The organism is Hornefia butyriciproducens (genome assembly GCF_009695915.1).
Taxonomy (GTDB): Bacteria; Bacillota; Clostridia; order Peptostreptococcales; family Anaerovoracaceae; genus Aminicella; species Aminicella butyriciproducens.
This window is the reverse complement of record NZ_VUMZ01000001.1, coordinates 1-57671: the sequence shown is the minus strand read 5'-3', so window position 1 is coordinate 57671 and position 57671 is coordinate 1. Positions and strand designations below refer to the sequence as shown.

Here is a 57671-nt window from a genome sequence, read left to right as displayed (position 1 = left end):
CGTCTGTGAAACTGTGGCGGAAAACTGTTCGGACGGGGTGATCGCCCCTATGTTCTATATGGCAATCGGCGGCGTGCCGGCGGGGTTTTTCTACAAAGCAGGGAACACGCTGGATTCCATGGTGGGATATAAGAACGACCGGTATATCGATTTCGGACGGGCATCAGCACGCTTTGATGATCTGCTGAATTTTGTCCCCGCACGAATCACCGGATTCATGATGTGCCCGGGAGCCGTTCTGGCGGGACTGGACGGGAAAGCGGCGTTTCGGATCTTTCGCCGGGATCGCCTTCGTCATGCGAGCCCCAACGCGGGGAATCCGGAATCAGCCTGCGCCGGGGCGCTGGGCGTGCGTCTGCTGGGGGACGCCAGTTACTTTGGAAAGAAATACAGAAAGGATACGGTGGGAGACGACCTGCGTCCCATTGAGGCGGAGGATATCACCCGGAGTTGCCGGCTTATGCTGACCACCTCGGCACTTTGCCTGGGGCTTATGTGCGGAATCCGGACACTGGTATTCCTGTTTCTGTTCTGAGAGGAGAGATTATGGCAAAATCAATGATGGTACTGGGAACCTGCTCAAACGCGGGAAAGAGTTTGATTACGGCGGGAATCTGCCGCATTCTGACCCGGGAGGGCTTTCGTACGGCTCCTTTCAAGGCGCAGAACATGGCGCTGAATTCCTGTATCACAAAGGACGGGCTGGAGATGGGACGGGCGCAGGTCATGCAGGCGGAGGCCTGCGGCCTGGAACCGGACTGCAGGATGAATCCGGTGCTGCTGAAGCCCACCAGCGATCGGGGTTCCCAGGTGATTCTCAACGGAAAGGTTTACGGCAATCTGTCCGCCCGGGATTTCTACGCACGCAAATCTTTGTTCCGGGAGGAAATACGCAAGGCCTACGAGTCACTGGCAGCCGACTATGATGTCATCGTTATGGAGGGGGCGGGAAGCCCCGCGGAGATCAATCTCAAGGAGGAGGATCTTGTTAACATGGGGATGGCGCGTATGGCGGATGCGCCGGTACTCCTGGTGGGCGATATTGACCGGGGAGGTGTGTTTGCGTCGTTGGCCGGAACCATGCTGCTGTTCGATGAAGAGGAGCGTGCAAGGGTCCGGGGCGTGATCATCAACAAATTCCGGGGCGATCTGGATATTCTGAAACCGGGTCTTTCTATGCTAGAGGATATCATTCACGTTCCGGTGCTGGGCGTAGTGCCGTATCTGGATGTGGATATCGATGATGAGGACAGTCTTTCGGAGAAATTCACCCGGAGGGATCCGGAGGCGGTGATCGATATTGCAGTGGTTCGGCTCCCGCGGATTTCAAACTTTACGGATTTCAACGCTCTCGAGTATATGGAGGGTGTCGGCGTCCGCTATGTGCGGAATCCGGGAGAACTGGGGGATCCGGATATGGTGATTATTCCGGGGACAAAGAACACTATGGCCGATCTTCTCTGGATGCGGCAGTGCGGAATGGAGGCGAAGATTCTGAGATATGCGTCCCGCGGGAAACCGGTCTTCGGTGTCTGCGGCGGGTATCAGATGCTGGGGCAGCGCCTCTCCGATCCGCTGGGAGTGGAACACGGAGGAACGCTGGACGGCATGAAACTTCTTCCGCACAGCACAGATTTCGCTTCGGAGAAGGTGACCCGGGAAACATCCGGGTGCCTGTCTCCGGTGACCGGGATATTCTCGAGACTTTCCGGAAAACCCTTCGAGGGCTATGAAATCCACATGGGTTCTCAGGAGAGCCGGGGAAATATCATCAACGAAGGGAATGTGTACGGGACATATATTCACGGAGTCTTCGACCGGCAGGAGGTCGCCGCGGAGGTCATCCGGGCGCTGTACCGGGAACGCGGAATGGAGCCCGGCGAGGTCAGATCCTTCGATCTGGCGGAATACAAGCAGAACCAGTATGACCTGCTGGCCGAGGGACTGAGGAACGCACTGGATATGGAAAAAATCATGGATATGATACGATAAGGAGGAACTCGTGAAAATAGAAAATATCAGACCGGGAGACATAGAGGCGGAAAGCTTCCGGATTATCGGGGAACTGCTGGGAGACCGGAAACTGGATCCCAGATATGAACACATCATCAAGAGATGCATCCATACGTCGGCGGATTTTGATTACGCAGACAGCCTGTATTTCTCGGAAGGCGCGGAAGAACGCATTGCCCGCGGGATCCGGGAAGGCGCGGTGATCGTTACGGATACAAAGATGGCACAGGCGGGAATCAATAAGACCAGAATCGGAAAATACGGAGGACAGGTTCTTTGTTATATAGGAGACAGCGATGTCGCAGAGGAGGCGAAAAGCCGGGGACTGACGCGGTCCTATGTGAGCATGGAGAAGGCTTCCCGTCTGGGACGTCCGGTGATCTTTGCAATCGGAAATGCTCCTACCGCTCTGATGGCGATCTGTGACCTGGCAGAGGCCGGACAGCTGGATCCGGTGGCGGTGATCGGCGTTCCGGTGGGTTTTGTCAACGTGGAGGCCAGTAAGGAGCGGCTGATCCGATCCGGCATCCCCTGCATCGTTGCCCGGGGAAGAAAGGGCGGAAGCAACATCGCGGCCTGCATCGTCAATGCGATTCAGTACAGTCTGTGATACCGCAGCACAGAGTACAGCCGGATATACCGCAGAGTCCGCGGAATTTCGGGACCTGAACGGGGAATGTCCCGGAAGGAGGAAGACCGGTCAGGAGCAGAAAAGAAGGTCCATTCGAAGAAGAATTTTGACAACTGTGAGCATTCGGGCTATAATAGATGGACACTGTACGGGTAATTTGTCATTTATTATGGGGGGGACATTATGAATAATGCAGTCCGGGTGATCCGGATTCTGAAGTGGGCCTGCTTTCCGCTCGGATACATTATGTATTACGTTACGAGAAGCAGCTTCGGACCGTATATCGCCATCGCGCTGAGCGTTGCAGCGATTGTCGGTTTCTGGTATCTGATGCGGCAGGAGGAACTGCGTCTGACAGCCAGGGACATCGCCTATGAAATTCGCGATGTGATAATGACACGCTATGGATTTGAACATCTGATTGAAATCAAGAGGATGAAGAGCAATGTAATCGTGAGGATTTATGTAATCCGCGCGGGAGAAAAACTGCAGGAACTGAAGACGGCTGTCATGCGGAGGCTGACGGAACAGGGGTACCGGGACCGCATCATCGCATTGCAGGTGGCGGATATGAACAGCAAGGAGGAACTGGGAGCCCATCAGAAGAGGATGAATCTGCAGCTTGTGGAGCTGCTGTCGCGACAGAACACGCGGCGTCAGCATCACGGAGAAGGCTGAAGGAACACGGGAGAGAGAATTAAACATGGAAATCGAACTGAAATATTTGATCGGAGAGAACACAGAGATCGATCGGATTTTTAATGACGACTTCATTCAGAGCATCCGGGATGACAAGGACGAGGAAATGATCCGGATGCACGCCGTTTATTACGACACTGAGGATGATGCGCTTGCAGAGCATTGCATCGCGCTTCGCATCCGAAGGGAAAACGACTACTATATTGGAACGCTGAAATGGGACGGCACCAGTGAGAACGGGATGCACCGCCGGCAGGAGGTGAACATTCCGCTGAACGAGGAAGACGTACCGGCTGTGCCGAAAGCGGATATCTTTCAGCCGTGCGGCGAGATTTACGACGAGATCTGCCGGATTCTGAAAGGACGGAAACTGGTACCGCGGGTGGAGATGACTTTTGTACGCAGGCAGATTCGACTGGACACGGGAAAATCCATCTGCGTGCTTTCCGCGGATCAGGGCGAGATTCGGGGCGGAGATCGGGAAATTCCGGTTCGGGAACTGGAAATCGAGCTGCTGACGGGGTCTGAGAAGGAAATTATGGCCATCGGAGACCGGTTATCGGCCGGATACGACCTGAAACCGGAGGATAGGAGCAAGCTGGAGAGGGGTTTCCGGCTGATCCGGTGAAGAAAGTCGATAAATCTTGACCGTTTCAACAAAAATAATGGGTTAAGATGTTTACTTCAGCCGCATTTGAGTGTATAATATTATAATTCATGTGCGGTTTTTTTGTGCCGCCAAATAAATACGACAAGCTTTTAAATTAGGAGGATATACGAGGATGAAAACGACACTTGTCTCGAAGGAAAACAATGAAGCGAAGCTGACGATGGATTTTACAGCAGAGGAATTTGAAGAGGAAGTCAACAAGGTCTACCGGAAAAACCGCAATCAGTTTCAGATAAACGGCTTCAGAAAGGGCAAGGCGCCAAGAAGCATCATCGAGAGGCATTACGGCGAGGGAATTTTTTTCGAGGATGCCATCAATAACATGTTTGGCGATCACTATCCCGGGGCAATAGAAGAATTAGAGCTGGAGGTCATTGACCGTCCCCAGGTGGATTTCAGTGAAATAGGAAAGGGAAAGCCGGTGACCATGACAATTGATGTCAAACTGTTCCCGGTGGTTGAAGTGAAGGACTATAAAGGCATCGAAGTGGAGCAGCTGAAGAGCGACGCTTCTCACGAGGATGTGGAGAAAGAACTCGAGAAACTTCAGAAGAGAAACGCCCGCATGGTTGTCGTTGACAGACCGGCGAAGGACGGCGATACGGTTCTGTTGGATTACGCGGGATTTGTCGGTGACGAGCAGTTTGCCGGCGGAACAGCGGAACGGCAGGAACTGAAGCTGGGATCCGGAACCTTCATCCCCGGATTCGAGGAGCAGCTGATCGGTGCGGTTACCGGTGAGGATAAGGATGTGAACGTCACTTTCCCGGAGGAATACGGCGAGAAATCACTGGCCGGAAAGGATGCGGTGTTCCACTGCAAGATCCACGAGATCAAAGAGGAACAGGTACCGGAGTTGGACGACGAGTTTGCCAAGGATGTAAGCGAATTCGATACTCTTGAGGAACTGAAGGCGAAGACAAAGGAAGATCTGGAGAAGGCCAGAGAAGAACAGTACCGGAACATGGCGAAGGACGCCGTCGTAAATCAGGTCTGGGAAAACAATCATATCGAGGTTCCCGCATCCATGGTGGAGGATGAGATCACACAGATGGCGCAGGAACTGGATCAGCAGCTGAGATATCAGGGACTTTCTCTGGAGCAGTACTGCCAGTTCACCGGTAAGGATATGGCGGGCTTCCGGGAAGACGTCCGGGAGGACGCGGAAAAGAGAGCGGGAACCAGAATCGTTCTGCGCTCCATCGGAGAGGCCGAAAATCTTGAGGTTTCGGACGACGACGTGAATGAGGAGATGAAGCTGGTCGCCGAACAGTACGGAATGGATCAGGACAAGGTTCAGGAAGCGCTGGCGGACAGCATGGACTATTTCCGGAAGGATCTGATGGTGAAAAAGGTAATCGACATGCTCTATGACGAAGCCAATGTCACCATGGTCGACGCACCGGAACCGGAAGTGACCGAGGAGAATAAAGACGTTTCGGAAACCGCGGATGACGCTGCGGCGGAGGAAGAGAAATAAGCGAGGGATAAGAACAAATGGCATTGGTACCTTATGTAATCGAGCAGACCGGTATGGGGGAGAGAAGTTATGATATTTTCTCCCGCCTTCTGAAGGACAGGATCATCTTCCTCGGTGAGGAGATCAATGATGCGGTGGCCAGTGTGGTCACGGCGCAGCTCCTGTTCCTTGAGGCTGAGGATCCGGAAAAGGACATCAGTATCTATATCAACAGTCCGGGCGGTTCCGTCACTGCCGGAATGGCAATCTATGATACGATGAACTATATCAAACCGGATGTCTCCACCATCTGCGTCGGGATGGCGGCCAGCATGGGAGCGTTTCTGCTGTCCTCAGGCGCGAAGGGAAAACGTTATGCGCTTCCGAACGCAGAGGTGCTGATTCACCAGCCGCTGGGAGGCGTGAACGGTCAGGCCTCGGATATCGAGATCCACGCACAGTGGATTGTGAACACCAAGGCGAAACTGAACCGCATTCTCAGTGAGAATACGGGGCAGTCGCTGGAACAGATTGTAAAGGATACGGATAGAGATCACATTATGGAAGCGCAGGAGGCCTGTGAATACGGGCTGATTGATAAAGTCATCGCTTCCAGATAACGAGGGAAAAATGGCTGATAAATTTAATGATTTGACAAATGAACTGAGATGCTCCTTCTGCGGAAAGCCTCAGAGTCAGGTGAGACGGCTGATCGCTGGACCCGGCGTATACATCTGCGACGAGTGCGTTGAAATGTGTACGGACATCATTCGTGAGGCCGCGCTGGAAGCGCAGGAGGGTGAGAACGCATCGGTAGACCGTGACTCCAGAAAGCTTAAGAAGCCGAAGGAGATCTGGCAGACTCTGTCAGATTATGTTATCGGACAGGACGAGGCCAAGAAAGCGCTCGCCGTGGCGGTCTACAATCATTATAAGAGGATTGAGGGTCTTTCCAGAGCGGAGAGCGACAGCGTGGAGCTGCAGAAGAGCAACATCGTGATGATCGGACCGACAGGCTCGGGAAAGACATTGCTGGCGCAGACACTAGCGAAAATCCTGAACGTGCCGTTCGCGATTGCGGATGCAACGGCGCTGACTGAAGCCGGATATGTCGGAGAGGACGTGGAGAACATTCTGCTCCGACTGCTGCAGGCGGCGGACTACGATGTGGAAAAGGCGCAGAGAGGGATTATCTACGTGGATGAGATTGACAAAATCTCCCGGAAAAGCGAGAATCCGTCGATTACACGGGACGTCAGCGGCGAAGGTGTACAGCAGGCGCTGCTGAAGATCCTGGAGGGAACGGTTGCCAATGTGCCGCCGCAGGGCGGACGGAAGCATCCGCACCAGGAATTCATTCAGATTGATACCACCAATATCCTGTTTATTTGCGGAGGAGCCTTCGACGGGCTGGACAAAATTATCCAGAGAAGAATCGGAAACAAGGTCATAGGCTTCAACTCGGATGTGGAGCTGACCAAGGTTGAGGAGAAGGATCTGCTGTCCAGAGTGGAACCGGAGGATCTTCTGAAATTCGGCCTGATTCCGGAGTTTATCGGAAGACTGCCGGTAATCGTCACGCTGGAGGAGCTTACGGAAGAGTCGCTGATCCGCATCATGAAAGAGCCGAAAAACGCGCTGATCCGTCAGTATCAGAAACTGTTCGAGATTGACGGCGTAGAACTGGAGATTGAGGACGGTGCGGTGCAGGAGATCGCCCGCAGGGCAATTGCCAGAAAGACGGGAGCAAGGGGACTTCGCAGTATTTTTGAAAAGGCCATGATGGACATCATGTACGAGATTCCGTCCAGAGACGATATCGAGAAGTGCATTATCACCAGAGAGACGATAGCGGAGCATAAAGCGCCGAATCTGGTATTGAAAAGTGAAAGCAGTAAGAAGGATCCTAAAGCAGATGCATCTTAACAACAGGGCGACGGAATGTCGCCTTTTGCATAATGGAGGGGTTAGATGAACGAAGAATATAAAAATACAGAACAGATGGAGACCCTGGAAGGAATGATACCGGCGGAAGAGGAAGAGTCCCGGGAGGAAGTTGTACGGGAAGTGCTGCCCTGCATTCCGCTGCGGGGAGTTTCCATCTTTCCGCACACCGTTGTGCATTTTGATATCGGCCGAGAGAAATCCATCCGTGCGCTGGAAAATGCCATGGCTTCCGACAAACTGATGTTCGTGGCGACGCAGAAGGATGAGAATATCCTGATTCCGAAGGTCGAGGATATGTATGAAATCGGCACTGTGGTGCGTGTCAAGCAGATGCTGAAAATTCAGGGAGATGCCGTTCGCGTACTTGTGGAAGGAATCTGCCGCGGCAGCATCGATCAGGTAATAACAGAAGAAACTTATATTTCCGCAACAATCAACCGTCTGGAGGAGGACATTCGCGAGGAAGAACTATCGCTGGAGGATAAGGCCGCGATGCGCATCATCCGAGAGGAATTTGTGGAATACGCAGCGCTGACCTCACAGATTACAGACGAGGTGGTCGACAAGACACTGGCAGTCACAGAACCCGGGCCCATGATTGACAAAATCGCCAATGAGCTCTTTGTCAGCTGCGCAAGAAAACAAAACATTCTGGGTGAACTGAATTTCTCCGAAAGACTGAAGGCACTGACAGAGTTAATCGGAGAGGAAAACGAGATCGCTGTGATTGAGAAGGAACTTTCGCAGAAGGTCAAAGAGAATATCGACAACGGACAGAGGGAATACTTCCTCCGGGAGAAGCTGAAAGCGATCCAGACAGAACTGGGCGTTGAGGAGGATGCCGGTGCGGAGTCTGCGGAATGGCTGGAGAAACTGGACGAATTGAAGCTGGATGAGAAGGTGGACGAGAAGGTTCGCAAGGAAATCAGCAAGTTCTCCAAGATGATGCCATCTTCGGCAGAGAGCTCGGTAATCCGCAATTATGTGGAAACCATTCTCGATCTGCCCTGGAACAAATCCTCCCGGGTGAATTCCAATCTGAAGAAGGCGGAGAAGATACTGGAGGAGGATCACTACGGCATGAAAAAGGTCAAGGAACGCATCCTGGAGTACCTGGCAGTGGTGCATCTGTCCAAAGCTATACGGGGTCCGATTCTGTGCCTTGTAGGGCCGCCGGGAGTCGGAAAGACGTCTATCGCCAGATCCATTGCGAGAGCGACGGGAAGAGAGTTCATCCGTATGTCGCTGGGTGGCGTCCGGGATGAGGCGGAGATCCGCGGTCACAGAAGAACCTACATCGGCGCGATTCCGGGCAGGGTAATCAACGGAATCAAGGACGCCGGAACGAACAATCCGCTGTTCCTATTTGACGAGGTGGACAAAATAGGTGCGGACTTCCGGGGGGATCCGGCTTCGGCACTGCTGGAGGTCCTGGATCCTGAGCAGAACAATACCTTCACCGACCATTTTCTGGAGATCCCCTTTGACCTGAGCAAGGTCATGTTCATCACCACAGCCAATTCGGTGGATACGATACCGGAGCCGTTGCTGGACAGAATGGAAGTGATCGAGGTTCCCGGGTATACGGAACAGGAAAAGGTGAAAATCGCTCAGAAATACCTTATCCCGAAGGAAATCAAGGCTAACGGTCTGAAAAAGGAAAATATCAGGATCTCGGAGAACGCTCTTCACGATCTTGTGAACTACTATACGAGAGAGTCCGGCGTCAGGAACCTAGAACGGAGCATAGGAAGCGTCTGCCGAAAGGTGGCCAGAAGAGTGGTGACTGAAAAGGGCAGAACCTACAATGTGACCCCGCGAAATCTGGAGCGCTATATGGGGAAACACATCTTCCATTATGACGTACTGGAGGGCGAAAATCCCATCGGCGTAACCACCGGAATGGCCTGGACCCGCGTTGGCGGCGACACGCTGAAAATCGAGACTTCGGTGGTCCCGGGGACAGGAAAGCTGAACCTGACGGGCCAGTTGGGCGACGTGATGCAGGAATCGGCGAAGATCGGCGTCAGTTATGTGCGCAGTATCGCAAGCCGGTACGGTATCGAAGAAGATTTTTACAAAAAGTATGATATGCACATCCATGTACCTGAGGGCGCCGTTCCCAAGGACGGCCCGTCGGCGGGAGTTACCATGTGCACCAGTGTGGTTTCTGCGCTGACAAAGACTCCCGTTGACCGCGAAATTGCCATGACCGGCGAGATTACGCTTAGGGGGAAGGTTTTGCCGGTAGGCGGTATCCGTGAGAAGGTTCTGGCTGCGCACCGGGCAGGAATCCGGAAGATTCTTCTGCCGAAGGAAAATGCCAGAGACATCGACGAAATTCCTCAGAGCGTAAGACGCGACCTGGATTTTGTGCTGATCGAAGATGTGAAAGAGGCGCTGGAGAACGCCCTTGTTAAATAGAACGGGAAATGCTAAAAATCAATAAATCAGAACTGGAGGCCGTTGCGGTACGTCCGGCTCAGTACCCGCCGGACGGCTCGGCAGAAATCGCTTTCGCCGGCCGCTCCAATGTGGGAAAATCATCACTTTTGAATCTGCTGACCGGCCGAAAAAACCTTGCGAGGGTTTCGGGCGCGCCGGGAAAGACGAGGACCATCAATTTTTATCGGATTAATGACCGGTTCCGTATCGTGGATCTTCCGGGATACGGATACGCGAAGGTGTCAAAGTCCGTGACAGAGGACTGGGGACAGATGATGGAAAGGTATCTCGGCACCCGGGAGGGGCTGCGGTGCGTGATACAGCTGGTGGATATCCGGCACGCACCCACCCGCCAGGATCTGCAGATGTACGAGTATCTCCGCCATTACGGTCTGGACGGGATCGTCGTGGCGACCAAGGCCGATAAGGTCAGCCGGAATGAACAGGCGAAGAACCTCGCCGGGATCCGGAAAGAGCTGAAGCTCGGGCCGGAGGATATTCTCCTTCCGGTATCCGCGCTGAAACGAACCGGCACAGAACAGCTTCTGGACGTGATCGAAAAGGTTCTGGAGGAATAGATGAATTACCTTGGATTGCGGATCCTGCTGAACAGGCTTCGGGTCATTCCCTATTTTCTCAGGGATAAGACAGTCAAAAAAAGAAAAAAACTGCTGGTGATCTTCGGAATCATCTATGTCCTGGCACCCATCGATCTGATTCCGGTATTTCCCCTTGACGATATCATCCTGTGGATTTTCATCATCTGGAATCTGAAAGATGAGCTGGATATTTACTGGAAGGGGGATAAAAACGGAGATCTGTCAAAAAAATTCCGTGACAAGAATATAGTGGATGGTGTAGAATTTAGTGTAGTGGACGATGACAGCAGGGAAGATGAAACGGGGCCGGAGACGGATCCCGGGAAGTAGGAGAGAGTATGGCGAAAGAAATCGTCGGAAATATTTTATATACAGAAAAAGACATTCAGAAGCGTGCGAAGGAACTGGGAAAGCAGATCTCCAGGGATTATGAAGGGCAGGAACTGATCATGCTCGGAACGCTGAAGGGTGCGGTCATGTGGATGAGCGAGCTGATGAAATATGTGACGTGCGACGTGAAAATCGATTTTGTGTCAGCGTCCAGCTACGGCTCCAGCACCACGAGTTCCGGAATCGTCAAGATTACAAAGGATATCGATATGAATATCTATGACAAGAATGTTCTGATCATCGAGGACATCGTGGACACCGGGACGACCCTGAAGTATCTGAAGGAGTACCTTTCCGACCGGAATCCCCGATCTGTCCGAATCTGCACCATGCTGGACAAGCCGTCCCGCCGCAAGAATGATCTTGTGGCCGACTATATCGGCTTCGAGGTTGAGGACCTGTTCATAATCGGTTACGGACTGGACTACGACCAGAAATACAGAAACCTGCCGTATATCAGTTATCTGGAATCGACAGGCATCTGATTTCCTGAAGTCCGGAACAGGCCCGGCTGCTAAGCCCGACCGCGGTTTCCCGGAACCCGGATGATCCGGCTTTTGGGTCGGTCGAAATTAAACTGAAAGTGTCTGCGCTGCGCGCCCGCATATCCGCGGGAACGGAATAATACGGACCGGCGCACTCCAAAATATAATTTTATCCAATGAAAAGAGAGAGAGGTAATGACAATGGGTTACAAAATCAAGGTGAATGCTTCAAACAAGCACATCCACCTGGATCAGGAAGATCTGGACACATTATTCGGCAAAGGCTACGAGTTGACGCTCAAGAAGGAACTGATTCAGCCGGGTCAGTTTGCTTCCGAGGAAAAGGTTGACATCGTCGGCCCCAAGACCACATTCAAGGGAATCCGCGTTCTCGGGCCATGCCGTAAGGATACACAGCTGGAACTTGCATTGACAGACTGCAGACAGATTGGAATCGACGCTCCCATCCGGGAATCAGGAGATGTTCAGGGAACGCCGGGATGTAAGATTATCGGACCGAAGGGAGAGGTTGATCTGGAATACGGCGTAATCGTTGCCAAGAGACATGCTCACTTCCATCCGAGTCAGGCAGAGCCTCTCGGAATCAAGGACGGACAGATTCTGAAACTGAAAATCGAGACTCCGGACAGAACCACCATCTACGATGATGTCGTTGCAAGAGTCAAAGACTACTATACCGCAGAGGTCCATGTGGATACAGATGAAGCAAACGCCGCGGCAATGGGCGGCGGCATTGAAGGAGAAATTCTTCTGGACGAGTGAGAAAAAACGACGGGGATAGGCATTCTTTGCCTATCCCGTTGTTTGTAGGAGGAACCATGGTTTATTTAATGCTTGCGGAAGGCTTTGAGGAGGTCGAGGCGGTCACCGTGGCTGATCTTCTCAGGAGAGCGGAAATTGAGGTAAGCACCGTATCAGTTTCCGGAAACAAAGAAGTATCCGGTTCTCACGGAATCAGTGTACGGGCAGATCTGGAACTATCGGAGGCAGAGCTTACAACGGCCGAAATGGTGGTGCTCCCCGGTGGAATGCCGGGAACCGTAAACCTTGCATCCTGCCGCCCGCTGACCGACGCCCTGCTTGAGCGGGCCGGAAACAGGAGGCCGGTGGCAGCCATCTGCGCCGCGCCGATGGTTCTGGGTCAGCTCGGTATTCTGAAGGGGAAAAGAGCCACGATATACCGGGGAATGGAAGCTGAGCTCTGCGGTGCGGAGCCGGTGAACGAGAAGGTAGTGACTGATGATTTTGTGATCACGTCGCAGGGACCGGGAACCGCGATGGATTTCGGTCTGGCGCTGATTGCGTTCCTGAAGGACAAAACAGCCGCGGAGGAGGTCCGCGAAGGTCTTCTGTACAGATAACACAGATGAGAGGGCGGATGACCTTGCGGCAGGCCGCCGAATATACTCTTTGTCTTACAGATATTTCAGGCGCATTCGACGGCAGAACACGCAGTATAATAGGAGAGCGAAAATGGGACTGAAAATGGATCTTCATATCCATTCAACCTGCTCGGACGGGACGATGACGCCGGTAGAGCTGGTGAGAAAATATTATCAGGAGGAGTACGGGCTGATCGCGCTGACCGATCACGACGGCATCGACGGCATAAAGACAGCGCAGATCGCCGGCGAAGCACTGGGAATCAGTGTCATCTCCGGAATTGAACTCGGAACGGAACTGCCGGACGGCCCGGAACTCCATATTCTGGGCTATTACATCGATATCGGGAATCCGGCGCTGAACGAGACACTTGCGGAACTGAGGAAGACCCGGGCGGAACGGAACAGAAAACTTCTGGATGTGCTCCGTTCGATGGGATACGATCTGACGGAGGAGGATCTGAAACAGCGCCCTGATCAGGTTTACGTGGGGAAGCCGAATTTCGCGCTTGCCCTGCAGAAGAAGGGCTATGTGAAGTCACCGGAAGATGCATTTGCACCGGGAAAATTTCTTGAATCGCCGGAAGCCAAGGCTGTCAGACGTGAACGGATCACAGCACAAAAGGCGATTGAGTTAATTAACGGAGCGGGAGGAATCGCTTCTCTGGCGCATCCGATGAAAATAAAAGGCATCGGCGAGAAAGGCTCGGAAGACTTCTGCCGCCGCCTGGAGGAAATTGTGAAGCAGCTGAAAAAGGCGGGGCTCAAGGGTCTCGAATGCTTCCATCCGTCTGCGACTCACGAGCAGGGGATTGCGCTGGTGAAGCTGGCGGAGAAATATAAGCTGCACGTCACTGAGGGATCGGATTATCACGGTCCGGAGTTTGAACCACATCAGTAATTGTATGAAATGCCAGAAACCAAAAGGAGATGATGAGACATGGCAGAGGTAAATTTCATCAGGCACAAAATCGCGGCGGCGATACGGACAGAAAAGGATTTCAGCGCTGCACTCCGGTCGGAGGTGGATATGATTTTCCTGCTTCATTCGAATATCATGACGTTGACGCCCAGCATCCGGGAGATCCACAGTGCGGGCAAAAAGGCCTTTGTGCACGTGGACTTCGCTGAGGGCATCGGAAAGGATCGCGCGGGGCTGGAATACCTGAAGAAACAGGGAGTGGATGGGATCTGCACGACCCGCACCAACCTGGTGAAGATCGCGAAGGACCTGGGAATGATCACCGTTCAGCGTTTTTTTATGATCGATTCTCATTCTGTGGGAACGTCGCTGGATTCCATCAAAATCTCCAGACCGGACATCGTTGAGATTATGCCGGCTATTGTAACAAAGAAAATCAGTGAATTCTCTTCACTGGTTCAGGTTCCCGTCATCGCGGGCGGACTTGTGGAAACAAAAGAAGAAGTCAAGGCGGCCCTGGAGGCGGGTGCGTCGGTGGTGTCCACCGGTGAGACCGGACTCTGGACGCTGAATATAGATTAGAATATAATCGCTGAAGCGGATTGAAACAAACCTGGAGGTGACTACTATGAAAATCATGTTCTGCGGAGCGACTACGGGAGTTACAGGTTCCTGTCATCTTCTGAAGACGGAGAACCATAATGTACTTCTCGATTGCGGGCAGTTTCAGGGAGGGAAGGCGCAGGAGGCCTTGAACGCTGATCCGTTCCCGTTTGAGCCGTCCGAGGTCGAATGCATGATACTGAGTCATGCGCATATCGATCACTGCGGGCGGATTCCCCTGCTGGTAAAAAGAGGTTTTCGGGGCAAGATCTATTGCACGGATGCGACAGCCGACCTGCTGGAAGTCATGCTGCTGGACAGCGCGCATATTCACGAAATGGACGCGCAGTGGCAGAGTAAGCGAAATCTGAGAGCCGGAAAACCGCCGATTGATCCTTTGTACACCACGGAAGACGCACAAGAGGCCCTGAAATATGTGGAACCGATTTTATACGATCAGCAGATCCGTCTCAACGACGATATGAAAATTGTGTTCAATGACGCCGGTCATATCCTGGGCTCCGCAATTACGGAGATATGGGTCACTGAAGGGGAACGGGAGAGTAAGATCGTGTTCTCCGGAGACCTGGGGATGAAGAATCGTCCGATTCTGAGAGATCCGGTCACGATTAAAAAAGCGGACTGTGTGATCATGGAGACGACATACGGGAACCGCAACCATGCGCAGAATTCCATGAGCGTCAAACAGCTGATCGATATCATTCTGAAAACGACCAGACGGGGCGGAACCGTGGTGATTCCGTCTTTTGCGGTCGGACGGACTCAGGAACTGATTTATGAACTCAACCGGTTTTATGAGAAGTCCAGCCCGGATTACCGCCAGGAACTGGATAAAGTCGATGTGATCGTGGACAGTCCGATGGCGACCACGGCCACGGAGGTTTTCCGCAACAACGCACAGGTTTTTGACGAGGAGACAAAGGCTTACATTATGAAGGGCGATAACCCGCTGGATTTCAAGAATCTCCGTTTTACCAGGAGTACGGAGGAATCCAGAGCGCTGAACACGGATCACACACCCAAGGTGATTATATCTGCCAGCGGAATGTGCGAGGCAGGCCGGATCCGTCATCATCTCAAGCATAATCTGTGGGACGCCAGAAACAGCGTGATCTTTGTGGGATATCAGGGCGAAGGAACGCTGGGTCGCTCCCTGATCGAAGGGAAAAAGGATATCACGCTCTTCGGTGAGGAGGTTCACGTCAACGCGGAGATCTATAATCTGGAAGGCTTTTCCGGCCATGCAGACCAGAACGGTCTGCTGGAGTGGATCAGCGGATTTCAGCAGCCGCCGCGGCAGATCTTCCTGGTTCACGGCGAAGAACAGTCCAAAAAGGATTTCGCTAAACTGATTCACGACAAGCTGGGATATGATCCCATCCCGGTTCTGGGGAACTCTGAGTTCGAACTGGATATGAATGATGTTCGCGTGCTGAATATGACGGAAGCGGTACAGACTGCCGCTGAGGATGAGGACGTGCAGAAGGTTCGCAGCAAAATTTCGGAAATCGAAACGGAGTTGGAAGGAATTCTCTACAACACCAGTCTGGCAATGAGTCAGTCTATGTCGGAGGAGAAACTGGTCCGGATCAACAATGTTGTTCAGGAACTGGAGAAGGCAACGATCAATCTGGGTACCGCAGTCAATCAGCGTGAGGAGCCGCCTCGGCCGTAACGGCAGCCGGAAACGCCGCGAACCTCGACCGTAACTACCTGAAATGCGACAGCTGCGGGAGAAATACCGGCACGGCTCTGAGAAAATGATTGACTTTGACAATACATCTATGGCATAGTAGTTTCCACAAAGAGTGCGGCGCCGCCATTGGAACTTCCGACGGGAGGTTTCGTGTACATAATATTAATAAAAGGAGGAAGTATTATGGCAAGAGAATGGCAGCAGCGTAGATTCGCGGAATATGTAATGCCGGATGCGGTGTATTATCAGAGCCTGTGGGCAGTTCGGGATCTGGCGAGGATGGAGAAGCGGGTCAGAGAACTGGATCGGGAAATTACAGGCGACGGCTGCAGCGCCAGTATTGTCCGAGAAGGCCGGCGGGATTATGCTGCGATCCGGCCGACGGAGAAGAAGGCAGTGGAGAAGATTACGCTGGAGAAGCGGGTGGAGGCCATCCGCAGGGCGCTGGATACAGTGCCGGAGAATTATCGTGATTTTGTGTATGCGAACATTGTGTACAAAAAACAGCCGGTCGGGTACCAGACGAAAATCTGGAAGATATGGAAACAGCGGTTTCTGTTCCATGTTGCCAGGAATCTGTCGATGATGTAATTTTATTACATATCTGACAAAAAAAGTATTGTAAGGGGACGAAAATCGTGCTATGATAATACTGTAGATAAATGGAACTGATAACGAAAGGAGGAAACTCCTGCGTGGAAAAGGACTGTCTCAGGATGGTCCTTTTTCTGTTGCGGGAAAATGCTATGGACTATCAGAAATTCAGGGATGAAATCGTGAAAAAGATTCGCGGGTATCTGCCGGAGGAGTATGCCGGATGGGAGATGAAAGTGGAATTCATCCGCACGAGGCGCGGCCGGCGTGAGGCTGTTCTGATTGGAAGCGGTGAAGACGGAACTGCCGTGCCGACTCTCTATATCGATATGCTGTATGAGTGGTATCAGTCCTGCGGGAGTTTGGAAAAAACGCTGCGCTTTGCCGCAGAATTCTATGTCAGCGGCATGAGGTACGGACGGGCCATGTCAGAATGTATGCGGCCGGAACCCCGAGAGGATGGAATCATTATGGCGCTGATCAATACGGAGCGGAACAGGGAACTTCTTTCGGATGTGCCGAACCGCTCCTGTCACGACATGTCGATCATCTATCGCTATATGATTCCGCTTCCGGATCGGTCATTTAATGCGGTTACAATCACAAATGCGCTGGCGGAGCGCGAGGGACTCAGTGAAGAACGTCTGTACGAGCTCGCGATGGAAAACACCCCCAGAATGCTGCCGCTCTACACTGAAAACATCGGCGAAAACATCAATGTGCTGAGCAATGACCGGGGAATCATCGGAGCGGCCGCCATGCTTTACCGCGAGTCGCTGGCGAACATTTCAGAGATGATGGAATCGGATCTGTATGTGATTCCGTCATCTGTCCATGAGATTATTACACTGCCGGTAGAGGATGCGTCTGCGGACAAGCTGAGGAAGATGATCTACGAGGCGAACCGTACCGTTCTTGAGGCGGGGGACATGCTGTCTGATACACTGTATTATTACAGCAGGGAGAACAAAACAATGAGGCCCGCACTGTGATAAAATCAGTGTCCGCGCATCAAGTCTCCGTCGGACTTAATGGAAGGCGCTGGGGGAAGGTCTTCTGCAGCGCCGCGGTGCACAATCCGGTGGAAGTGTGCACCGGATTGTGCACCGGGCGGACAACTATTAAACTCCGCGGGCTGCGGATTCAATGTGCGTAGGTGCAGGATTAATGCGGATTACACGTTGAACAGGAAGGTGATGATATCTCCGTCCTTTACGATGTATTCTTTGCCCTCTGAGCGCAGCAGGCCTTTCTCGCGGGCTTTCGTCATACTTCCGTCGCATTCTGCCATCAGCGTATCGTAGTTGATGGTTTCGGCGCGAATGAAACCTTTCTCAAAGTCAGTATGGATTTTTCCCGCAGCCTGCGGAGCCTTCGTTCCGTTGGTAATGGTCCAGGCCCGCGTCTCGTCGGAGCCGGTGGTCAGGAAAGAAATCAGATTCAGCAGGCGGTAGGAGGCCTTGATAAGCTTGTCCAGACCGGATTCGTCGATATTCAGTTCCTCCAGGAAAAGCGCCTTTTCGTCGTCGTCCAGCTCGGAGATCTCCTGTTCGATTTCCGCGCAGATTACGACTGCCTCCGCACCTTCCCCTGCGGCAAATTCGCGGACGGCGGTCACGTATTCGTTTTCGCTGCCGTCTGCGGCGTCTTCCTCGGAGACGTTTGCAACATAGATGATCGGTTTATAGGAGAGAAGATCCAGAGTCCGGACGAAGTCTGCCTCGTCTTCGTCCAGTTCCATCGCGCGGGCAGAGGTTCCGCTGCTGAGGAAATCGTAGACCTTCTTCAGGATTTCCAGTTCTCCAGCCAGTGCTTTGTCGTAACGGGAGCCTTTTTCCGTTTTCGCGATGCGCCGCTCCAGAAGTTCCATATCCGACAGGATCAGCTCAGTGTTGATGGTTTCAATGTCGCTCAGCGGATCAATTTTTCCGGACACGTGAACGATGTTTTCGTTCTCAAAGCAGCGGACGACGTGGACGATAGCGGCGACTTCGCGTATATGTCCCAGGAATTTGTTTCCGAGACCCTCGCCTTTCGATGCGCCCTTGACCAGCCCCGCGATATCGCAGAATTCTATGGTGGTATAAATCGTCTTTTTTGATTTATTCAGATCTGAAAGGACGCGGATTCGCTGATCCGGAACTGTGACGACACCGACATTGGGTTCGATGGTGCAGAACGGGTAGTTCGCCGCTTCCGCACCGGCCTTTGTTATCGCGTTAAACAGCGTGCTTTTGCCTACGTTCGGCAGGCCGACGATTCCTAATTTCATTCTTGTATGCTCCTTTGCTGAATTTCTTTGTAGTTTAGTACGAGATATAGGATGAGGCAGGCGATGAAAACGACCGCGCTCAGAACCTGAGCCTGGCGGAAAGGCCCGATCATCAGGCTATCCGTTCGCAGATGCTCCACACAGAACCGCTCGACTGAATAGAGCATTCCGTAGAGCAGCGCGATCTGACCGGGAAATTTCCGCCGCCGGTCAACCCACAGAAGGAACAGAAACAGCAGAAAACACCAGATCGATTCGTAGAGAAAGGTGGGGTGAACTGCCTGCCCGTTCACGATAATTGCCCAGGGAAGGTCAGTGGGACCGCCGTGCGCCTCAGAATTGAAAAAATTTCCCCACCGTCCTATGGATTGCGCCAATGCCACTGACGGAAAAATCAGATCGGCCAGTTCGAGAAACGGGATGTTTCTTCTATGACAGAAAACCAGAGCAACGATGAGACCGCAGATCAGTCCGCCGTGGATTGCCAGTCCGCCATTCCTGATATGAAGGATCTCGGCCCAATTTTCCCGGTAAAGATCCCAACGGAAAATCACGTAGTAGAGTCGTGCACCGACAATGGAAACGGGAATCATCCATAAAGCGAAGTCGATGATGCTGTCGCTCTGAATGCCGTGCTGCGGTGCTCTTTTATAGCACAAAAGAATGGCCAGGATAAATCCTGTGCCGATTAGTATACCATACCACATGATGTCGATGCCCGCAATCGTAAAAGCGACCGGCCCGGGTGATGTCATGATGTGCCTCCTGTATAATGGGAATTCGTTTTAATGCATGCCGGCGTACATTGTACATTGCATCTGACGGATGCATGACAGTCAACTGGTGCGGGTCGGCGACTGCCGCCTGAGGTGTACGCGGCACTGCAGCAAGTACTCTGCACGCACGATTAAGCCCGACGGGGCTCAATCGGTACGCACTTATTATACCGCGGCAGACCGTGGAATTCAAGAGGCACGGGAAGCTGGGACGTAAGGCAATGAAATTCGGTGAGTGCAGCAAAGAAACGAACGAAACGACTGAGTGTAGGACGCATCAGATGTATCATATTGCGGACGTTTTCGTTGACAGAAACGGCTTCTTTACTGTGTTGTCGAGCCTCGATGAAAAGTATTGCAGAAAATCCCGAAAAAACTGTTGACACAGTAGCGGAATTTTGGTAGTATATTTCTTGCAGTGATTCAAATTACTGCGATGTGGCGGTGTAGCTTAGTTGGCTAGAGCGTCCGGTTCATACCCGGAAGGTCGGTGGTTCGACTCCACTCGCCGCTACCATATCTGGGCGTTTAGCTCAGCTGGGAGAGCATCTGCCTTACAAGCAGGGGGTCATAGGTTCGAGCCCTATAACGCCCACCAGATATGGCCAAGTAGTTCAGTTGGTTAGAATGCCAGCCTGTCACGCTGGAGGTCACGAGTTCGAGCCTCGTCTTGGTCGCCAATTTAATATCATATATGCTTTGCATTTGCAGGGCATATATGATAGAATAATTTACAAAAGAAAACAGATACGCAGGTAATTTTGTGAAGTGCAAGGCGCACGGGTGAGGAGCGAGCGGAGCGTGCTTGTGCACGTGAGCGAGGACGAAGCCGAGCAACACCGCAATTCGCAAAAGAAAACAGATACGCAGGTAATTTTGTGAAATGCAAGGCGCACAGGTGAGGAACGAGCGGAGCGTGCTTGTGCACGTGAGCGAGGACGAAGCCGAGCAACACCGCAGTTCGCAAAATTAACAAGTATGGTGGGTATAGTCAAGTGGTTAAGACATAGGATTGTGATTCCTACATGCGTGGGTTCGATCCCCACTACCCACCCCATTGATGGGGTATCGCCAAGTGGTAAGGCAATGGATTCTGATTCCATCATGCGCAGGTTCGAATCCTGCTACCCTAGCCAATTCACAAGCCAGGATGCAAGTGATTGCATCTTGGCTGTCATCATGGCGACATAGCCAAGTGGTAAGGCAGAGGTCTGCAAAACCTTTATTCCCCAGTTCAAATCTGGGTGTCGCCTCCACAGAGAAAACCGTCGGAAATATGTTCCGGCGTTTTTTCTTATATACAAAGGAAACGGGATGGAAACTGAACCCGTTCAATCGCAGGATCTGACATGATCACAACGTAACCGGATCAGCGTAACCGGCCGTCGACTGATGGAATGGCGGAATACAGCGGAATATAGAAGAACCATAAACGGGCATGCCCGGTTGCACCGGGGAATAACCCTTTGACCTAATAGGAGTTGCCATGAAATCCAAAAAAATAGCAGATTCTGCTACATTTCACGAAAAAAATCCGAAAATGTGGCAGGCCTGATCATCATCTAACTCGAGTTAATCTACTTTAATCGCAATCAGAGTACGAATCAGTACACCTGCCAACTCGGCCGGCTTATGCCTCCGCTGCACAGTCGGACAGAATCATGTCCAGATCCTCGCGGCATCCGCCGCACTTGTTTCCTACATCCATGCTCTCGCAGAGTGTCTTCAGATCCGTAATCTGATGTTCCCGGATAAAGTCTTCAACTTCTCCGCGGGTTACGTGGTGACAAAGACATACTTCGTATTCTCTTGATTTTTTGTCCATAAAAATATTCCTCCTGCCAGCATTATAGCATATAACTGATGTCTGCAAAACAGGAGCTTTTGTATAAAGGGAAAGTTTCGGCAGATTTCGCAGGCGGAGTCGATCCGGCGCTGAAACGGTCGCTGTAAACGGGAATTTTCTTTGGAAGGTCAGCGGAAATATGATACAATAGTGACGCGGTCGTACGAATCGAGCTGCAGAGGAGGAAAAACAGATATGCTTATAAATAAGGACAGTGCTTCAAACGGTAATGAGGAGTGCAATACGGACAACAACGAGAAACGATTCCTGGGAATTCTGAAGGAACTTGAGATCACCGATTATAACTGGCATGAACATGAGGCGTTGTTTTCGGCGGATCAGGAGGGAGCGGAGGAACTGATGTTTCCGGGACTCAATCTGAAAAATCTCCTGATTAAGGACAAAAAGACAGAGGAATTCTTTATGGTGGTTCTGGAGGATCATCGCAGAATGGACCAGAAACATTTCAAACAGGTGGCGGGCTGGCACAAAAACCGGTTCGCCACCCCGGAGGAAATGTGGGAACTGCTGAGGCTGAAGCCGGGATCGGTGACGCCCTATGCGCTGTTTAATGATACGGAGAAGAAGGTTACGGTTGTACTGGGAAATGAGATTGTGACTGCAGACGATGCGGAATGGATTAACCTTCATCCGTGCCGGAATACAGCGACGGTTTCCGTGCACAAGTCGGATTTTTACAGAATTCTCGAGAAGCTGGGGAATCCTGTCATAGAGGAAAAATCGATAGAATAAGACGGGGTGGATCTTCGCAGAAACCAAAAGAAAACGCCACTCGCAGGGTGGATTCGGACGAGAAATGTTGCTCCGGCCGATGGTGTTACCCATCAGCCGGAGCAACTGTTTTATGCTTCTCCGGTTCTCCCGGGGCGGCGTTTTTCGTGTCAGGTGCATCGCCGGTCACGTGCTTTGCGGCAGCGCGGTCGATTATCGTATGCCGGCCGTCGTGCAGCGGCTGTTGCGTATCAGTCAGGTGCATCGGCGGTCAAGTGGAATCAAAACGGCGTTCGATGTGCGCCGGCCGTTATTCTCCGACCTTCATGCTGCCGGTTTTCATGGCGCGGATGTGCCAGGAGAAGGCTTCGTCCAGAAGATGCGGCGTCTGCAGCTTGCTGGTGGCGCAGGCTCTGTCGAAGTAGTCCTTCAGCATGTCTTTGTAGTCGGGGTGGGCGCAGTTCTCGATAATTCTGACTGCCCGCTGTTTCGGTGTCAGGCCGCGGAGATCTGCGTAACCCTGCTCTGTGACAATGACCTGAACGTCGTGCTCGGTGTGGTCGATGTGGGAGCAGAAGGGCACGATTGAGGAAATCGCGCCGCCCTTGGCTACGGATACGGTCGAGAAAATGCTTATCGCAGCGTTTCTGGCGAAGTCTCCGCTGCCGCCGATGCCGTTCATCATGGAGGAGCCGTTGACGTGCGTGGAATTGACATTTCCGTAGATATCGCATTCCAGGGCGGTGTTCATGGAAATGACGCCCAGACGACGGATGATTCCCGGATTGTTTGAAATATCTTCGGGGCGGAAAATCAGCTTTCCCTTATACAGGTCACATTCCTCATCGAATTTCGCTTTCATTTCCGGGGAAGGGGTGATGGCGGTGGTGGAGGCGCAGGTGACCTTTCCGGCCTTGATGAGCTCAAGCATGGAGTCCTGCACGACTTCGGTGTAGCAGGTCAGATCATGAAATTCGGACTCAAGAAGTCCGTACAGTACCGCGTTGGCGACGCTTCCAACGCCGGACTGGATGGGCAGGAGCGTGTCATCCAGTCGTCCCGCCCGGACTTCACCGTCCAGAAAGTCGATGATGTGATCGGCGATTTTCTGCGAATCCTCACTCACAGAACCGAGGGGACGAAGTCCGTCCTGGATGTCAGTAATGACGATTCCGCAGATTTTGTCCCAGCCGCATTCAATGTACGGAACACCGATGCGGTCGTTAGGCTTTGTGATATCAATAGGCTTGCGATGCGGCGGATTCGGGAGAACAATGCAGTCGTGCATTCCCTCCAGGCCCATAGGCTGAAGGGTGTTCAGCTCGATGATGACCTTGTCGGCCTGCCGGACGATGGCCGGCGTGTTTCCGACTGAGGTGGTGGGAACGATACTTCCGTCTTCGTTCAGCGCCAGCGCTTCTACAATGGCGATTTCTACCTTCGGCAGTGCGCCGTAATTGATGTACTGCGTTGAATGAGAAAGATGCATGTCGATATAGTCGCACTCGCCTTTGTTCACCGCAGCACGGAACGTTGAGTCCGTCATGTAGGGCATACGCATACCCATAATTCCGGCTTCCGTCATTTCAGTATCGATTTCCGGTCCAAGAGATGCGCCGGAATAGACGTTAACCTTGAATTTCTCGCCTTTTTTCCCGCGCTCGGCCAGAGCGTGGGGGACGGCCTTCGGATAGCCTGAGGCGGTGAACCCGCTGACGCCCAGGGTCATGCCGTCCTTAATCATAGCGGCGGCCTCCTCCGCGGACATGATAAGGTCATACGCCTTTTCGCTTCTGAGTCTTTCCTTTACCTTTTCATCAACTTCCATGACTACGATACCTCCTCAGCAAATCATGCGTTAATTTTTTGTCGAATGTCAGTACCATAATAACACGAATCAGAAAAAGACACAACGACCTGCTTGTTTTTTCGGGCGGTTAATGTATAATGGCAATGGAGGTTGAAACGGATATGAGGAAAACAAAGATAATCTGCACAATCGGTCCGGCGTCCCGCAGTGAGGACATGATGCGCCGGCTTCTGCTGGCCGGGATGAACGTGGCCAGAATGAACTTTTCTCATGGCAGCCATGAGGAGCACAAAGAGAATATCGACCGGTTCCGCCGCGTCCGTGATGGGCTCGGAATTCCGGCGGCGGTGTTGCTGGATACGAAGGGCCCTGAGATCCGCACCGGTACGTTCCGGAACGGCGAGGCCGTGCTGCAGGACGGTCAGGAATTTACGCTGACCACAAAGGATGTGGAAGGAACAGGGGAGATCTCTTCTGTAACATATAAAGACCTGGCGAAGGATCTGAACGCCGGGGATACGGTACTGATCAACGACGGAATGATTATGCTCAGGGTAAAAAGCACCACGGATACAGATCTGGTCTGCGAGGTGGTTCACGGCGGAAAGATCAGCGATCACAAAGGTATCAATGTGCCGAACGTGGATATCAGCATGGAGTATCTGTCTGATCAGGACAAGTCCGATCTGCTGTTCGGAATCGAGCAGGATGTGGATTACGTCGCGGCTTCTTTTGTACGCTCCGCTGATGATGCACGGGCGATTCGAGCGTTCCTCGATGACAACGGGGGAGAGAGGATCAAACTCATCGCCAAGATAGAGAGTACCCAGGGTGTCGCAAATTTTGAAGATATTCTGCAGCTGGTGGACGGTATCATGGTTGCCCGGGGCGATATGGGTGTCGAGGTGCCGTTCGAACTGCTTCCCGGCATTCAGAAAAGGTTCATTCGCCGCTGCGTACAGCAGGGGAAGATCGTCATCACTGCGACACAGATGCTGGAGTCGATGATTACCAGTCCGGTGCCTACCCGGGCGGAGATTAATGATGTGGCGAATGCGGTGTTTGACGGAGCGTCTGCCGTCATGCTCTCCGGAGAGAGCGCTGCCGGAAAGTATCCGGAAGAGGCCGTCGCAGCCATGGCGCGTATTGCGGAGCAGGCGGAGGAAGATGCCAGGACGGTGACCAGCAGAGAAAAATGGCTGGCGATGGATTCCCGGGATATCACTAACGCGGTGGGACACGCCGCCTGCACACTAGCAGAGGACATCAGCGCCAAAGCGATTCTGGCCATCACATCCTCCGGCTATACAGCAAATAAAATCAGCAAGTTCCGCCCGGAACTGCCGATTATCGGATGTACGCCGGACGAAAAGGTTTACCATCAGATGGCGCTGTTCTGGGGCGTTGAGCCGCTGATGGCCAATTACCGCGAGGAATTGGGTGATCTGTTCGGTCACTGTACCCGCAAGGCGATCCGCAGCGAATGCATCCGCGAGGGAGATACAGTAGTTTGTACCGCGGGGGTGCCGGTCGGAGTTTCAGGGCGCACAAACGCCATCCGTGTGGTTGAAGCGACGCTGGAGTGATGCAGCGCCGGATTGCCGGACTGAATAGAACGTGAAAAAAAGGACTGTTGCGTGCAACAGTCCTTAATTAATGTCATGTAATTAAATATTACTCCTCAGGTGCCTCAAGATCGTCTTCGCTTTGGTGCTCTGCCAGTACCCTTTCGTACTCGGCGAAAATGGCGTCTTTGATTCGAGTTCTCGTTTCAGAGGTGAGGGGATGTGCGATATCCCGGAAATCTCCCTCGCCCATCTTACGACTGGGCATGGCGATAAACGGACCGTTCTGACCCTCAATTATCTTGATATCGTGGACAACAAACTCATCATCGAATGTGACCGAAACAATCGCTTTCATTTTGCCTTCCGCAGTGACCTTGCGAATCCTTACATCAGTAATGTTCATCATGGCCTACCTTTCTGGCTTTTATAATTATTTATTATATTATACACAATATCAAGCGAATCTGCAACCCGCATTTGCGGAAAATCTATACCCTGAATCTGCGCAGATTTAACGGACGCGTTTGCAGAAAGCCGCAATCCGGTGTTACGGATGCGCTTACGGAAAAATATTTTCTGTAAATGCAGTGGTTCGGGCTATCTGAAAATATCGGGATTCGGGCGCACGTCAATGGTGCGCTTTTCTTCATCTACGTCTCCGAGATAGACTGCGGCTGTGTAATTCCGTATTTTCTTTTGTTCAGGCGTCTCGCTGACGATGGCGATGCCTGCACCGACGACCTCCGCATCAAATTCGGCGAGCAGATCCGCAATGCCTTTGGTGCTTCCGCCGCCCCGCATGAAATCGTCGATGACCAGGGTACGCGATCCGGGACGAACCGCCCGCCGGGACAGCGACATCTTCTGTACGCGGTCATAGGAGCCGGAAAAATAATTGATGCTGACCGTCGAGCCCTCGGAGACTTTCGCCTCCCTGCGGCAGATGATCAGAGGGCGATGCAGCTGATGCGCCACCATGGTAGCCAGAGGGATTCCCTTTGTTTCCACCGTCGCCACATAGTCCACGTCGAGCGCCCGGAACTTTACGGCGAACAGGGTTGCCAGGCGGCTGACCAGCTCGGTGTCGTACATGATGTCGGACGTGTACAGGAAGCCTCCGCCCAGAATTCTCGCCGGATCGCGGAGCCGATTGCAGAACTCGTCCAGCAGAGGCGCGACGGCCTCGTGCGTGGTGTCGGGAACAAAGTGAACGCCGCCTCTGGCGCCGGAAATCGTTTCGATGAACCCTGATCCCGTCGCCTCCATGGCGGACGCTGCAATATTGATGTCCTCGCTGATGCTGGACTTCGCCATATGAAAAAGGTCGCAGAAGTACTGCAGCGGATATAGCTTTCCGGGCGTGTCAGAAAGTGTCTTTACGATCACGCCGATGCGTTCTGTTCGTTTCATTCATTCCCTCCGGATGCTGTGGCCTCCGGGAACCCGGCGGCAGCGCGGATTCCACAGACTGTTTAAAATAATATTATTGCTTTTTGCGGAAATTGTAAAGCATTTTTGGAGACGGTATGGTATAATATCAAGAGTTCTGTTCGGACCGGTTCTGAAGCATGCACCCCCCGGAAATCTGCTTTTCGGGGTTATTACGGCGCGGTTCATTCAGGCATGGTCGCAGATGTAAGATATATCATCGGGGAAGGGAACCAGTTATGATTGATTTGAAGAAATACAGAAACATACATTGTATTGGAATCGGCGGCATCGGACTGTCAGCCATCGCGGAGATACTGGTATCGAGAGGGTATCACGTGACCGGCTCGGATATGAAGCCGTCGGAAATGACAGAGAAACTGAAGAAATCAGGTATTACCATTTACATAGGCCATAGAGCGGAGAATGTCGAGAATGCAGATCTCATCATCTATTCAGCAGCGATCGCCGAAGAAAATCCGGAAATCATCCGCGCCAGAGAAAAGAAGATCCCGCTGGCGTCCAGAGCGGAAATCCTGGGAACACTGATGGATGAATATGAGTCAAGCGTGGCGATCAGCGGAACCCACGGAAAAACGACAACGACTTCTATGGTTTCTCTCGTTCTGGAGGCCGCGGGACTGGAGCCCACGATTCTTGTCGGCGGGCAGCTGGATGAGATCGGCGGGAACGTGAAGGTTGGAAACAGCCCTTACTTTGTGACGGAGGCCTGCGAATACAGGGACAGTTTTCTGCAGCTCCGGCCGAAAATCGAAGTGATACTGAACATCGATTCAGACCACCTGGACTATTTCAAGGATATCGACCATATTGTCCGGTCCTTTGACAAATTCGCCAGAGCCGTTCCGGAGGACGGAAAGATTATCGCTTACGATTCCAATCCTTTTGTCAGTGAAGTGATTAAAGGACATGCAAATGTGGTGACCTACGGATATAATGAAAATTCCACTTATCATATTTCAGAGGTAAGGTTTAACAGCGAAGGGATGCCTTCATTTTCAGTGAGCCATAACGGTGTGAAACTGGAGCATGTGCAGCTGAATGTGCCGGGGGAGCATAATATCCTGAATGCGGCGGCAGCTTTTGCCTGCTGCCATGTGCTCGGCGTTGATGCAGATCTGATCGCAGGAACTCTGGAGTCCTATCACGGAACGCAGCGCCGGTTCGACATTATCGGTACGACGGACAGAGGCGTAAAGGTTGTCGATGACTATGCGCACCATCCGACGGAGATCAGGGCGACGCTTTCAGCAGCTCATAACATTCCGCACCGGAAACTCTGGTGCCTCTTTCAGCCTCATACTTACACCAGGACCCTGGCGCTGTTTGATCAGTTTGCGGACGCTTTTGAGCAGACCGACGTTCTGATTCTGGCGGACATCTATGCAGCCCGGGAAAAAGACATCTATAACATCTCTTCCAAAAAACTTGCTGAGGAGATACGTCGGGAGCATCCGGATAAAGAAGTCTACTACATGGACAGTTTTGATAAGATCGCAGACTATGTCCGGGAGCACGCAGAGGACGGAGATGTGGTGATCACCATGGGTGCCGGCGATATCTACAAGGCCGGGAAAATGATCATGGAGCAGGACAAAGAATAAATACGGAATATATAAACTTATGACAGAAGAAAAACTATGCGGAGAGTGAGATGAAATACAGCGAATATCAGGAAAAGGAAGCGGAGAGGAAACGCATCGCTGTCGCACACCTGGAAAACGGCGTTGACTTTGCGGATATCGGCAGCGTTTATATCGATGAGGCCGTACAGATCGGAGCGGGCACGTTTATCGGTCCCTGTGTTACCCTGGAAGGAAATACGGTAATTGGTGAGAATGCGAAAATCTATCAGAATACGCGCATCCGGGATTCTGTCATCGGCGATGGTGTGGAAATCCAGAGCAGTGTGGTACTGGAGAGCAGCATAGGGGAAGGGAGCAAAATCGGTCCCTTCGCATATGTGCGCCCAGGCTCCGAAATCGGCAGAAACTGCAAGATCGGGGATTTCGTAGAGGTTAAGAACTCTACCTTCGGAGACGGATCCAAGTCGGCGCATCTTACCTATATCGGGGATTCTGACATCGGCGAAGACGTGAACCTGGGATGCGGTGTCGTTTTCGTCAATTATGACGGCACCCATAAATTCCGGTCCTCGATCGGCGACGGCGTGTTCATCGGCTGTAATTCCAACATCATTTCACCGATCCGCATCGATGACGGTGCCTATGTGGCAGCCGGGAGCACAATCACGCAGGATATTCCGGAGGATGCGCTGGGTGTGGCGCGGGCGAAACAAAAGAATATTGAAGGCTGGGCGACCCGCCGCGGCCTTTATAATAAAAAGAAGAAGTAATCGCAGAAGATCGAAGTTCATGGAGGAGAGGAACAATGAAAAACAGCGCTTTTTCTGACTACAAGCTGTTCGCAGGCAATTCGCACCCCCGTCTTGCGGAGGAAATCGCATCCGTTATGGGAAAACCTCTGGGAAAGGCGACGGTGACGAAATTCAGCGACGGGGAAATTTCCGTCAATCTCTGGGAAAGTGTTCGGGGAGTGGATGTCTATATCATTCAGTCCACCTGCGCCCCTGTCAATGACAACCTGATGGAACTGCTGATCATGATTGATGCAGTCAAGAGAGCCTCGGCCGGACGGATCAACGCAGTGATTCCCTACTACGGTTACGCGCGTCAGGACAGAAAAGCCAAGGCGAGGGATCCGATTACCGCCAAGCTGGTGGCAAACCTGCTGGTGGCGGCGGGCGCCGACCGTGTTCTGACGATGGATCTGCATGCCAGCCAGATTCAGGGATATTTCGATATTCCGGTGGACCATCTGGTAGGAATGCCGATTCTGGCGAAGTATTTCAAGGAAAAGAATCTGGAGAATGTCTGCATCGTCTCTCCGGATCACGGCAGCGTGACCCGGGCGAGGAATATGGCGGAATACTTTAACTGCCCCATCGCTATTGTGGATAAACGACGTCCGGAACCGAACAAAAGCGAGATTATGAATATCATCGGGGAGGTCAGAGGAAAAAACTGCATTATCCTGGACGATATGATCGATACTGCCGGAACGATTACCAATGCGGCGAACGTCATCAAGGAAATGGGCGCGGAGAACGTCTACGCAGGCGCGACCCACGCTGTTCTTTCCGGGCCGGCCTTCGACCGGATCGAGGCTTCTGCGATTAAAGAACTGGCGCTGCTGAATACAATACCGATGGATAAGGAGAAGAAGCTGGACAAGATGACCGTTCTGTCCGTGGCGCCGCTTTTTGCGGAGGCTATGACCAGAGTATACACAAACGGATCTGTCAGCAAACTGTTTGACTGATATGAGTAATGAACCATTTATCATCGTCGGCCTGGGGAATCCCGGGCCGAAATATGAAAATACGAGACACAATCTCGGCTTCCTGACACTGGATCACCTCGCGGAGGAGAACGGAATCTCCGTCAGCAGAATCAAATTCAAATCGCTGACAGGTGCGGGGAACATCGCAGGACACAAGGTTGTGCTGGTCAAGCCGCAGACGTATATGAACCTCAGCGGAGAGGCAGTGAGGGAGGCTGTTTCCTTCTACAAAATTCCGCCGGAGCATCTTATCGTCATCTACGATGATCTCGATATTCCGACAGGGAGCATCCGCATACGCAGGTTCGGCAGTGCCGGCACCCATAACGGAATGCGTTCCGTCGTACAGCAGCTGGGAACAGACAGGTTCCCCAGGATACGCGTCGGTATCGGCAGCGGACGGAAAGAGGAACTGATATCCTTTGTGACCGGAGGCTTTCGCAGGGAGGAGGTTCCGCTTCTGCGTCAGGCTGTGGAAACGGCATCCAGAGCGGCAGAATGCATCGTTATCGACGGCGTGGATCTTGCCATGAACCGCTATAATACCAAAAAGAAGGAGAAGAAAAAAGGGGAGCATGCTCCCGGAGAGCAGGATGAATAAACGAGGAATCATCGGGATATCGGGCGTGTCTGAGAGTCGATCGGCGTTTATCATATCCGAGAATATAAAAAAAGAATCGGGGAAAAGTCTGATCATCGTCGCCACAGAACCGAGAGCGAAGCGGCTTGCGGATGATCTTTCTTTTTTTACCGACAGAAATATACACGTGATGCCGGATGAGGATCAGGTGTTTTTGCGTTACGAAGCGAAGAATCATGACCTTCTTTTGGAACGTCTGAACGCCATGAAGGCGCTGCGCGGGCAGGAGGACTGCATCGTGGTGGCTCCGGCCGCCGCGGCGATCCGGAAAACCATGCCGCATCGGCTTTTTGAGTCCGGAAAACTCAGCATCACTCTGGGCGAGGAGCATTTCCTTGTGGATCTGAAGGAGACACTGGTGTCCCTCGGATATGAGCGGATGAGCCTTGTGGAGGGACGCGGTGAGTTCAGCATGCGGGGCGGAATTCTGGATGTTTTCACGCCTGATGCGGAGAATCCGTTCCGAATTGAATTTTTTGACACCGAGGTGGATTCCATTCGCGAGTTCGATATTGACACGCAGCGTTCAGTCCGGAGCCTCAGGAGCGTCGAGATAGGCCCTGCAGAGCAGATGCTTGCGGATAAAGAACTGTTCGCCAGGGCTTCCGAGCGGGTGCGACGGACATATACGGCGCAGGCGAAAAGGCTGATGAAACGGGGGGAAGACAGCGAGGAAGCGGTCCGGAGACTGGAGAAGCGCCGGGATGAGCTCTGTGAATACATCGATAACCGGATGAATGTACAGCTGCTGGAAAATTATCTGCATTATTTTTACGAGGATCCGGAATACCTGTGGGATTATCTGGACAGCGGGACGATTTATGTCGATGATCCCGACCGCATCGGCGAGATGCTGGACTCCAGGACAAAGGAACAGAAGATGGATTTTCAGGTCATGCTGGAACGGGGTGAGATTGTTCCGGAGGACATGGAACTGATGACCGGCCGGGAGGACTTTCAGAAGATCTACCGGCACGGCCCCGTTTATCTTTTGTCCCCCTTCCCCAAACAGATCCGGGGCGTCGAAGCCTACGAGTCTCTCCACAGTTATCAGAGTGCGCAGATGATGAATTTCAGCGGGCATATGGAACTGCTGGAATCAGAGCTGAAGGCGTATGTCAAAAAGGGTTATGAAATCTGCATCACAGCGTCTACGGAGGAGCGCCGGAAAAATCTGATCGAATTCTGTGACCGCTGCGGCGTCGTCCGGCAGGTTCGTTTCCTGCGGGGGAATCTGACGACAGGTTTTGACTTTATCGACCGCAAGCTCTGCTATATCAGTGACAATGATATTTTCGGAGAGCGGCAGCAGAGCCGACGGCGGCGAAAGCAACGAAGCGACGGCCAGAAACTTGAAAGTTTTACGGATCTGAAGGCGGGAGATTTCGTGGTGCATGAGAATCACGGAATCGGAAAATTTCTGGGAATTCAGCAGCTGGACATCCAGGGAGAGAAGAAGGACTACCTGAAAATCAAGTACGCCGGAAACGACACTCTGTATGTACCGGTGGAGCAGTTCGATATCGTGCAGAAATACATCGGTTCAGATGGGGTCACGCCAAAGATCAACAAACTCTCCAGCGGCGAATGGAAACTGACCAAGGCGAGAGCCCGGGCAGCCATTGCGGAGATGACTCAGGAACTGGTGCAGTTGTACGCAGAACGGGAAATGGAAAAAGGCTACGCCTTCAGTCCGGACTCCATCTGGATGCGGGAATTCGAGGATGAGTTCCCATACCAGGAGACGGAGGATCAGCTGCGCTCTATCGAAGAGATCAAGCAGGATATGGAAAAGCCGAAGGCGATGGATCGACTGCTCTGCGGAGATGTGGGCTTCGGTAAAACCGAGGTGGCAGCCAGGGCACTGTTTAAATGTGTTGCGGATGGAAAACAGGCGGCGGTTCTGGTTCCGACTACAGTGCTGGCGAACCAGCATTTCTACACGCTGCGCGACCGTTTCGAGCATTTCGCGGTACGGGTGGAGATGCTGTCCCGGTTCCGCAGTGAGGCGCAGCAGAAGAAAATCCTGGAGGATCTCTCGGACGGAAAAATCGACATCATAATCGGCACACACAGGATTCTGTCCCGGGATGTAAAGTTCCGGGATCTGGGTCTTCTGGTCATTGACGAGGAGCATCGGTTCGGCGTCCGACACAAGGAGGCGATCAAGAAACTGAAGAAAAACGTAGATGTGCTGACTCTGACGGCTACGCCGATTCCGAGAACACTGAACATGTCACTGACGGGAATCAAGGATATGAGTCTGATCGAAGAGCCTCCTGAGGATCGTTATCCGGTGCAGACATATGTGATGGAACAGGACGACCTCGTGATCCGGGACGCCGTGAAACGGGAACTGGATCGGGGCGGACAATGCTTTGTTATCTACAATCGTGTTCGCGGCATCAGCCAGCTTGCCGGGCGCATCGAACACCTGGTGCCTGAGGCCCGTGTCGCGGTGGGGCACGGCAGGATGAACGAGCAGGCTCTGGAGAATGTGATGCTTGATTTTGTCAATCATCAGTCGGATGTACTGGTGGCGACGACGATCGTGGAGTCGGGCATCGATGTCCCCAATGCAAATACGCTGATCATCATGGACGCGGATCGTTACGGTCTGGCACAGCTCTATCAGCTGAGAGGACGTGTCGGCAGATCGAACCGGATGGCGTATGCCTACCTGATGTATCAGAAGGACAAGGTGCTGACTGAGGTCTCGGAGAAGAGACTTCGGGCGATCCGGGAGTTCACCGAGTTCGGTTCCGGCTTCAAGGTGGCCATGCGTGATCTGGAGATCCGGGGTGCAGGGAATCTTTTGGGAGGCGAGCAGTCAGGACACATGATGAACATCGGTTATGAACTGTACTGCAAGATGGTGGAGGATGCGGTGCGTCAGCTGAAGGGCGGCGAACCGGTCAGCGAGACAGAGGAGGACACCTCGGTGGAACTCGCTGTTTCCGCCGCAATTCCGGACTGGTACATTGAGAATGAATCCCTGAAGCTGGGAATGTATAAAAAAATCGCTTCTGTGCGTACGCCGGAGGATGAGCAGGAAATGATCGACGAATTAATCGACCGGTTCGGCGATGTTCCGAGAGAGACGCTGAATCTCATCAAGATTTCGCAGATACGGGGCATGGCGGAGGAACTTTCTGTCAGGAGAATATATGAACAAAATAAGCGGATCATTTTCTCCTTCGCTGAAAAAAACCATCTGACTCCATATGCGATTTTCAGTATCAACGATGCATTCAAAGGACGGGCATTTGTCCACGGCGGCGTCGAACCGTTTATCAGGATCCCGATGATCCCCGCCAGAAAGCTGGAGGATTGTCTGGAACTGCTGACTATAATCAAGGAAAACAAAGGAGGAAACGAAAATGCTGTTTAAGAATATCACGATTCTGGACGAGGATTTCAACGTGCGCGAAAATATGTACGTCGGAACCTTCGGAAGCCGGATCCGCCTGATTTCAGACAAAGAACCGGAATATGCGGAAAAATACGGAGAAGTCTATGACGGAAAGGACCGGCTGCTTATGCCCGGCTTTTATAACGCCCACGGACACAGCCCGATGGCACTGATGCGGGGATACGGCGAGAACCTGACACTTCAGGACTGGCTGGAGACCCGGATTTTCCCCTTTGAGGCCAAACTTGATTCTAATGCGGTCTACTGGGGTACGCTTCTCTGTATGATGGAATCTCTGCGTTTCGGTATTGTATCTACTCAGGATATGTACTATTTCACCTCCGATATGGTAAGGGCGGTCGCGGACAGCGGCGCGAAAAACAACATCAGCCGTTCGCTGACGAATTTCGACGGGACTCCCTTTGAACAGATGGAGTCGGTCCGGGAGATGAAGGACGCCGTCCGGAATTACCACGGCGCAGAGGAGGGCAGAATCCTGATTGACGCCAGTCTTCACGCGGAATATACATCTGACGAGCAGACGGCCAGGGGGCTTGCAGCGTATGCAAAGGAAGAGGGAATCCGCATGCACGTGCATGTCTCGGAAACAAAACGTGAGCATGAGGAATGCAAGGGCCGCCGCGGGGGTCGCACGCCGGTGCGGTATCTGGCGGACTGCGGCATCTTCGATGTGCCGGCCACAGCGGCGCACTGTGTGTGGATTGAAGGAGAAGATTATGACATCCTGAAGGAAAAGGGGGTAACGGTCGCCACGAATCCGGTCAGCAATCTGAAACTCGCCAGCGGGATATGTGACAGCGCTGCGCTGCTGAGGGCGGGAATCGGTCTGGCCGTCGGCACGGACAGCGTGGCTTCCAACAATTCCCTGAATTTCCTGGAGGAGATTAAAACACTGGCTCTCGTGGGAAAAATCAAGGCCGGAGATCCTACTGTAATCACGCCGCGTCAGGCTTTGTACGCCGCCACGAGAGGCGGAGCTCTGGCGCAGGGACGGACGGACTGCGGTCTTCTGGCGGAGGGACAGAAAGCTGACCTGATCGTGATGGATATTTCTCAGCCGAATATGCATCCGGTTCACGATATGGTCAACAATATCGTCTATTCCGCCGCAGGGAGCGATGTGGTCCTGACGATGGCGGACGGAAAAGTGCTTTACAAAGACGGAGAATATGCTACAATCGATAAAGAAAAAACTGTCTTTGAAACGGAGAAGGCTGCAAAGGGGATTTTAGCGCAGCTTTAGTATTGGAGATTACTGTATGTCAGATTCAAATGAAAAGAAATTCCTGAAGGGCGCGGCCATTCTGGCGGGGGCCGGTGTTATGATCAAGCTTCTCGGGGCGGTCTTCCGGATTCCTCTGACCAACTGGATCGGCGACGGGATGACGTATTACAGTGTCGCTTACGCGATTTACGGAACGCTGGTGGTCATCGGCACCGCCGGCGTTCCGGTGGCGATTTCCCGGCTGGTCTCGGAGAGCATCGTGCAGAGACGCTACCGCAACGCGCACAAAATCTTTCACGTGGCGACGCTGTTGCTTCTGGGCGTCGGAACGGTCTGCTTCCTCGTCTGTTTTTTCGGAGCGGATATTATCGCCCGGGCGGTGGGAAGTCCCAAATCCGCGCTGGCGGTGAGGGCTATGGCACCGGCACTGTTCTTTGTGCCGCTGTTTTCCTCCTTCCGGGGGTTTTTCAACGGCCGGCAGAATATGAACCCCACGGCGATTTCTGAAATCACGGAGCAGCTGGTGCGCTGCGGCGTGGGTCTCTCGCTGGCGTATGTGTTTGCCTTCCACTCCGGGGATATGGTGAAGGCGGCGGCAGGTGCATCCTTCGGCGCTTCGGCGGGCGCGATTGCCGGTCTGGCGGTCATCGCACTGATCTTCCTGCTGAACCACAAAGTATTCCGGCAGAAAATTGAATATGGAGATCCGATGGTGGAGGACGGAAAATATCTGGCGAAGAAAATCACGATGATTGCCGTTCCCATCATCATCGGATGTGAGATTATGCCGATTATGACCCTGATCGACACGTCAATCGTGATGAACGTGCTGCAGCAGACAGGATGGAGTCGGGCGGCCACAGAGCATATGTACAGCCTCTACGGCGGTTACTGCAACCCGATTATCGCTTTCCCACAGATCTTTACACAGGCGGTGGCGGTCAGTCTGGTTCCGGCGATTTCCAGAAATTTCGCAGTGAATAACGCGACGGAGGTCAATGAGACGATCAAGCTGGGCTATCGGACGACGATGATCATGGGCTTCCCGTGCGCCTTCGGACTCTTCTTCCTGGCGGAGCCGATTCTTAAACTGCTGTATTTCGAGCAGCCGGAGTCCTGTCGGGAGGCGGCGCCCATCATGATGCTTCTCGCCATCGGCGTGATCTTTCTGGCGCATATGCAGACTTCGACCAGTGTCCTGCAGGCGATCGGAAAGCAGATGATTCCGGTGAGGAACCTGGCGATCGGATGTGTGTTCAAGGTGTTCGTGACTTATTTCACCGTCGGCATTCACGTGATTAATGTGAAGGGCGCTGCTATCGGCACCCTGGTGGCATATTTTGTCGCGATGACGCTGAACGATATTTCTGTGCACAAGTATACCGGCGTCCGGCACAACATCAGTCTGACGTATCTCCGGCCGCTGATCGCGGCGCTGCTGATGGCCGCCTGGGCTCTCGGGGTGTACAAAGGAATGATGATTATTCTCGCCGGTCACAGCGGGAATATGGCAAATGCGCTGTCTGCGGCGGTGGCGATTCTGACAGCAATGGTCATTTATGTCATCCTGATTTTCGCGGTCAGGGCAATTACGCCGGAGGAACTGGAGCGCATGCCGGGAGGCAGACGTTTTGCACGTCTTGCAAATAAATTCGTCCGACGCTGAAGACCGTGCGCGGGAGCATCGGCAGCGCATTGACGGCGAAGAGAGCCGGACCGGAATTTGTCACACTCAAAAGGAGAAGTTCATGGATACATCAGACCTGAAAAAGAAATACGCGCCGCTTTATGAACCGGCGGAGGAAGAGGGCGGGGCGTGCCGCCGTCTATTTGAGATCGTCCGGATTCTGCGGCGGGAATGTCCATGGGACAGCGTTCAGACCCACGAGTCGCTGAGGACCTGTATGATCGAGGAGGCCTATGAGGCGGTGGACGCAGTGAACAAAAATGACACGGCGAATCTGAAGGAGGAACTGGGCGATGTCATGCTGCAGGTGGTTCTGAATTCTGTTATCGCAGAAGATGACGAACGGTTTTCCGCCGTGGATGTGATCAACGGGGAATGTGAGAAGATGATCCGCCGGCATCCCCATATTTTCAAAGAAGATAGCCTAAAAACTATTGACAAAGTCCTTGAAAAATGGGAAAATGTGAAGAGTGAAGAGCACGGTGATTCCATGTTGGCAGATCGGCTTACAGGAGTGCCGAAAGCGTTGCCGGCATTGCTTCGGGCCAGCAAGGTGCAGAATCGCATCGGGCAGCTGGGTTTCGATGTTCCATCGGAGGCGGACCTGCTTGATCAGATGAGCTGTGATCTTGGCAGGATTCGAGAGTGTGCGGATCGGTCTGTGAGCGATGAAGCAATTGCGGAAATGTATGGAAGACTGCTCTTTTCAATTGCAGGTGCGGCGAGATGCAGAAATGTCGACCCTGAGGACGCACTGAATCGCTTGACGGATGAATTTGTCAAAAGGTTTGAAGCTGTCGAGAAAAAGGTCTCCGCGGAAGGCAGAGATGTTGTCAGGATGTCGCTGGCAGAGATCGAAGAGCTTGGGGATGAGCTTGAAGGATAAGTTTGTCGCCTCAATCAAAGTTTAAGGAGGATTTTATAATGAACAAGGCTGAATTAGTCGCTGCGGTAGCAGAGAAAACGGAATTTACAAAGAAGGATGCGGAAGTTGCTATTAACGCTTTCCTGGCTACGGTCGAGGAATCCCTGGTGAAGGGTGAGAAAGTCCAGCTGATCGGCTTCGGAACATTTGAGACCAGAGAGAGAAAAGCTCGTCAGGGCAGAAATCCGCGCAAACCGGAAGAGGTTATCAAGATCGCAGCTTCTAAAGCACCTGTTTTCAAAGCCGGAAAGGCTCTGAAAGACGCGGTTAACAAATAATTCAGATACAATCACAGGGGCAGCGTGGCTGCCCCTTTTGTAATGACCGGAAAACACAACCGCAATTAATGCGTGCTCAGCTACCGAATATGCTTGAAATATCAATAATATAAAGAGCATATTCGGTAGCCTGCCGCAAGGTTTTCAAGCGTTTCATCTGAAAACCCTGCGGCAGTGGGATTCGGAAACGGCCGAATCCCTGAGCACAAGCATCAATTAGTGTTTGCCGGCGCACCCTTCCGTTGGATGGTGCGCCGCGGCGCTGCTGACAAACTGCCGTCAGCGCCCATTAAGTCCGACGGGGACTTAATGAGCAGACACTAATTATAATAGAAAACAACCAAGGTTTCAGTAACGGGAGGTTACATTGAGAGTCGATAAATTTCTGAAAAATTCAAGAGTAATCAAGAGAAGAACTGTGGCGAAGGAAGCCTGTGATCAGAACCGCGTCACTGTTAACGACCGGCCCGCAAAGGCCGGTACGGATGTAGAACCCGGAGACGTTATCCATATCGAATTCGGAAACAGTTCAATTACCCTTAAGGTCGTCGCCGTACCGGAGTCGGTCAGAAAAGAGGACGCCTCCGGGATGTATGAAGTTCTGGAGTAAGGTTTCGCACTGTGCGCCGCATGCAGCATGATGTGTATTCGGCGGTACGAAAAAGGTGCTCCGGGTAGGCGCCGAAGGGGTGCGCTGCCGAAGCACCGTTGGAAGTCCGGCGGTGCGGGCGCCTAAGCGTGCTGCCGGAGCACCGTTGGAAGACCGGCGACGTGAGCGCCGGTACTATTTGTCTAAAGCAGTAATATACGCGCGCATCTCGCGTTTATAATCCTCTACTCCCGGCTGGTTGAACGGGTTCACCCCGGAGAGCAGGGCGGAGACGGCGCACTGTGTCTCAAAGTAGTAGAGCAGCTGCCCTGTCACATTTTCATCAAGTCTGGGAAGGCGGATGGAAATTACCGGAATTCCTGCCTTCACATGAGCGTCCTGCACGCCTTTTTCTGCGCAGAGATTGATTTGCTGGATTGTTTTTCCGGCAAAAGGTTTCATCGCGAGGACCGGGATTTCTACATCCTCCGAAGTCTCGTCTACTGTGATGAAGGTCTCAAAGAAACACGGAGTTCCCTGCTGAAGGAACTGCCCCATAGAATGAAGATCGCGGCTGAACATCAGGGATGTCGGGAAGAGCCCTTTGCCGTCTTTCCCTTCACTTTCTCCGAACAGCTGCTTCAGCCATTCTCCGAAATAAGCGAAGTACGGATCAAAAAACTCATAGACCTCGATGGTTTTTCCGGCGTCGGCAAAGGCCTGACGCGTGATGGCGTAGTCCAGACCGTCGCTGCGGAAGGTTTCCCGGGAGCACAGAGCCCGGGCTCCGTTCATAATGGCCCGGATATCGATTCCGGCAACCGCGATGGGCAGAAGCCCCACCGGCGTCAGCACAGAATACCGCCCGCCGATGTCAAGGGCTAGATCGAAAATCCTCGATCCCTCGGCGACTGCCATATCAAACAGATAATTGGAGCGATGTTCCGTGACTACATAGGTACGGGCGGCAGTCTCTTCCGGACCGTATTTTTCCAGCATAATCTCTTTGAAAATTCCATATGCCGACAATGTTTCCGTGGTCGTGCCGGACTTGGAAACCACGCAGAGACACAGGTCTGCGTCGCCGATTTCCCGCAGAAGATCGTGAATGTATCGCGCGTTGAAGTTATAGCCGGCGAACAAAACCCGGGTATCTGCTTCAGGAGACTGCAGAAGATCTACGACGGCCTTAGCTCCCATGAAGGAGCCGCCGACGCCCAGCACCAGAAAATAGTCGCATTTTCCCCGAATTTCCGCCGCCACATCAATCAGTTCATTCACGGCAGCATCACTGAATTCCAGAGGATCTCTGACCCAGCCGGTGAAATCCAGCTCGCCGGACCAGAGCCGGTTCAGAGCGTCCTGCGCCTCGCCGCGCCGCCCCTCAATTTCTGACGGGTCGATGCCCGTGTTCTTTAAATCAACTTTTATGTCCGTTCTCGTTTCCATATTCGCACCTCGTTTCTTCATTCCAATCTGCCGCTGCTGCGGAGAACTGACGTCAATCTGCCGCTGCTGCCGGCTGCTCCGCCGGCGTCGATCTGCCGTTGCCCAGCCATTGTCTCGGAGCGCCGGTGCCCAGTTGCCTTGATTCCGGAAACTCCGGCTTGCAGCTCGCTTCTTCATAACGATGATTTGAATTTATTATATTCTTCTGTGTTATAAAAGTCCAGTTTGTGTTAAGATTAATTGTAATCGGTGTCATACTGCCGGCCCGCTTTCGGGTCTGACGGATGCGCTGAACATGCATAATCATGATAAAGGAGAAATTGAAATGCGCAAAAGTGGAATTTTGCTGCCTATATTCGCGTTGCCTTCCCGACACGGTATTGGGGGATTTACAGCGGAAGCGCGGACTTTTGTGGATCGTCTGGCAGCGGCAGGTCAGAGCTGCTGGCAGATTCTTCCGCTCGGCCCGGTGGGACGGGGTAATTCGCCCTATCAGCCGGTTTCCTGCTTTGCGGGTGAGACAGCATATATCGATCCGGAGGCGCTTCGCAGCAAAGGATTGCTGAGTGCCGCAGACATCGCGGAGCTGCTCCCGGCGTCTTTGAATTTACGCGAAGGTGAACGTATCAATTATGATGTTGTACTTCCGGCGCACAAAGCCCTTCTTCGGCGCGCCTTCGGCGCCTTTCGGCAGAGGCTTTTTACCGGCGGGGAAAAGGAGGCTTACGAACGTTTCTGCGAGGACAACAAAGAGTGGATCGATGATTTTTCTTTGTATATGTCGATTCGTGATGCGCACTGCGGTGCGGACTGGCCGGAGTGGGAAAGCCCTCTGCGCTGCCGTGATGAAGCTGCGCTGACGCAGATGAAGCAGGCGCTTGCTGCAGATCTCGAATTCTGGAAGTGGACGCAGTATGAATTTTTCTGTGAATGGGAGGAGCTGGCTGAATACGCGCATGGCAGGGGAATCGAAATTATCGGAGATGTTCCTATTTACGCGGCGTATGAGAGTGCGGACTGCTGGGTGCACCCGGAACTGTTCCAGCTGGATGAGGAGCGCCGCCCGGTGAATGTGTCAGGCGCGCCGCCGGATGCTTTCACGCCGGAAGGGCAGTGCTGGGGGAATCCGCTGTATGACTGGGAGCATCATCGGAGCAACGGATACCGGTGGTGGCTTGCCCGCCTTCGTCAGAACTTCCATTTGTTCGATGTGATTCGGCTGGATCATATGCGCGGGTTTGAGTCATATTATTCAATTCCGGCGGATACTCAGAATCCTCTGGACGGACACTGGGAGAAGGGCCCGGACATGGACTTTTTTCATCAGGTGGAACGGGAATTTCCGGCATCGGGGTTCATTGCCGAGGATCTGGGTTTCCTGACGGAGGACGTGTTCCGGATGATACGGCAGACAGGATATCCGGGAATGAAGATTCTGCAGTTTGCCTTTGACTCGGATGAATCGAATCTGTACCTTCCCGACCGCTATGATACAGATCATTCTGTGGTTTACACCGGAACCCATGACAACGATACGACGCTGGGCTGGTACCGGAGCATCGCGGATTATAAACAGCGGTTTGTCACCTGGTATCTGAAAAAAACTCTCGGAACGCTGACCAGATTCCGCGGGAGCGAAGTATCGGCAGATGCTCCGGAAAGCCCGGGCGGCGACATACCGGCGACAGGCGAGACTGCCGAGATACCGCTGCCGGACGTTGAAATCCTGGAGTCCGCAGATGCGCTGTCCGGGATGATAGAACTGGCGCTTTCCACCCGCTGTGAGACATGTATTCTGCCGATGCAGGACTGGCTGGGTCTGGGGAGCGAGGCCCGAATCAATCTGCCCGGAACGCCGGAAGGAAACTGGGGCTGGCAGATGCAGGCAGGGGCTTTCGATGAATCACTGGCTAAACGAATCGCGATTCTGACCGGGAAATACGGCCGGAAACCGTCGTCGTGCCCCGGAACACCGTCGGAAACCCTATGCGGAGAGCGCACCGATGACGAAGAATCGTCGCCGTGCTCCGAGAGACCGTCGGCAGACGGAAAGGAAGCAGACCTTCGCTGCCGCCGGCCGAGAGCGCTGGTTCTCGGCTGCCTGAGTATCGACATCTGTCCGCGGTTTGTGAGCCGGGGCGCAAAAGATTTCTCCGATGTGATCCATCCCGGAGGCATTACCCGGATTCTGGGCAATGACATCTGCCCCGGCGGTTCTGTCGCAAACACGGGGATTGCCATGAAACTGTTCGGCGTGGACCCTGTTCTGTGCGGTAAAATCGGGCAGGATGATTTCGGAACGATGCTGAAAAATATGCTGGTTCGAGGTGCCGGGCAGGATTCTCTGGCGGGCATCGTTGAGGACCCTGCGGCTGCGACTGCGTACAGCCTTATTCTGGCGCCGGAGGGACTGGACCGGGCAATTCTGCAGAATCCCGGTGCTAACGATGCCTATATGGAATCGGAACTGGAGCTGGAGAGGTTCCCGGATTGCCGTCTGATGCATTTCGGGCATCCGCCGACGATGCGGCATTTTTATGAAAATGCAGGCTGGGGTCTTGTCAGTGTTTTCCGAAGAGCTCGTCGGGCCGGTCTGGCAACTTCACTGGACCTCTGTGCGGTGGATCCTGATTCTGACGCAGGCAGGGAGGACTGGGAGATGATTCTGACCAATGTGCTCCCGCTGGTGGATTTCTTTGTGCCCAGCATTGACGAGCTTCGGTACATGCTCCGTATGCCGAACGCATCGCCGGAGGAACTCGCCGGGGCCAGCCGCGGACTGGGAGCGCGTAATGTTTTGATTAAATGCGGAGCGGAAGGCATGTATTTTGAAAACTGTGATGATATGAGCGATATCTGCAGCCGGCTCGGGTTTGCGGACGGCGCGATGGCAGACTGGGAGGGCGCCCGCGGAATGCGTTGCGCTGAACCCGTGGAGCGGGAAGTGTCGGGACTTGGCGCAGGTGATACTTCTATTGCTGCGTATCTGGCTGCGATGCTCCGCGGATTTCCCTTTCGGAAATGTGTCGATCTGGCGGCGGCAGAGGGGGCGCTCTGTGTCACAAAACCAGGAGCGACGGAGGGCTTGCGTCCCTTCGAGGATCTGTAAGCGACCGAACGGCTGTCTGCGGAGGAAGCGCTGATTTTGTGACGAATCCTTCACATTAATTACGAAAAGCAACAAAAAACCCTCTAACGGACGTCACAATAAACCTGTATAGTAATAACTGTCAAAAGGAATTGCATACAACCTTAAAACATTCTTTTCAACATTCTTTCTCAAAACTCAACACTTGCAGAGAGCCATCGCGTGAAGCGGTGGCTTTCTGCATTAGTGATATTCCAAGTTCATTCGATGGATGGGCACGCATTAGGCATGCGATTCGGGTATATCATAAGGAGATCAGTGAGAATCAAGGCAACGATGTCGTAACAAATGTCGCATCAAATGTCGCATCAAATGTCGCATCAAATGTCGTAACAAATGTCACATCAAATGAGGATAAAGTAATTGCTCTGCTTAGACAGGATGGGAAAATGACGGCAAAGGTTCTGGCAGCATCTCTGGGACTGACGCAGCGGCAGGTGCAGAGAATATTAGCAAAGCTGAAAGAAAGAAACAAGATAATCCGTCACGGTGCCAGCAAGAACGGATACTGGGAAGTAACAGATTGATGGAGCCGTTGGAATGAGTATTAGCGGACAAAAACCTGGACACATATAGGGCTAAAGCGAACCACCGGCTCAGCCGGTGGTTATGATTGACGAGAATCGGCGCCGTGCGGCCGATTCGGGAAGCTGTGTTAGTGCTTTATTACTTCAGAAGTCGGCTTCCGGCCTCCTGAATGGCGGTCAGCCGTGATTCGGCAATGGAGGCGTCCGCGCCCTTTGTCATAACGTACAGCTTGACCTTCGGTTCGGTGCCGGAAGGGCGGATAACGGCGGAACATTCGTCCTCCAGCTCGTAATACAGTACGTTGCTTTTCGGAAGGCCTGTGGGCTCGGGGACTTCGGCTTCGTCGTATGCCGCGCCGGTGCATGCGTTTCTGGCGGTGCAGGCACTGGTATCTGCGTCGGGGCATGCGGTATCGGCGCCGGTATCCGCGCCGAGGCGGCGGATTTCACCGGCCTGGTAGTCGCGTATCCGCAGTACGGGTAGGCCGATGGATGCCGGTGGGTGGTGACGCAGGTCCTTCATTATCTGAGTCATTTTTTCCTGTGCGCCGATGCCGCTGAACTGCACGGAGACCACTGCTTCGCGGTAGAAGCCGTAGCGGCGGTACAGCTGCTGGAGCGCCTCATAGAGGTTCATGCCCATGGTTTTGTAGCGGCAGGCCATTTCTGCGATGAGCATGCTGGCCACCATCGCGTCCTTGTCCCGGGCGTAGGTGCCGGCGAGGTAGCCGTTGCTTTCCTCGAAGCCGAACAGGAAGGTGTAGTCGCCGGTGCGTTCGAATTCCTTGATTTTTTCGCCGATGAACTTGAAGCCGGTCAGCGTTTCGAACAGAGTGACGCTATTTTCCTCACATATTTTCTTCGCCATGTTGGTGGAGACAATGCTCTTCACAGCGGCGGCGTTCTCTGCCAGTGTTCCGGATTCACGGCGGGCGGTGATCAGGTAGTCCAGGAGGAGGACACCGATCTGGTTGCCGGAGAGAGTCTCATAGGAGTCGCCGTTTCGCACAACGATGCCGCACCGGTCTCCGTCAGGGTCGGTACCGATGATCAGATCCACATTTTCCTTTTTCGCCATACGGATAGCGAGGTCGAAGCCCTCTACATTCTCTGGATTGGGGGATTTGACCGTGGGAAAGTTTCCGTCGATGACCATCTGCTCAGGAACGGTCAGGACATGTTTCATGCCGAGCCGCTTCAGAATCTCCGGTACGATTTTGTGGCCCGTGCCGTGGAAGGGCGTGTAGATGATCCTGAATGTGTCCTGTACCTGCTCTACATAGCGGCGTCCCACGGACTGCTCCAGAACTTTCGCCATATATTTCTCGTCCATTTCCGCGCCGAGCAGAGTAATCATTCCCGTTGCGTCCGCGTCTTTGCGGGGCATTGTGCGTACGTCCCGGAAAATATCATTTTTGTCCATGGATGCGGAAACCTCTGCGGCGTGCTCCGGGGGCAGCTGCGCGCCGTCAGACCAGTAGACTTTGTAGCCGTTGTACTCCTTTGTATTGTGGCTGGCTGTGATGTTGATTCCTGCGATGGAACCGGTTTCGCGGAGCGCAAAGGAGAGCTCGGGCGTCGGCCGGAGACTCTCGAAGAGGTTGACGTGAATGCCGTTGGCAGCCAGAACGCAGGCGGCCTCCGAGGCAAATTCCGGACTGTTGTTGCGGGAGTCGAAGGCGATGGTGACGCCGCTTCCAACCTCTTCACCGCAGCGGTTGATCAGGTCTGCGAGCCCCTGTGTCGCATAGCGGACCGTATACGTGTTCATGCCGTTCAGTCCGGCCCGCATGACGCCCCGCAGTCCGGCCGTTCCGAAATTCAGCATACCGGAGAACCGATCCGCCAGTTCCTCCGCGTTGCCGCGCAGCGCCTCCAGCTCGTTCTTTGTGGCCGCATCGACACAGTCGCTGGCAAGCCACTGTTCATATTTCTCCATGTAATTCATAACTCAGACTCCTTCCTCGTCCTCCGCGAGAATCATGACTTCTCCCGGGAAGACAGTTATCTTTTCTTCCTTCTTGCGTTCGCCGGTCAGAAGATCTACCCGGATACTGTCCAGAAACAGCGTCGCTTCCCGCTCGCCGCAGTTGGCGCAGGTGATAAGACTTGAGGGCCTGCTGTCCAGATGGTCACGGTCGGAGAATGCGTCGCCGTACCAGCTGTCGACGGAATCGAACCGTTCAAAGGCATATAACCCCTCGATAGAGGCGATTGTCCGGTAGCGGCCGCGCTTGTAAACAGGATGGGATTTCCGGATTGCAATGATTTTCCGGTACCATGCCTGAAGGTCTTTGTTCTCCCGTCCCCAGGGATAGCAGGTTCGGTTAAAGGGGTCTTTATATCCCTCCGTTTCGGCTTCATCTCCGTAATAGATGCAGGGGACACCGGGGAGCGTCATCTGAATGACCACGGTGATTTTCAGCATCCGGAGACCCCGTCGCCGCTCTTCCTCGGTCAGGTGGGTGTTTGCCTGCTGCTCGCGGGAGGGATCGGGTCCCAGATCCCGGCCTGCCAGGGCCGTGAGGATGCGGACACTGTCGTGCGTGCCCAGCAGATTCATCAGACTGTTCACCACATCGGAGGGGTAATTCTCCATAATCTGATCCACCGTGGCAGCCATCTGCCATGCATTGCCGTTGCGTACAAAATCAATGATGCCTGCGCGGAACGGATAGTTCATGACGCTGTCCAGCTTGTCACCCTCGAAGTAGTTACGGCGGTCCCCGTAAGAGATTTTATTGGAGGCGTCCTCCCAGACCTCTCCGATTATGATGGAATCCTGCTTCTCCGACTTTGCCGCGCGGACAAGCGCCTTCAGAAAACCGGTATCCAGTTCGTCCGCCACATCCAGACGCCATCCGCTGGCGCCGGCCCGCAGCCACCTGCGGATGATGCCGTCCCTGCCGCAGATGAATTTCTGATAGTCCGGGTTTGTTTTGTTCAGGCGGGGCAGCGTATCGATTCCCCACCAGGATTCATAGGTGTCGTTCTCGTGGAAGTAATACCAGTCCCGGTAACGGGAATTGACATTGTGCCATGCACCGCCTCCGCCGAAGTGACCGTATTTGTCAAAGTACACAGAATCGCTTCCCGTGTGGGAGAACACGCCGTCGCAGATTACCCTGATTCCCCGGGACATGGCGTCCCGGCAGAGTGCCCGGAAGTCCTCTTCCGATCCGAACATCGGATCGATCTGGGAGTAGTCGCCGGTATCATATTTATGGTTGGAGTAGGCCTCAAAAATCGGACTGAGGTAGAGGCATGTCACTCCGAGCTCCTGCAGATAAGGGAGCTTCTTGCGGATTCCTGCCAGGTTTCCGCCGAAAAAGTCCCGGTTATAAATTTTGCCGTCCTCCGGCTGCCACTGCGGAACGCCGCCCCAGTCATCCCGGCGGATTTTGGTGGTGAGAGGAATGCCGTGATCGGGTGTCCCGTTTTCGCCGGCGGCGCCGCGTTCCTCTGCAAGGGCGCGTTCCAGCCGCGGGTTTTCCCCCTGTGCGAATCGATCCACAAAGATATGGTAATACACGCCTCCGAAAATCCATTCCGGGGTTTCATAGCTTCTGCGGTATACGGTCAGCTGCCAGCTCTTTGGAAAGTCCTGGAGCTCAGCCCGGTTATCATCGGCGCGACCGATCTTCATCAGCCGGTTCGGCGTTTCCACCTGAAAGTGGTACCAGTAGAGTCCGGTGTCCTCCACCGGAAGACTGACGCTGTATTCAATGTAGTTGTCGGTTTCTATCGGTGTCTCAGTTCCCGCCATTTCATAGTAGGCGGGGTAGTGATGGCGGTCATAGAGCATGACGAGCCGGACGCGCCGGGGACACAAATCCCGGTCCACGAGGATGCGGACTGTCATGTTCATTCCGGAACGAAGCGCTCCGTAGGGAGATTTATATCGCTCGTCTCTGGAATTAAATACTATACTGGTCTCTTTCAATTATCCATACACTCCTGTCATACCTTGATGTCAGATTATCAGGCGGCGGACGGTGTTTGCGGCATCGTGCGCTGGTGCGGGCTGCCGCTGTTTACTGGCTGCGGTGCTCGCCGCCCGCCGCCGTTGTTTGCTGTTCGCTGCGCTATGCGCCCACGAATACTGCCCCGGATTTTGTCAGATTACGGCTCCATACTTGACGACAAAGGGGTGAGTGATGTAGCCGGAAAGCATTCGCTTATCGTTGATGATCACGTTCTTGTCCAGTATTGCGTAATTGAGATGGACATGTTCTCCGATGGTGGCGTTTCGCATGACCACAGAGTTCTCAATCACAGAGCCTTTCTTGATGTGTACACCCCGGAAAATCACGGAATTGCGAACCTCGCCCTCGATGATTGTGCCCGCTGCGATCAGGGAATTTCTGACATTGGATCGGGGACCGTACCAGGCCGGAGCGCTGTCGCCGACGCGGGTGATGATGGGGCGGTTCTCCTGATGGAAGAGCTCGTCCCTCAGGTTAGGATCCAGGAGATCCAGACTGCTCTGCAGATACGCTACAACATTGTCGAGGTACAGCAGCGTTTCGCCGGTTACATAGCCCATGATTTTCCGATCCTTCAGATGAGGGATCAGAACGTCCCTGCGCCAGCTGGTCATTTCCCGCTCGGAGTTTTCCAGAAGATCCAGCAAATCCGTCCGCCGGACGATGTAGATATTGGCGCCCACGACGGCTCCCTGCAGAATCGGTTTCCGGTTGATTTCAATGTTCTGGATACGGCCGGTGGGATCCATCAGATATTCTGTCGTCGGGATGCCGACCTGCTTGTTCCTGGGGTTCCGGGTGCAGAGCACGGTGATATAAGCATCGGTCTTGATATGATAATCCATCATGGCCGCAAGGTCGATGTTCCCGACGCAGGTGCTGGAACAGGCGATGACGTATTCCTCGTCGCAGTTGCGCAGGAAGGACACGTTTGCCTGCATGGCCTCCAGAATGTGCTCGTAACGGTCTCCTCTGCCGTGATAGGAGAAGGGCGGCAGGAAATGAAGCCCGCCGTTCTTGCGTTCCAGGTCCCATTCTATGCCGGAACTGACGTGATCCATCAGGCTCTCATAACGAGAGTTTGTGATGATTCCCACATCATGGATCCCGGCGTTGGTGATGTTGGACAAAAGATAATCCACGACCCGGTACCGGGCTCCAAAAGGAAGCGCGGCCATCGTGCGTGTTTCCGTAAGTTCGTTGATTTCCACTTCATAATTATCCGCAAATATAAGTCCTACGGCATTCATGACTTTCCTCCTTTCTTCCTCTATATCCGGTCTCCGGTCAGAACCTCGCCGGCTTTAACGGTCTGGCGGCTGCCGATGCGGCAGTCGTTGGCAACCACCGTCAGATCGCAGGAATCCTTGCTGCCGCCGACGGTGGCGTTTTCCCCGATGATGGTGCCGTGGTCGATGATGGCATATTCCACATGGGCGCCGCGCCGGATCACAACATCGCTCATGATGATGGAATCCTTGATGGACGCACCCTCTTCAACAATTATGTTATTGAAGATTATAGAGTCCTCGACCCGGCCGTCCAACTCGTTGCCGTCGCCGCAGTTACAGTTCAGAACTTCGCCGTGTTCTCCCACATACTGAGGATGATCGAAACTGTGACGATAGTAGATCCGCCAGCCCGCATCATTCAGAGGGAGTTCGGGATCTTCGCCGAGGGTGTCCATGTTGGCGGCCCAGAAGGAAGAAAGTGTACCGACATCTCTCCAGTAGCCTTTGTACAGGTAGGCAAAGAGTCTCTGATCGTCCCGGAGCATGTTGGGAATAATGTTTTTCCCGAAATCGTTAGAGGATTCCGGATCCTGTTCGTCTGCCTCCAGATAGCGAATCAGCTTGTCGGTGTTGAAAATGTAGACTCCCATGGAAGCCTGCGTGCTTTTGGGGTGCTCCGGCTTTTCTTCGAATTCGATGACACGTCCCTGACGGTCTGTGTTCATGATGCCGAACCGGCTTGCCTCCTCAGGCGCGACATCGATGACTGCGATGGTGCAGTCCGCCTTGTTGTCAATGTGCTCCTGCAGCATCATTTCGTAATTCATTTTGTAGATATGGTCGCCGGACAGGATCAGCACATAGTCCGGATCATAATTCTTGATGAAGCGCAGATTCTGATAGATGGCGTTGGCTGTTCCCCGGAACCAGTCTGCTCCGCCGGCCGCCTGATAGGGGGGCAGAACATGCAGACCGCCGAAGCGGAGATCCAGATCCCAGGGTGCTCCGGTGCCCAGATAATCATTGAGTTCCAGCGGCTGATACTGAGTGCATACGCCTACCGTGTCGATGTCCGAGTTAACGCAGTTCGACAGAGAAAAATCGATGATCCGGTATCGTGCGCCGAAGGGAACTGCCGGCTTGGCCAGCGTCGCGGTCAGAGGCGACAGGCGGCTTCCCTGGCCCCCGGCCAGGAGCATTGCCACACATTTTTTCTTTCTTGACATAAATCATCCCTCCTTTTCGAGAATGATCGCGGAGAACTTCGGCAGAGGTATTGTGATATGCTGTGCGTATCCGTTGCATCCGCCGTCGACGACATGATAGACGGTTTTCCGTCTGCTCCCCGTCCCGCCGCTGCGTTTCATGTCGGTGTCGATCGCACGCCGGTAGGCAGAAGCGGCGGGAACCCCGATGTCGAACTCCGGAAAGTCCTTTCCGGAAAGATTCAGGGCGATGAGCACCGCCTTCTGTTTTCTGCTGAACCGCATATAAGTGAAGACATTGTCGTCGGCGTTGTCGGCATCGATCCAGCGGAAACCGTCGAAAGTATCGTCGGTTTCCCAGAGTGCGTCGGTATCGGTATAATAGTGGTTCAGTTCCCGGACGAAGCTCTGCAGTTTGCGGTGCTTCTCATAGTCCAGCAGCAGCCAGTCCAGTTCCCGCTCCTCATTCCATTCGATAAACTGACCGAATTCAGCGCCCATGAAGGTGAGCTTCTTGCCGGGGTGGGTGAACATGTAGGTATAGAAGACCCTGAGCTGGGCGAATTTGTCCTCGTATTCGCCGGGCATTTTGTCCAGCAGAGATTTCTTCCCGTGCACCACCTCGTCATGTGAAATCGGAAGAATAAAGTTTTCGCTGTATGCATAGGTGATGGAGAATGTCAGCTTGTTGTGCGATCCTCCGCGCCACAGGGGATCAGTCTGGAAATACTGAAGTGCATCGTTCATCCATCCCATGTTCCATTTGAAGTTGAACCCGAGGCCGTCCACCGAGGGCGGTTTGGTCACGCTAGGCCAGGCGGTGGATTCCTCTGCGATGGTGAGGACGCCCGGATAGTTCCCCAGCACGTCCCGGTTCATATTCTGAAGGAAGGCAATCGCCTCCAGATTTTTGTTCCCTCCGTAGCGGTTGGGGCGCCATTCTCCGTCTCCGCGGTCATAATCCAGATACAGCATCGCCGCCACAGCGTCTACCCGCAGCCCGTCAATGTGATATACGTCGCAGTAGAAAAAGGCGTTGGAAATGAGGAAACTGATGACCTCCGGACGGCCGAAGTCGAAGGCGAGGGTCCCCCAGCCCTTGTGCTCGCGTTTCAGCGGATCGCTGTCCTCGTACAAAGGATACCCGTCGAAGGCAGCCAACCCGTGTTCGTCTCTCGGGAAGTGGGCGGGCACCCAGTCCAGGATTACGCCGATCCCCGCCTCATGAGCTTTGTTCACAAAGTACCGGAAATCCTCCGGCGTGCCGTAACGCGAGGTCACGGCATAGTACCCGGTGATCTGATATCCCCATGAACCCTCGTAGGGGTACTCCATGATGGGGAGCAGTTCCATATGCGTATATCCCATCCTTTTGACATAAGGAATCAGCCGCGCAGCCAGTTCCCGGTAGGAATAGAAGGAACCGTCCTCCTTGCGCCTCCAGGAGCCCAGATGACATTCGTAGATGTTCATGGGCGACCGGTAGGGGTTGCAGCTGTCTCTGCGTTTGCGCCAGGCCAGATCGTTCCAGCGGAAGGGCTTGCAGGGATCCCAGATCACTGAGGCACGCATGTGACCGTCTTCAGGTCCTCCGGCTTCTGCGCTGAATGCGTAGGGGTCGGCTTTATAGACCTGCTTGCCGTGATCGTCGGTGATCACATATTTATACAGATCGCCCTCCCCGGCGTTGGTCTGAACTACTTCCCAGATGCTGTCATCTTCTTCGAGCCTCTGCATAGGACTAGCGGACGGATCCCAGTTGTTGAATCCGCCGACCAGAGCGACCGCCGCTGCACGTGGGGCCCACACCCGGAAAACGACTCCGGATAATCTGTCTCTGCGCGTTCCGGCAGAGGTCCCGGTCCCGGCCGGGGAAGGCTGTTCTCCTCCCGGAACGGTTTCTGCGCCCCGGACATTCACATCCTCGGGAGTGAGGCCTACTCCGCTGCCGCCGAGAATATGCGCTCCCAGAAATTCATAGGCCCGGTAATCCCGTCCTTTGTGGAACAAAAACCGGTGCTCTGCAATGCTCTGTGCTCCGGCTCTCGGAGCGGATGCCGGTTTACTCTTTTTCTTTGCACTCATAACAAACTCCTTCCCCTAAGTCTATAACTTAATTTTACTCGATTTCCGATACGAGTTCAATAAGCGGACATTGTTTTTTGACGGTTTTCCGCAGGGATTTGCAGTCTGAAAGAACCTGATGTATAATGAGTTTCTACGGAACAGGTCTTCGTAAGACCAGGACCGCGGGTTCGCCGTGCGCCTGCGGCGCACAAATAATTGAAAGGAATCATTATGGCAGATAAAGTGAAGAAGAAAACTGCGACGGAGGAGAAACCGGTTACGAAGACTTCTGCGGGTAAAACCCGACCCAAACCGCGCAGACGCGTGGCCCGCAGGGCAGAAACGCCGCCCACCCGGAGGCTGAGCGTACTCTTTGTGACACCGGAATGCGCCCCCTTTGCCACCTCCGGAGGTCTGGGAGAAGTCGCGGGATCGTTGCCGGCCGCACTGAACAGGAGCCGGAAGACAAGGATGGACTGCCGGGTCATTCTGCCGCTGTACGGAAAAATCAGCGACGAATACCGCGGAAAAATGAAATTCCTCGGAGAGGGCAGAGTCCCGGTGGCCTGGAGAAATCAGTACATCGGCCTGTTCGAACTGAAGAGGAACGGAACGGTTTACTATTTCATCGATAATGAATACTACTTCAAGCGTGATGGGCTCTACGGCTATTACGATGACTGCGAGCGTTTCGCATATTTCAGCCGTGCTGTGTTCACCGCCATGGAAATCGCGGATTTCCATCCGAATATCATACACGCTAACGACTGGCAGTCCGCTCTGGTGCCCATATACCAGAATTCTCTGGTGCGGAAGGCCTTTACCAGGACGGTGTTCACGATTCACAACATTGAATACCAGGGACATTACGGAAAAGACGTTCTGGAATCCTGTCTCGGCCTGCCGGAGGACCAGGAATATATTGTAGATTTCCGCGGCGACGTGAATCTGATGAAGGGCGCCATCGAGAGCTGCAATGTGCTGAGCACGGTCAGCCCGACATATGCGCAGGAGCTGAAGGACCCTGTCTTTTCCTTCGGCCTTGACGAGATCATCCGCCGCAATGAGCATAAGCTGACCGGAATCCTGAACGGCATCGATGTCAGGACTTACGATCCGGCTCGGGATCCGCTGATCGCCGCGAATTACAGCGAGAAGGATCTGTCCGGAAAGGCGGCCTGCAAACGTGCTCTCCAGGAGGAACTGAGGCTTCCGACCAGAGACGTTCCGATGATTACACTGATTTCCCGGCTTGTGCCGGCGAAGGGCATGGATCTGATCATGCATACACTGGACGGAGTTCTCCGGAACAATGACGTGCAGTTCGTCATGCTCGGCACCGGAAACGGCGAATATGAGAACTATTTCCGGAGCCTGCAGTACAATTATCCGGATAAGGTCTGCTCCATGATCGAGTTCGATACCGCCAAATCCCACCGCGTCTACGCGGCCGGCGATATTCTTTTGATGCCGTCCAGATGCGAGCCCTGCGGACTTTCCCAGATGATCGGATGCCGATACGGCGATATTCCGGTGGTCCGGGAGACCGGCGGGCTGAAGGATTCCATCAAGGACTGTACGCTGGGAGACGGCAATGGATTCACCTTCGCAGATTATGGCGCAGAGAGCTTTTATCACGCGGTGATGAATGCAGTAAGCCGCTGCGGGGACAAAGACAAATGGGAGCCGCTGGTGCGGCACGATCTGTCGATGGACTTCAGCTGGAGGAAGGCGGCAGGACAATACATCCAGATGTACGAGTCCATGATGGAGCAGTGACAGAGCACAGCCAAAGCAGCGCCATAACGAGAATGGAGCGGCGACATAACAACGACAAAATCAATCAATAATGAAGGGAAGGGTATAAATGGCAGAGAAAAAGACAACTGAGAGAAAAACGGCAGCGAAGGCCTCTAGGACCGGAACTGCTGCGAAGAAAGCGAAATCCCCCAAAACGGATAAGACGACGAGAACCGGAGCCGCTGCGAAGACAGCAAAGACGAAGGCGGCGAAGGCGAAAGCAGCGAAGGCCGTAAAAAAGGTGGAAGAAGCCGTGCTTGAGGTGAGAGAAGAAGCAAAACTGAAGGACAGACTCAACACCGTCCTGGAGTATGACCTGCACACCACCCCGGAGGAAGCCAGCGCCCAGCAGATGTACAAGGCTCTGGCCCGTGTGGTCAATGAGCAGCTGCGTCAGCGCTACATCGATTTCAAGAAGACAAAGGAAAAAGCAGAGCAGAGGGATGACGTTAAAAAAGTCTATTATATCTGTATGGAATATCTGATGGGCCAGTCTCTGCGAAATAATCTCTTTAATCTCGGCGAGATGGAAGAGGTGCGGGAAATTCTGGAGGGCTCCGGCCTGACACTGGAGGAGGTGTTCGACTGTGAACCGGATGCCGGCCTCGGAAACGGCGGTCTGGGACGCCTCGCAGCCTGCTTCCTCAGCACGATGACAACCGACGGTTACGACGCTACAGGATTCTCTCTGCGTTACGAATACGGCCTTTTCAAACAGAAGATCGTCGACGGCTGGCAGGTGGAGCTTCCGGACAACTGGCTGCCCGGCGGTCATGTCTGGCTGAATGAGAACGCAGACGATCCGTTCGATGTAACATTCTACGGAACCTATCAGGAATACTGGACCGAGGAAGGACTGAAATTCAACCTGGAGAACCCTCAGGTGGTGCAGGCTGTACCGTATGACATGTACATCTCCGGCTATGAAACGAAAACCACGAACAAACTGCGCCTGTGGAAGGCCGTGGACTCCGACGGTTTTGATATGGCGACATTCAACAGCGGTGACTTCACCAGGGCGGCGCAGAAAAACAACAGCGCCGAAGTAATTACCAAGGTTCTGTATCCGGCGGACAATATTGAAGAGGGAAAAGAGCTGCGGCTGAAGCAGCAGTATTTCATGGTGTCAGCGTCCTGCCAGAACATCGTTCGGGATCATTACAAAATTTACGGAACACTGGACAATTTCCACAAGAAGAACGTGATCCACATCAATGACACGCATCCGGCTCTGAGTATTCCGGAGCTGATGAGGATCTTCATGGATGACTACGGCTGCTCCTGGGATTATGCATGGGAACGGGTAGTCAATACCGTGTCCTACACCAACCACACTGTTCTGGCGGAAGCGCTGGAGAAGTGGAACGATTCGCTGGTTCGGGGACTGATGCCGCGGATCTATGTTATCATCCAGGAGATCAATCGCCGCTTCCGGGACGAGATGAACCAGAAGTTCCCGGGGGACTGGGGAAAAATCGATTATATTTCGCCGCTTGGGGATAATCAGGTTCGTATGGCCAATCTGGCGGTGCTGGGCTCCCACCGGGTCAACGGTGTATCTGCTCTGCACTCCAAGATCCTCCAGGATGATCTGTTCCACGACTTTTATCTGGCGGATCCGGATAAGTTTACCAATGTCACGAACGGAATCGCATACCGGAGATGGCTTTGCCAGTCTAACCCGGGTCTGGCGGAACTGCTGGATGAGACCATCGGTCCCGATTACAGAACCGATTACCATCGTCTGGCAGACTTTGAGCGCTTCGTCCGGGACGAGACAGTTCTGGATCGCCTCGAGGAAATTAAGCATGCCAACAAAGTGCGCTTCGCCGACAAAGTTAAATCCGTACAGGGCGTTGACCTCGATCCGGATTCCATTTTTGTCGTCCAGGCCAAACGACTGCATGAATACAAGCGGCAGCTGCTGAACGCTCTGCGCATCATCAGCCGCTATCAGGCGCTGAAGGCGGATCCGAATCTGGATATGCGGCCGGAAACCTATCTGTTCGCGGCCAAATCCGCACCGAATTACTATCTGGCGAAGTCGGTGATTCAGTTAATCAGCAAAATCAGTGAGGAAATCGAGCAGGATCCCCGGATCCGCGAGAAACTGAAGGTTGTATTCCTGGAGAATTACAGTGTCTCCATGGCGGAGCATCTGATGCCCGCGGCTGATATTTCCGAGCAGATTTCGACTGCAGGGAAGGAGGCCAGCGGCACCGGCAACATGAAACTGATGATTAACGGCGCGGTCACCATCGGTACGATGGACGGGGCAAACGTAGAGATCTATGATGCTGTTGGACCGGAGAATATTTTCATCTTCGGAAAGCGAGTCGAAGAGATCCGGAAGATATTGTCAGAGGGATACAACTCCGGCGCCGTTTACAGTAATGATCCGGTTCTGAAAGCTGCTGTGGATCGTCTGAGCGAGGGGTTCGCCGGCATGAGCTTCCAGAATCTGAAGGACTACCTGCTGAAGCCCGGGTACAGCATCGCCGACCCGTATATGTGCCTGCTGGATTTCGCAGACTACTGCCGTGTCCACGATGAAATGTTCGCCGTATACGAGGACCGCAGAAGATGGAACTCCATGTCCGTCGTGAATATCGCGAAGGCGTACCGGTTCGCCGCTGACAGTTCGATTCAGAACTATGCGGATCAGATCTGGAATACCCGTCCGGTTCTGTCAATATAATCAAGGCAATATTGACAGGCGTAGCCGGATATATAGAAATCCATACGGCTGTTGCTCTGCGGCAGGTCACCGGATATGCTCTTTGTCTTATTGATATTTCAAGCATATTCGATGACTGAGCACACATTAATTGTCAGCAGCGGCGCAGAACCGACAGCTACAAAAATTTGTGATATTACACCAAAACATGTGCACCTTTTTGCGGCCTGAAAACAAGTTAAAAAAAGGTAAAATAAAATCAAAAAAAGCGGTTGACGAAGAGGTAAACAGGTGGTAATATATTAAATGTTCGCGGCACACGCGAGCACGGAAAGCCTTGAAAAATGAAGGATTTCCGGAAGGACCTAGAAAACCACATAGACAGGAAACGAAAGTCAAACAAGACAAAA

47 protein-coding genes and 6 tRNA genes (1 of these 53 running past the window's edge) are annotated in these 57671 nt (G+C 53.3%); 41 read left to right on the top strand and 12 right to left on the bottom strand.

Annotation, left to right across the window (positions count from 1 at the left end; translation table 11 throughout):
* From cbiB to FYJ64_RS00175, 19 genes are all read left to right on the top strand, one after another.
* A protein-coding gene (gene cbiB, locus FYJ64_RS00265; protein WP_154573252.1) for an adenosylcobinamide-phosphate synthase CbiB crosses the window boundary here: on the top strand, positions 1-535 show its 3' portion. 434 nt of this gene lie to the left of the window's left edge; only the last 535 of its 969 coding nucleotides appear in the window; its start codon lies beyond the left edge, outside the window; the stop codon is at positions 533-535.
* An 11-nt stretch (positions 536-546) separates the two neighbouring features.
* A complete protein-coding gene (locus tag FYJ64_RS00260; protein ID WP_154573251.1) occupies positions 547-1992 on the top strand; it encodes a cobyric acid synthase in 1446 nt (481 codons plus the stop codon).
* 10 nt (positions 1993-2002) lie between these two features.
* Positions 2003-2623 (top strand): precorrin-8X methylmutase, encoded by a 621-nt coding sequence (locus tag FYJ64_RS00255; protein ID WP_276961769.1) that lies wholly within the window; start codon positions 2003-2005, stop codon positions 2621-2623.
* A gap of 204 nt (positions 2624-2827) precedes the next feature.
* Complete coding sequence (locus FYJ64_RS00250; RefSeq protein ID WP_154573250.1) at positions 2828-3322, top strand: hypothetical protein; 495 nt, start codon at positions 2828-2830, stop codon at positions 3320-3322.
* 25 nt (positions 3323-3347) lie between these two features.
* Positions 3348-3971: a CYTH domain-containing protein gene (locus tag FYJ64_RS00245; protein ID WP_154573249.1), complete on the top strand. Its 624-nt coding sequence runs from the start codon at positions 3348-3350 to the stop codon at positions 3969-3971.
* A gap of 154 nt (positions 3972-4125) precedes the next feature.
* On the top strand, positions 4126-5493 hold the full coding sequence (tig, locus tag FYJ64_RS00240) for a trigger factor (protein WP_154573248.1): 1368 nt from the start codon (positions 4126-4128) through the stop codon (positions 5491-5493).
* A 17-nt stretch (positions 5494-5510) separates the two neighbouring features.
* A complete protein-coding gene (gene clpP / locus FYJ64_RS00235) occupies positions 5511-6092 on the top strand; it encodes an ATP-dependent Clp endopeptidase proteolytic subunit ClpP (protein WP_154573247.1) in 582 nt (193 codons plus the stop codon).
* 10 nt (positions 6093-6102) lie between these two features.
* Positions 6103-7398, top strand: a complete 1296-nt coding sequence (gene clpX / locus FYJ64_RS00230; protein WP_154573246.1) for an ATP-dependent Clp protease ATP-binding subunit ClpX — start codon at positions 6103-6105, stop codon at positions 7396-7398.
* 93 nt (positions 7399-7491) lie between these two features.
* Positions 7492-9843 carry an endopeptidase La gene (lon, locus tag FYJ64_RS00225; protein WP_154573624.1) on the top strand — a complete coding sequence of 784 codons (2352 nt, stop codon included), beginning with the start codon at positions 7492-7494 and terminating at the stop codon, positions 9841-9843.
* A gap of 8 nt (positions 9844-9851) precedes the next feature.
* Positions 9852-10442 carry a ribosome biogenesis GTP-binding protein YihA/YsxC gene (yihA, locus tag FYJ64_RS00220; RefSeq protein ID WP_154573245.1) on the top strand — a complete coding sequence of 197 codons (591 nt, stop codon included), beginning with the start codon at positions 9852-9854 and terminating at the stop codon, positions 10440-10442.
* Entirely contained in the window at positions 10443-10793 is a 351-nt protein-coding gene (locus tag FYJ64_RS00215; RefSeq protein WP_075711756.1) for a YkvA family protein, read from the top strand.
* Positions 10794-10801: 8 nt separating this feature from the next.
* Complete coding sequence (gene hpt / locus FYJ64_RS00210; protein ID WP_154573244.1) at positions 10802-11338, top strand: hypoxanthine phosphoribosyltransferase; 537 nt, start codon at positions 10802-10804, stop codon at positions 11336-11338.
* A 201-nt stretch (positions 11339-11539) separates the two neighbouring features.
* A complete protein-coding gene (gene pduL, locus FYJ64_RS00205) occupies positions 11540-12121 on the top strand; it encodes a phosphate propanoyltransferase (RefSeq protein ID WP_206045485.1) in 582 nt (193 codons plus the stop codon).
* 56 nt (positions 12122-12177) lie between these two features.
* A complete protein-coding gene (locus FYJ64_RS00200; RefSeq protein WP_154573242.1) occupies positions 12178-12720 on the top strand; it encodes a DJ-1 family glyoxalase III in 543 nt (180 codons plus the stop codon).
* A gap of 112 nt (positions 12721-12832) precedes the next feature.
* Positions 12833-13642 (top strand): PHP domain-containing protein, encoded by an 810-nt coding sequence (locus FYJ64_RS00195; RefSeq protein WP_154573241.1) that lies wholly within the window; start codon positions 12833-12835, stop codon positions 13640-13642.
* 39 nt (positions 13643-13681) lie between these two features.
* Entirely contained in the window at positions 13682-14245 is a 564-nt protein-coding gene (locus tag FYJ64_RS00190) for a glycerol-3-phosphate responsive antiterminator (protein WP_154573240.1), read from the top strand.
* Between the two features lie 46 nt (positions 14246-14291).
* The gene (locus FYJ64_RS00185; protein WP_154573239.1) at positions 14292-15962 is read left to right on the top strand and encodes an MBL fold metallo-hydrolase RNA specificity domain-containing protein; all 1671 of its coding nucleotides are present in this window, start codon (positions 14292-14294) and stop codon (positions 15960-15962) included.
* A gap of 204 nt (positions 15963-16166) precedes the next feature.
* Positions 16167-16574 (top strand): hypothetical protein, encoded by a 408-nt coding sequence (locus tag FYJ64_RS00180; RefSeq protein WP_154573238.1) that lies wholly within the window; start codon positions 16167-16169, stop codon positions 16572-16574.
* Positions 16575-16645: 71 nt separating this feature from the next.
* Positions 16646-17569: a DUF5688 family protein gene (locus FYJ64_RS00175; protein WP_154573237.1), complete on the top strand. Its 924-nt coding sequence runs from the start codon at positions 16646-16648 to the stop codon at positions 17567-17569.
* 182 nt (positions 17570-17751) lie between these two features.
* Here the strand turns inward: FYJ64_RS00175 and ychF are convergent, their stop codons facing one another.
* Together ychF and lgt are read right to left on the bottom strand one after the other, a co-directional pair.
* Positions 17752-18849, bottom strand: coding sequence for a redox-regulated ATPase YchF (ychF, locus tag FYJ64_RS00170; protein ID WP_154573236.1), 1098 nt, complete (start codon positions 18847-18849; stop codon positions 17752-17754).
* Complete coding sequence (gene lgt / locus FYJ64_RS00165; RefSeq protein ID WP_154573235.1) at positions 18846-19604, bottom strand: prolipoprotein diacylglyceryl transferase; 759 nt, start codon at positions 19602-19604, stop codon at positions 18846-18848. The genes ychF and lgt overlap by 4 nt, the downstream gene beginning before the upstream one ends.
* Positions 19605-20065: 461 nt before the next feature.
* Between lgt and FYJ64_RS00160 the strand changes: the two genes are divergently transcribed.
* From FYJ64_RS00160 to FYJ64_RS00135, 6 genes are all read left to right on the top strand, one after another.
* Positions 20066-20142, top strand: a tRNA-Met gene (locus FYJ64_RS00160).
* Between the two features lie 5 nt (positions 20143-20147).
* Positions 20148-20223 (top strand) — tRNA-Val (locus tag FYJ64_RS00155).
* A 5-nt stretch (positions 20224-20228) separates the two neighbouring features.
* Positions 20229-20305: transfer RNA gene (locus FYJ64_RS00150), tRNA-Asp, on the top strand.
* A gap of 301 nt (positions 20306-20606) precedes the next feature.
* A tRNA-His gene (locus FYJ64_RS00145) sits at positions 20607-20682 on the top strand.
* Positions 20683-20686: 4 nt separating this feature from the next.
* Positions 20687-20761: transfer RNA gene (locus FYJ64_RS00140), tRNA-Gln, on the top strand.
* A gap of 45 nt (positions 20762-20806) precedes the next feature.
* A tRNA-Cys gene (locus FYJ64_RS00135) sits at positions 20807-20881 on the top strand.
* A 374-nt stretch (positions 20882-21255) separates the two neighbouring features.
* Here the strand turns inward: FYJ64_RS00135 and FYJ64_RS00130 are convergent.
* Positions 21256-21450, bottom strand: a complete 195-nt coding sequence (locus FYJ64_RS00130; RefSeq protein ID WP_154573234.1) for a (2Fe-2S)-binding protein — start codon at positions 21448-21450, stop codon at positions 21256-21258.
* 216 nt (positions 21451-21666) lie between these two features.
* Between FYJ64_RS00130 and FYJ64_RS00125 the strand changes: the two genes are divergently transcribed.
* Complete coding sequence (locus FYJ64_RS00125) at positions 21667-22224, top strand: YbaK/EbsC family protein (RefSeq protein ID WP_154573233.1); 558 nt, start codon at positions 21667-21669, stop codon at positions 22222-22224.
* A gap of 289 nt (positions 22225-22513) precedes the next feature.
* Here FYJ64_RS00125 and FYJ64_RS00120 read toward each other — a convergent pair whose 3' ends face one another.
* Positions 22514-24031 (bottom strand): acetyl-CoA hydrolase/transferase family protein, encoded by a 1518-nt coding sequence (locus FYJ64_RS00120; protein ID WP_154573232.1) that lies wholly within the window; start codon positions 24029-24031, stop codon positions 22514-22516.
* Positions 24032-24150: 119 nt separating this feature from the next.
* Here FYJ64_RS00120 and pyk point away from each other — a divergent pair, with 119 nt between their 5' ends.
* Positions 24151-25599 (top strand): pyruvate kinase, encoded by a 1449-nt coding sequence (gene pyk / locus FYJ64_RS00115; RefSeq protein WP_328596968.1) that lies wholly within the window; start codon positions 24151-24153, stop codon positions 25597-25599.
* A gap of 88 nt (positions 25600-25687) precedes the next feature.
* On the opposite strand, the gene spoVG is transcribed toward pyk, so the two are convergent.
* Positions 25688-25984, bottom strand: coding sequence for a septation regulator SpoVG (gene spoVG, locus FYJ64_RS00110; protein ID WP_075714866.1), 297 nt, complete (start codon positions 25982-25984; stop codon positions 25688-25690).
* 194 nt (positions 25985-26178) lie between these two features.
* Positions 26179-26991, bottom strand: coding sequence for a pur operon repressor (gene purR / locus FYJ64_RS00105; protein WP_154573230.1), 813 nt, complete (start codon positions 26989-26991; stop codon positions 26179-26181).
* Positions 26992-27248: 257 nt separating this feature from the next.
* On the opposite strand from purR, the gene murC reads away from it, so the two are divergent.
* The 10 genes from murC (at position 27249) to FYJ64_RS00055 (ending at position 39191) form a co-directional block, all read left to right on the top strand.
* Positions 27249-28634, top strand: a complete 1386-nt coding sequence (murC, locus tag FYJ64_RS00100) for a UDP-N-acetylmuramate--L-alanine ligase (protein ID WP_154573229.1) — start codon at positions 27249-27251, stop codon at positions 28632-28634.
* A 50-nt stretch (positions 28635-28684) separates the two neighbouring features.
* Positions 28685-29386, top strand: coding sequence for a DapH/DapD/GlmU-related protein (locus tag FYJ64_RS00095; protein WP_154573228.1), 702 nt, complete (start codon positions 28685-28687; stop codon positions 29384-29386).
* Positions 29387-29421: 35 nt separating this feature from the next.
* Entirely contained in the window at positions 29422-30372 is a 951-nt protein-coding gene (locus FYJ64_RS00090; RefSeq protein WP_154573227.1) for a ribose-phosphate diphosphokinase, read from the top strand.
* Position 30373: 1 nt separating this feature from the next.
* Entirely contained in the window at positions 30374-30994 is a 621-nt protein-coding gene (pth, locus tag FYJ64_RS00085; RefSeq protein WP_154573226.1) for an aminoacyl-tRNA hydrolase, read from the top strand.
* Positions 30987-34424 carry a transcription-repair coupling factor gene (gene mfd / locus FYJ64_RS00080; protein WP_206045484.1) on the top strand — a complete coding sequence of 1146 codons (3438 nt, stop codon included), beginning with the start codon at positions 30987-30989 and terminating at the stop codon, positions 34422-34424. The genes pth and mfd overlap by 8 nt, the downstream gene beginning before the upstream one ends.
* A complete protein-coding gene (locus FYJ64_RS00075; protein ID WP_154573224.1) occupies positions 34414-35709 on the top strand; it encodes an amidohydrolase family protein in 1296 nt (431 codons plus the stop codon). The genes mfd and FYJ64_RS00075 overlap by 11 nt, the downstream gene beginning before the upstream one ends.
* A gap of 16 nt (positions 35710-35725) precedes the next feature.
* Positions 35726-37357, top strand: coding sequence for a putative polysaccharide biosynthesis protein (locus tag FYJ64_RS00070; RefSeq protein ID WP_154573223.1), 1632 nt, complete (start codon positions 35726-35728; stop codon positions 37355-37357).
* 82 nt (positions 37358-37439) lie between these two features.
* Complete coding sequence (gene mazG / locus FYJ64_RS00065) at positions 37440-38264, top strand: nucleoside triphosphate pyrophosphohydrolase (RefSeq protein ID WP_154573222.1); 825 nt, start codon at positions 37440-37442, stop codon at positions 38262-38264.
* Between the two features lie 38 nt (positions 38265-38302).
* Positions 38303-38581, top strand: a complete 279-nt coding sequence (locus tag FYJ64_RS00060; RefSeq protein WP_075711778.1) for an HU family DNA-binding protein — start codon at positions 38303-38305, stop codon at positions 38579-38581.
* A 367-nt stretch (positions 38582-38948) separates the two neighbouring features.
* Complete coding sequence (locus FYJ64_RS00055) at positions 38949-39191, top strand: RNA-binding S4 domain-containing protein (RefSeq protein ID WP_154573221.1); 243 nt, start codon at positions 38949-38951, stop codon at positions 39189-39191.
* A gap of 174 nt (positions 39192-39365) precedes the next feature.
* On the opposite strand, the gene FYJ64_RS00050 is transcribed toward FYJ64_RS00055, so the two are convergent.
* The gene (locus FYJ64_RS00050; RefSeq protein WP_206045483.1) at positions 39366-40619 is read right to left on the bottom strand and encodes a glucose-6-phosphate isomerase; all 1254 of its coding nucleotides are present in this window, start codon (positions 40617-40619) and stop codon (positions 39366-39368) included.
* A gap of 325 nt (positions 40620-40944) precedes the next feature.
* Between FYJ64_RS00050 and malQ the strand changes: the two genes are divergently transcribed.
* Both malQ and FYJ64_RS11605 read left to right on the top strand, forming a co-directional pair.
* A complete protein-coding gene (malQ, locus tag FYJ64_RS00045; RefSeq protein WP_206045482.1) occupies positions 40945-43728 on the top strand; it encodes a 4-alpha-glucanotransferase in 2784 nt (927 codons plus the stop codon).
* A gap of 209 nt (positions 43729-43937) precedes the next feature.
* On the top strand, positions 43938-44294 hold the full coding sequence (locus FYJ64_RS11605) for a helix-turn-helix transcriptional regulator (RefSeq protein WP_328596976.1): 357 nt from the start codon (positions 43938-43940) through the stop codon (positions 44292-44294).
* A 139-nt stretch (positions 44295-44433) separates the two neighbouring features.
* Here the strand turns inward: FYJ64_RS11605 and FYJ64_RS00035 are convergent, their stop codons facing one another.
* The 5 genes from FYJ64_RS00035 to glgB form a co-directional block, all read right to left on the bottom strand.
* Complete coding sequence (locus FYJ64_RS00035) at positions 44434-46242, bottom strand: phospho-sugar mutase (protein ID WP_154573218.1); 1809 nt, start codon at positions 46240-46242, stop codon at positions 44434-44436.
* 3 nt (positions 46243-46245) lie between these two features.
* A complete protein-coding gene (locus tag FYJ64_RS00030; protein WP_154573217.1) occupies positions 46246-48237 on the bottom strand; it encodes a glycoside hydrolase family 13 protein in 1992 nt (663 codons plus the stop codon).
* A gap of 174 nt (positions 48238-48411) precedes the next feature.
* Positions 48412-49530 (bottom strand): glucose-1-phosphate adenylyltransferase subunit GlgD, encoded by a 1119-nt coding sequence (gene glgD, locus FYJ64_RS00025; RefSeq protein WP_154573216.1) that lies wholly within the window; start codon positions 49528-49530, stop codon positions 48412-48414.
* Positions 49531-49550: 20 nt separating this feature from the next.
* A complete protein-coding gene (locus FYJ64_RS00020; RefSeq protein WP_154573215.1) occupies positions 49551-50738 on the bottom strand; it encodes a glucose-1-phosphate adenylyltransferase in 1188 nt (395 codons plus the stop codon).
* A 3-nt stretch (positions 50739-50741) separates the two neighbouring features.
* Positions 50742-52802 carry a 1,4-alpha-glucan branching protein GlgB gene (gene glgB, locus FYJ64_RS00015; RefSeq protein ID WP_154573214.1) on the bottom strand — a complete coding sequence of 687 codons (2061 nt, stop codon included), beginning with the start codon at positions 52800-52802 and terminating at the stop codon, positions 50742-50744.
* 213 nt (positions 52803-53015) lie between these two features.
* On the opposite strand from glgB, the gene FYJ64_RS00010 reads away from it, so the two are divergent.
* Positions 53016-54563, top strand: a complete 1548-nt coding sequence (locus FYJ64_RS00010) for a glycogen synthase (RefSeq protein ID WP_154573213.1) — start codon at positions 53016-53018, stop codon at positions 54561-54563.
* An 88-nt stretch (positions 54564-54651) separates the two neighbouring features.
* Positions 54652-57282, top strand: coding sequence for a glycogen/starch/alpha-glucan phosphorylase (locus FYJ64_RS00005; protein WP_154573212.1), 2631 nt, complete (start codon positions 54652-54654; stop codon positions 57280-57282).
* The last annotated feature ends 389 nt before the right edge of the window (positions 57283-57671 follow it).

What these genes read in the sequence shown, in the direction of transcription:
- glgB (WP_154573214.1), bottom strand. Translation starts at nt 52,802, where the DNA reads ATGAGTGCAAAGAAAAAGAGTAAACCGGCATCCGCTCCGAGAGCCGGA.
- FYJ64_RS00050 (WP_206045483.1), bottom strand. Translation starts at nt 40,619, where the DNA reads ATGGAAACGAGAACGGACATAAAAGTTGATTTAAAGAACACGGGCATC.
- pth (WP_154573226.1), top strand. Translation starts at nt 30,374, where the DNA reads ATGAGTAATGAACCATTTATCATCGTCGGCCTGGGGAATCCCGGGCCG.
- FYJ64_RS00090 (WP_154573227.1), top strand. Translation starts at nt 29,422, where the DNA reads ATGAAAAACAGCGCTTTTTCTGACTACAAGCTGTTCGCAGGCAATTCG.
- tig (WP_154573248.1), top strand. Translation starts at nt 4,126, where the DNA reads ATGAAAACGACACTTGTCTCGAAGGAAAACAATGAAGCGAAGCTGACG.
- spoVG (WP_075714866.1), bottom strand. Translation starts at nt 25,984, where the DNA reads ATGAACATTACTGATGTAAGGATTCGCAAGGTCACTGCGGAAGGCAAA.
- FYJ64_RS00120 (WP_154573232.1), bottom strand. Translation starts at nt 24,031, where the DNA reads ATGGAAGTTGATGAAAAGGTAAAGGAAAGACTCAGAAGCGAAAAGGCG.
- FYJ64_RS00020 (WP_154573215.1), bottom strand. Translation starts at nt 50,738, where the DNA reads ATGTCAAGAAAGAAAAAATGTGTGGCAATGCTCCTGGCCGGGGGCCAG.
- purR (WP_154573230.1), bottom strand. Translation starts at nt 26,991, where the DNA reads ATGAAACGAACAGAACGCATCGGCGTGATCGTAAAGACACTTTCTGAC.
- FYJ64_RS00130 (WP_154573234.1), bottom strand. Translation starts at nt 21,450, where the DNA reads ATGGACAAAAAATCAAGAGAATACGAAGTATGTCTTTGTCACCACGTA.
- FYJ64_RS00260 (WP_154573251.1), top strand. Translation starts at nt 547, where the DNA reads ATGGCAAAATCAATGATGGTACTGGGAACCTGCTCAAACGCGGGAAAG.
- lgt (WP_154573235.1), bottom strand. Translation starts at nt 19,604, where the DNA reads ATGACATCACCCGGGCCGGTCGCTTTTACGATTGCGGGCATCGACATC.
- hpt (WP_154573244.1), top strand. Translation starts at nt 10,802, where the DNA reads ATGGCGAAAGAAATCGTCGGAAATATTTTATATACAGAAAAAGACATT.
- FYJ64_RS00060 (WP_075711778.1), top strand. Translation starts at nt 38,303, where the DNA reads ATGAACAAGGCTGAATTAGTCGCTGCGGTAGCAGAGAAAACGGAATTT.
- yihA (WP_154573245.1), top strand. Translation starts at nt 9,852, where the DNA reads ATGCTAAAAATCAATAAATCAGAACTGGAGGCCGTTGCGGTACGTCCG.
- glgD (WP_154573216.1), bottom strand. Translation starts at nt 49,530, where the DNA reads ATGAATGCCGTAGGACTTATATTTGCGGATAATTATGAAGTGGAAATC.
- FYJ64_RS00070 (WP_154573223.1), top strand. Translation starts at nt 35,726, where the DNA reads ATGTCAGATTCAAATGAAAAGAAATTCCTGAAGGGCGCGGCCATTCTG.
- malQ (WP_206045482.1), top strand. Translation starts at nt 40,945, where the DNA reads ATGCGCAAAAGTGGAATTTTGCTGCCTATATTCGCGTTGCCTTCCCGA.
- FYJ64_RS00245 (WP_154573249.1), top strand. Translation starts at nt 3,348, where the DNA reads ATGGAAATCGAACTGAAATATTTGATCGGAGAGAACACAGAGATCGAT.
- FYJ64_RS00175 (WP_154573237.1), top strand. Translation starts at nt 16,646, where the DNA reads ATGGAACTGATAACGAAAGGAGGAAACTCCTGCGTGGAAAAGGACTGT.
- FYJ64_RS00195 (WP_154573241.1), top strand. Translation starts at nt 12,833, where the DNA reads ATGGGACTGAAAATGGATCTTCATATCCATTCAACCTGCTCGGACGGG.
- lon (WP_154573624.1), top strand. Translation starts at nt 7,492, where the DNA reads ATGATACCGGCGGAAGAGGAAGAGTCCCGGGAGGAAGTTGTACGGGAA.
- ychF (WP_154573236.1), bottom strand. Translation starts at nt 18,849, where the DNA reads ATGAAATTAGGAATCGTCGGCCTGCCGAACGTAGGCAAAAGCACGCTG.
- FYJ64_RS00095 (WP_154573228.1), top strand. Translation starts at nt 28,685, where the DNA reads ATGAAATACAGCGAATATCAGGAAAAGGAAGCGGAGAGGAAACGCATC.
- murC (WP_154573229.1), top strand. Translation starts at nt 27,249, where the DNA reads ATGATTGATTTGAAGAAATACAGAAACATACATTGTATTGGAATCGGC.
- mazG (WP_154573222.1), top strand. Translation starts at nt 37,440, where the DNA reads ATGGATACATCAGACCTGAAAAAGAAATACGCGCCGCTTTATGAACCG.
- FYJ64_RS00185 (WP_154573239.1), top strand. Translation starts at nt 14,292, where the DNA reads ATGAAAATCATGTTCTGCGGAGCGACTACGGGAGTTACAGGTTCCTGT.
- mfd (WP_206045484.1), top strand. Translation starts at nt 30,987, where the DNA reads ATGAATAAACGAGGAATCATCGGGATATCGGGCGTGTCTGAGAGTCGA.
- FYJ64_RS00075 (WP_154573224.1), top strand. Translation starts at nt 34,414, where the DNA reads ATGCTGTTTAAGAATATCACGATTCTGGACGAGGATTTCAACGTGCGC.
- FYJ64_RS00010 (WP_154573213.1), top strand. Translation starts at nt 53,016, where the DNA reads ATGGCAGATAAAGTGAAGAAGAAAACTGCGACGGAGGAGAAACCGGTT.
- FYJ64_RS00180 (WP_154573238.1), top strand. Translation starts at nt 16,167, where the DNA reads ATGGCAAGAGAATGGCAGCAGCGTAGATTCGCGGAATATGTAATGCCG.
- FYJ64_RS00125 (WP_154573233.1), top strand. Translation starts at nt 21,667, where the DNA reads ATGCTTATAAATAAGGACAGTGCTTCAAACGGTAATGAGGAGTGCAAT.
- FYJ64_RS00250 (WP_154573250.1), top strand. Translation starts at nt 2,828, where the DNA reads ATGAATAATGCAGTCCGGGTGATCCGGATTCTGAAGTGGGCCTGCTTT.
- FYJ64_RS00005 (WP_154573212.1), top strand. Translation starts at nt 54,652, where the DNA reads ATGGCAGAGAAAAAGACAACTGAGAGAAAAACGGCAGCGAAGGCCTCT.
- FYJ64_RS00200 (WP_154573242.1), top strand. Translation starts at nt 12,178, where the DNA reads ATGGTTTATTTAATGCTTGCGGAAGGCTTTGAGGAGGTCGAGGCGGTC.
- FYJ64_RS00190 (WP_154573240.1), top strand. Translation starts at nt 13,682, where the DNA reads ATGGCAGAGGTAAATTTCATCAGGCACAAAATCGCGGCGGCGATACGG.
- clpP (WP_154573247.1), top strand. Translation starts at nt 5,511, where the DNA reads ATGGCATTGGTACCTTATGTAATCGAGCAGACCGGTATGGGGGAGAGA.
- FYJ64_RS00215 (WP_075711756.1), top strand. Translation starts at nt 10,443, where the DNA reads ATGAATTACCTTGGATTGCGGATCCTGCTGAACAGGCTTCGGGTCATT.
- pduL (WP_206045485.1), top strand. Translation starts at nt 11,540, where the DNA reads ATGGGTTACAAAATCAAGGTGAATGCTTCAAACAAGCACATCCACCTG.
- clpX (WP_154573246.1), top strand. Translation starts at nt 6,103, where the DNA reads ATGGCTGATAAATTTAATGATTTGACAAATGAACTGAGATGCTCCTTC.
- FYJ64_RS00035 (WP_154573218.1), bottom strand. Translation starts at nt 46,242, where the DNA reads ATGAATTACATGGAGAAATATGAACAGTGGCTTGCCAGCGACTGTGTC.
- pyk (WP_328596968.1), top strand. Translation starts at nt 24,151, where the DNA reads ATGGCAATGGAGGTTGAAACGGATATGAGGAAAACAAAGATAATCTGC.